Source organism: Zavarzinella formosa DSM 19928 (assembly GCF_000255705.1).
GTDB lineage: Bacteria > Planctomycetota > Planctomycetia > Gemmatales > Gemmataceae > Zavarzinella > Zavarzinella formosa.
On record NZ_JH636439.1, the window covers coordinates 1858478 to 1914596 of the forward strand.

At 58.1% G+C, this 56119-nt stretch carries 55 protein-coding genes, 1 tRNA gene and 2 pseudogenes; 31 read left to right on the forward strand and 27 right to left on the reverse strand.

Going from position 1 to position 56119, the window contains the following annotated elements:
- On the reverse strand, positions 1–223 hold a 223-nt coding region (locus BGIM_RS65770; protein WP_193788952.1), incomplete at its 3' end, for a hypothetical protein.
- Between the two features lie 99 nt (positions 224–322).
- Here BGIM_RS65770 and BGIM_RS0108740 point away from each other — a divergent pair.
- From BGIM_RS0108740 to BGIM_RS0108750, 3 genes are all read left to right on the forward strand, one after another.
- Positions 323–718 carry a hypothetical protein gene (locus BGIM_RS0108740; protein ID WP_157368684.1) on the forward strand — a complete coding sequence of 132 codons (396 nt, stop codon included), beginning with the start codon at positions 323–325 and terminating at the stop codon, positions 716–718.
- A 26-nt stretch (positions 719–744) separates the two neighbouring features.
- Positions 745–1020 carry a phage tail assembly protein T gene (locus BGIM_RS0108745; RefSeq protein WP_020469411.1) on the forward strand — a complete coding sequence of 92 codons (276 nt, stop codon included), beginning with the start codon at positions 745–747 and terminating at the stop codon, positions 1018–1020.
- 112 nt (positions 1021–1132) lie between these two features.
- Positions 1133–1642, forward strand: coding sequence for a hypothetical protein (locus BGIM_RS0108750; RefSeq protein ID WP_020469412.1), 510 nt, complete (start codon positions 1133–1135; stop codon positions 1640–1642).
- A gap of 572 nt (positions 1643–2214) precedes the next feature.
- Here BGIM_RS0108750 and BGIM_RS0108760 read toward each other — a convergent pair.
- The 3 genes from BGIM_RS0108760 to BGIM_RS0108770 form a co-directional block, all read right to left on the reverse strand.
- Complete coding sequence (locus tag BGIM_RS0108760; protein WP_020469414.1) at positions 2215–3177, reverse strand: ParB/RepB/Spo0J family partition protein; 963 nt, start codon at positions 3175–3177, stop codon at positions 2215–2217.
- Positions 3178–3509: 332 nt separating this feature from the next.
- A complete protein-coding gene (locus BGIM_RS0108765) occupies positions 3510–4001 on the reverse strand; it encodes a hypothetical protein (RefSeq protein WP_020469415.1) in 492 nt (163 codons plus the stop codon).
- Positions 4002–4196: 195 nt separating this feature from the next.
- Positions 4197–4682, reverse strand: coding sequence for an SWIM zinc finger family protein (locus tag BGIM_RS0108770; RefSeq protein ID WP_020469416.1), 486 nt, complete (start codon positions 4680–4682; stop codon positions 4197–4199).
- A 154-nt stretch (positions 4683–4836) separates the two neighbouring features.
- Between BGIM_RS0108770 and BGIM_RS49385 the strand changes: the two genes are divergently transcribed.
- Together BGIM_RS49385 and BGIM_RS0108780 are read left to right on the forward strand one after the other, a co-directional pair.
- Positions 4837–5097, forward strand: coding sequence for a helix-turn-helix domain-containing protein (locus BGIM_RS49385; RefSeq protein ID WP_040887690.1), 261 nt, complete (start codon positions 4837–4839; stop codon positions 5095–5097).
- Between the two features lie 169 nt (positions 5098–5266).
- Positions 5267–6055 carry a hypothetical protein gene (locus BGIM_RS0108780; RefSeq protein WP_020469418.1) on the forward strand — a complete coding sequence of 263 codons (789 nt, stop codon included), beginning with the start codon at positions 5267–5269 and terminating at the stop codon, positions 6053–6055.
- A gap of 95 nt (positions 6056–6150) precedes the next feature.
- Here BGIM_RS0108780 and BGIM_RS0108785 read toward each other — a convergent pair whose 3' ends face one another.
- Entirely contained in the window at positions 6151–6393 is a 243-nt protein-coding gene (locus tag BGIM_RS0108785) for a hypothetical protein (RefSeq protein ID WP_020469419.1), read from the reverse strand.
- Positions 6394–6447: 54 nt separating this feature from the next.
- On the reverse strand, positions 6448–6651 hold the full coding sequence (locus tag BGIM_RS0108790; protein WP_020469420.1) for a lipase chaperone: 204 nt from the start codon (positions 6649–6651) through the stop codon (positions 6448–6450).
- A 250-nt stretch (positions 6652–6901) separates the two neighbouring features.
- Here BGIM_RS0108790 and BGIM_RS0108795 point away from each other — a divergent pair, with 250 nt between their 5' ends.
- Together BGIM_RS0108795 and BGIM_RS0108815 are read left to right on the forward strand one after the other, a co-directional pair.
- A complete protein-coding gene (locus BGIM_RS0108795; protein ID WP_084759802.1) occupies positions 6902–7156 on the forward strand; it encodes a hypothetical protein in 255 nt (84 codons plus the stop codon).
- Positions 7157–8347: 1191 nt separating this feature from the next.
- A complete protein-coding gene (locus BGIM_RS0108815; protein WP_020469426.1) occupies positions 8348–9100 on the forward strand; it encodes a TIGR02996 domain-containing protein in 753 nt (250 codons plus the stop codon).
- 159 nt (positions 9101–9259) lie between these two features.
- On the opposite strand, the gene BGIM_RS0108820 is transcribed toward BGIM_RS0108815, so the two are convergent.
- Positions 9260–9556 (reverse strand): hypothetical protein, encoded by a 297-nt coding sequence (locus BGIM_RS0108820; protein WP_020469427.1) that lies wholly within the window; start codon positions 9554–9556, stop codon positions 9260–9262.
- A gap of 526 nt (positions 9557–10082) precedes the next feature.
- Here BGIM_RS0108820 and BGIM_RS49395 point away from each other — a divergent pair.
- The 3 genes from BGIM_RS49395 (at position 10083) to BGIM_RS0108860 (ending at position 13795) form a co-directional block, all read left to right on the forward strand.
- A complete protein-coding gene (locus tag BGIM_RS49395) occupies positions 10083–10343 on the forward strand; it encodes a helix-turn-helix domain-containing protein (RefSeq protein WP_157368686.1) in 261 nt (86 codons plus the stop codon).
- Positions 10344–10615: 272 nt separating this feature from the next.
- Positions 10616–10906: a helix-turn-helix transcriptional regulator gene (locus tag BGIM_RS49400; RefSeq protein WP_020469430.1), complete on the forward strand. Its 291-nt coding sequence runs from the start codon at positions 10616–10618 to the stop codon at positions 10904–10906.
- A gap of 1110 nt (positions 10907–12016) precedes the next feature.
- On the forward strand, positions 12017–13795 hold the full coding sequence (locus BGIM_RS0108860; protein ID WP_157368688.1) for a 3-keto-disaccharide hydrolase: 1779 nt from the start codon (positions 12017–12019) through the stop codon (positions 13793–13795).
- Between the two features lie 88 nt (positions 13796–13883).
- Here the strand turns inward: BGIM_RS0108860 and BGIM_RS49405 are convergent, their stop codons facing one another.
- The 3 genes from BGIM_RS49405 to BGIM_RS0108880 all read right to left on the reverse strand — a co-directional run bounded on the left by BGIM_RS49405 (position 13884) and on the right by BGIM_RS0108880 (position 15631).
- The gene (locus BGIM_RS49405) at positions 13884–14459 is read right to left on the reverse strand and encodes a terminase small subunit (RefSeq protein ID WP_020469434.1); all 576 of its coding nucleotides are present in this window, start codon (positions 14457–14459) and stop codon (positions 13884–13886) included.
- Between the two features lie 197 nt (positions 14460–14656).
- The gene (locus BGIM_RS0108875; RefSeq protein ID WP_020469436.1) at positions 14657–14986 is read right to left on the reverse strand and encodes a sigma-70 family RNA polymerase sigma factor; all 330 of its coding nucleotides are present in this window, start codon (positions 14984–14986) and stop codon (positions 14657–14659) included.
- A 252-nt stretch (positions 14987–15238) separates the two neighbouring features.
- The gene (locus BGIM_RS0108880) at positions 15239–15631 is read right to left on the reverse strand and encodes a hypothetical protein (protein ID WP_020469437.1); all 393 of its coding nucleotides are present in this window, start codon (positions 15629–15631) and stop codon (positions 15239–15241) included.
- 504 nt (positions 15632–16135) lie between these two features.
- Between BGIM_RS0108880 and BGIM_RS0108890 the strand changes: the two genes are divergently transcribed.
- The 3 genes from BGIM_RS0108890 to BGIM_RS0108905 all read left to right on the forward strand — a co-directional run bounded on the left by BGIM_RS0108890 (position 16136) and on the right by BGIM_RS0108905 (position 19237).
- Entirely contained in the window at positions 16136–16375 is a 240-nt protein-coding gene (locus tag BGIM_RS0108890) for a helix-turn-helix transcriptional regulator (protein ID WP_020469439.1), read from the forward strand.
- Positions 16362–16625, forward strand: a complete 264-nt coding sequence (locus tag BGIM_RS49410; RefSeq protein ID WP_020469440.1) for a helix-turn-helix transcriptional regulator — start codon at positions 16362–16364, stop codon at positions 16623–16625. The genes BGIM_RS0108890 and BGIM_RS49410 overlap by 14 nt, the downstream gene beginning before the upstream one ends.
- A 488-nt stretch (positions 16626–17113) precedes the next feature.
- A complete protein-coding gene (locus BGIM_RS0108905) occupies positions 17114–19237 on the forward strand; it encodes a hypothetical protein (RefSeq protein ID WP_020469442.1) in 2124 nt (707 codons plus the stop codon).
- Between the two features lie 710 nt (positions 19238–19947).
- On the opposite strand, the gene BGIM_RS67020 is transcribed toward BGIM_RS0108905, so the two are convergent.
- Positions 19948–20208 carry a hypothetical protein gene (locus BGIM_RS67020; protein WP_029629865.1) on the reverse strand — a complete coding sequence of 87 codons (261 nt, stop codon included), beginning with the start codon at positions 20206–20208 and terminating at the stop codon, positions 19948–19950.
- On the opposite strand from BGIM_RS67020, the pseudogene BGIM_RS68205 reads away from it, so the two are divergent.
- Positions 20093–20596: pseudogene (locus BGIM_RS68205) on the forward strand (tyrosine-type recombinase/integrase); the annotation flags it as partial. The gene BGIM_RS67020 and the pseudogene BGIM_RS68205 sit on opposite strands and share 116 nt — an antisense overlap.
- A 253-nt stretch (positions 20597–20849) precedes the next feature.
- Here BGIM_RS68205 and BGIM_RS0108920 read toward each other — a convergent pair.
- Positions 20850–20936, reverse strand: a tRNA-Ser gene (locus BGIM_RS0108920).
- A gap of 163 nt (positions 20937–21099) precedes the next feature.
- Between BGIM_RS0108920 and BGIM_RS0108925 the strand changes: the two genes are divergently transcribed.
- Both BGIM_RS0108925 and BGIM_RS0108930 read left to right on the forward strand, forming a co-directional pair.
- Positions 21100–22203, forward strand: coding sequence for an ExeA family protein (locus tag BGIM_RS0108925; RefSeq protein ID WP_020469443.1), 1104 nt, complete (start codon positions 21100–21102; stop codon positions 22201–22203).
- A 24-nt stretch (positions 22204–22227) separates the two neighbouring features.
- Entirely contained in the window at positions 22228–23196 is a 969-nt protein-coding gene (locus BGIM_RS0108930) for a P-loop NTPase family protein (protein ID WP_020469444.1), read from the forward strand.
- Between the two features lie 6 nt (positions 23197–23202).
- Here the strand turns inward: BGIM_RS0108930 and BGIM_RS0108935 are convergent, their stop codons facing one another.
- Positions 23203–24234, reverse strand: a complete 1032-nt coding sequence (locus BGIM_RS0108935) for an SMP-30/gluconolactonase/LRE family protein (protein WP_020469445.1) — start codon at positions 24232–24234, stop codon at positions 23203–23205.
- A gap of 184 nt (positions 24235–24418) precedes the next feature.
- On the opposite strand from BGIM_RS0108935, the gene BGIM_RS0108940 reads away from it, so the two are divergent.
- Positions 24419–25003, forward strand: coding sequence for a fused DSP-PTPase phosphatase/NAD kinase-like protein (locus BGIM_RS0108940; protein ID WP_020469446.1), 585 nt, complete (start codon positions 24419–24421; stop codon positions 25001–25003).
- A gap of 79 nt (positions 25004–25082) precedes the next feature.
- The gene (locus tag BGIM_RS57175; protein WP_020469447.1) at positions 25083–26399 is read left to right on the forward strand and encodes a PP2C family protein-serine/threonine phosphatase; all 1317 of its coding nucleotides are present in this window, start codon (positions 25083–25085) and stop codon (positions 26397–26399) included.
- Between the two features lie 7 nt (positions 26400–26406).
- On the opposite strand, the gene BGIM_RS0108950 is transcribed toward BGIM_RS57175, so the two are convergent.
- On the reverse strand, positions 26407–27168 hold the full coding sequence (locus tag BGIM_RS0108950; protein WP_020469448.1) for a tetratricopeptide repeat protein: 762 nt from the start codon (positions 27166–27168) through the stop codon (positions 26407–26409).
- 305 nt (positions 27169–27473) lie between these two features.
- On the opposite strand from BGIM_RS0108950, the gene BGIM_RS0108955 reads away from it, so the two are divergent.
- A complete protein-coding gene (locus tag BGIM_RS0108955; protein WP_020469449.1) occupies positions 27474–28454 on the forward strand; it encodes a hypothetical protein in 981 nt (326 codons plus the stop codon).
- Positions 28455–28490: 36 nt separating this feature from the next.
- Here the strand turns inward: BGIM_RS0108955 and BGIM_RS57180 are convergent, their stop codons facing one another.
- Both BGIM_RS57180 and kbl read right to left on the reverse strand, forming a co-directional pair.
- Positions 28491–30593, reverse strand: coding sequence for a bifunctional serine/threonine-protein kinase/formylglycine-generating enzyme family protein (locus BGIM_RS57180; RefSeq protein WP_020469450.1), 2103 nt, complete (start codon positions 30591–30593; stop codon positions 28491–28493).
- A 69-nt stretch (positions 30594–30662) separates the two neighbouring features.
- Positions 30663–31853 (reverse strand): glycine C-acetyltransferase, encoded by a 1191-nt coding sequence (gene kbl, locus BGIM_RS0108965; RefSeq protein WP_020469451.1) that lies wholly within the window; start codon positions 31851–31853, stop codon positions 30663–30665.
- Between the two features lie 166 nt (positions 31854–32019).
- On the opposite strand from kbl, the gene BGIM_RS0108970 reads away from it, so the two are divergent.
- The gene (locus BGIM_RS0108970; RefSeq protein ID WP_020469452.1) at positions 32020–32748 is read left to right on the forward strand and encodes a hypothetical protein; all 729 of its coding nucleotides are present in this window, start codon (positions 32020–32022) and stop codon (positions 32746–32748) included.
- A gap of 11 nt (positions 32749–32759) precedes the next feature.
- On the opposite strand, the gene BGIM_RS0108975 is transcribed toward BGIM_RS0108970, so the two are convergent.
- Entirely contained in the window at positions 32760–33848 is a 1089-nt protein-coding gene (locus BGIM_RS0108975) for a vWA domain-containing protein (protein ID WP_020469453.1), read from the reverse strand.
- A 263-nt stretch (positions 33849–34111) separates the two neighbouring features.
- On the opposite strand from BGIM_RS0108975, the gene hflX reads away from it, so the two are divergent.
- Both hflX and BGIM_RS0108985 read left to right on the forward strand, forming a co-directional pair.
- The gene (gene hflX, locus BGIM_RS0108980) at positions 34112–35380 is read left to right on the forward strand and encodes a GTPase HflX (RefSeq protein WP_238537564.1); all 1269 of its coding nucleotides are present in this window, start codon (positions 34112–34114) and stop codon (positions 35378–35380) included.
- A gap of 63 nt (positions 35381–35443) precedes the next feature.
- Positions 35444–35851 carry a TIGR03067 domain-containing protein gene (locus tag BGIM_RS0108985; protein WP_020469455.1) on the forward strand — a complete coding sequence of 136 codons (408 nt, stop codon included), beginning with the start codon at positions 35444–35446 and terminating at the stop codon, positions 35849–35851.
- A gap of 151 nt (positions 35852–36002) precedes the next feature.
- Here BGIM_RS0108985 and BGIM_RS0108990 read toward each other — a convergent pair whose 3' ends face one another.
- The gene (locus tag BGIM_RS0108990; RefSeq protein ID WP_020469456.1) at positions 36003–36971 is read right to left on the reverse strand and encodes a PhoH family protein; all 969 of its coding nucleotides are present in this window, start codon (positions 36969–36971) and stop codon (positions 36003–36005) included.
- A 249-nt stretch (positions 36972–37220) separates the two neighbouring features.
- On the opposite strand from BGIM_RS0108990, the gene BGIM_RS0109000 reads away from it, so the two are divergent.
- The 3 genes from BGIM_RS0109000 to scpB all read left to right on the forward strand — a co-directional run bounded on the left by BGIM_RS0109000 (position 37221) and on the right by scpB (position 40528).
- Positions 37221–38891: a hypothetical protein gene (locus BGIM_RS0109000; protein ID WP_020469458.1), complete on the forward strand. Its 1671-nt coding sequence runs from the start codon at positions 37221–37223 to the stop codon at positions 38889–38891.
- A 76-nt stretch (positions 38892–38967) separates the two neighbouring features.
- Complete coding sequence (gene truB, locus BGIM_RS0109005; RefSeq protein ID WP_020469459.1) at positions 38968–39840, forward strand: tRNA pseudouridine(55) synthase TruB; 873 nt, start codon at positions 38968–38970, stop codon at positions 39838–39840.
- Between the two features lie 49 nt (positions 39841–39889).
- Positions 39890–40528: an SMC-Scp complex subunit ScpB gene (scpB, locus tag BGIM_RS49425; protein ID WP_020469460.1), complete on the forward strand. Its 639-nt coding sequence runs from the start codon at positions 39890–39892 to the stop codon at positions 40526–40528.
- On the opposite strand, the gene BGIM_RS0109015 is transcribed toward scpB, so the two are convergent.
- Positions 40517–41509: a magnesium transporter gene (locus BGIM_RS0109015; RefSeq protein ID WP_020469461.1), complete on the reverse strand. Its 993-nt coding sequence runs from the start codon at positions 41507–41509 to the stop codon at positions 40517–40519. The genes scpB and BGIM_RS0109015 overlap by 12 nt on opposite strands.
- The gene (gene rfbB / locus BGIM_RS0109020) at positions 41510–42529 is read right to left on the reverse strand and encodes a dTDP-glucose 4,6-dehydratase (RefSeq protein ID WP_020469462.1); all 1020 of its coding nucleotides are present in this window, start codon (positions 42527–42529) and stop codon (positions 41510–41512) included.
- A 170-nt stretch (positions 42530–42699) separates the two neighbouring features.
- Between rfbB and BGIM_RS0109030 the strand changes: the two genes are divergently transcribed.
- The 3 genes from BGIM_RS0109030 to BGIM_RS0109040 all read left to right on the forward strand — a co-directional run bounded on the left by BGIM_RS0109030 (position 42700) and on the right by BGIM_RS0109040 (position 47214).
- The gene (locus tag BGIM_RS0109030) at positions 42700–45624 is read left to right on the forward strand and encodes a S9 family peptidase (RefSeq protein ID WP_020469464.1); all 2925 of its coding nucleotides are present in this window, start codon (positions 42700–42702) and stop codon (positions 45622–45624) included.
- Positions 45625–45710: 86 nt separating this feature from the next.
- Positions 45711–46484 (forward strand): 3-ketoacyl-ACP reductase, encoded by a 774-nt coding sequence (locus BGIM_RS0109035; protein ID WP_020469465.1) that lies wholly within the window; start codon positions 45711–45713, stop codon positions 46482–46484.
- Between the two features lie 112 nt (positions 46485–46596).
- Positions 46597–47214, forward strand: coding sequence for a superoxide dismutase (locus BGIM_RS0109040; protein ID WP_020469466.1), 618 nt, complete (start codon positions 46597–46599; stop codon positions 47212–47214).
- Positions 47215–47290: 76 nt separating this feature from the next.
- Here the strand turns inward: BGIM_RS0109040 and BGIM_RS0109045 are convergent, their stop codons facing one another.
- A complete protein-coding gene (locus tag BGIM_RS0109045; RefSeq protein ID WP_020469467.1) occupies positions 47291–48682 on the reverse strand; it encodes an NCS2 family permease in 1392 nt (463 codons plus the stop codon).
- 112 nt (positions 48683–48794) lie between these two features.
- Between BGIM_RS0109045 and BGIM_RS57185 the strand changes: the two genes are divergently transcribed.
- Positions 48795–49724, forward strand: a complete 930-nt coding sequence (locus tag BGIM_RS57185; RefSeq protein WP_020469468.1) for an SMI1/KNR4 family protein — start codon at positions 48795–48797, stop codon at positions 49722–49724.
- Between the two features lie 53 nt (positions 49725–49777).
- Entirely contained in the window at positions 49778–50188 is a 411-nt protein-coding gene (locus BGIM_RS49435) for a hypothetical protein (protein ID WP_020469469.1), read from the forward strand.
- A 115-nt stretch (positions 50189–50303) separates the two neighbouring features.
- Here the strand turns inward: BGIM_RS49435 and BGIM_RS59770 are convergent, their stop codons facing one another.
- The 6 genes and pseudogenes from BGIM_RS59770 to BGIM_RS0109090 form a co-directional block, all read right to left on the reverse strand.
- Complete coding sequence (locus tag BGIM_RS59770; protein WP_238537565.1) at positions 50304–51104, reverse strand: IS630 family transposase; 801 nt, start codon at positions 51102–51104, stop codon at positions 50304–50306.
- Between the two features lie 332 nt (positions 51105–51436).
- Positions 51437–51547: pseudogene (locus tag BGIM_RS68210) on the reverse strand (transposase); the annotation flags it as partial.
- A gap of 63 nt (positions 51548–51610) precedes the next feature.
- Positions 51611–52033 (reverse strand): hypothetical protein, encoded by a 423-nt coding sequence (locus BGIM_RS66460; protein WP_202947230.1) that lies wholly within the window; start codon positions 52031–52033, stop codon positions 51611–51613.
- A 100-nt stretch (positions 52034–52133) separates the two neighbouring features.
- A complete protein-coding gene (locus BGIM_RS66465; protein ID WP_020469473.1) occupies positions 52134–52487 on the reverse strand; it encodes a helix-turn-helix domain-containing protein in 354 nt (117 codons plus the stop codon).
- Between the two features lie 253 nt (positions 52488–52740).
- Entirely contained in the window at positions 52741–53877 is a 1137-nt protein-coding gene (locus tag BGIM_RS0109085; RefSeq protein WP_020469475.1) for an ISAs1 family transposase, read from the reverse strand.
- A 251-nt stretch (positions 53878–54128) separates the two neighbouring features.
- Complete coding sequence (locus BGIM_RS0109090) at positions 54129–55598, reverse strand: OprO/OprP family phosphate-selective porin (protein WP_157368692.1); 1470 nt, start codon at positions 55596–55598, stop codon at positions 54129–54131.
- A 157-nt stretch (positions 55599–55755) separates the two neighbouring features.
- On the opposite strand from BGIM_RS0109090, the gene BGIM_RS49450 reads away from it, so the two are divergent.
- Positions 55756–56119: transposase family protein (locus BGIM_RS49450; protein ID WP_020469477.1), on the forward strand; the 364-nt coding region annotated here is incomplete at its 3' end.

Consider the following 56119-nt stretch of genomic DNA (forward strand, 5'->3'; position numbering starts at 1 on the left):
GTTCGGCCCGCGAGGCGGTTTGTTCGTAGGACTTGGCCAGATCCGCGTGCGTCTTCATCATCTGGCTGGCGGACGCCTCGGCGGCGTCTTTCGCGGCCTTCGCCGCGGCGCTCATCTGGTCGGCCCATTTGGTCGCCAGTTCCCCGGCCCGCTGGAGCGACGCCAGCAAGCCGGCCAGGTTGGCGTTGACCGAGAACTCCACATCGTCTTCCGAAGCGGCCATGATGTCTGCCCTTCCCCCTAAAAGTCCTGATGGACAGTAAGATCCTCGGGTGTCCGGCGCCGGACACCCGTTCCTTTGATCGGCGAACAACAGGCAATCATGAACTACAAAGACAGAATTCTCGGCGGTGTTCCGTTGGTCAAAAAGATCACCCTGCCGGACGGCGAAATGGGCGGGGAGGTTTGCATCCGCCGGATGTCGATGCAAGACCGGTCGGTTTTCCTGTCGTGGGTGGAGGAGATGCCACAAAAGGGCGCCCCCGGCTTTTGGGACAAACTGTCCGAGATCGGCGCCCGCAAACTCGCGTTGTGCCTGTGTGACGAACAGGGGGTGTTGATTTTCGACCACAACAACAAGGATGACATGGCCTCGCTGGTCAAGTCGGTCAGCGGGATCGCGGGGAAGATTCTCGGCGACGAAATCGACGCCTTGAACACCTTGAGCGGGGAGGCGGCCGCGGCGGGAAAATCGCCGTCCGCGACGACCCAAAACTAAGGCTGGCGTTCCGGCTGGCATTGGCAATGGGTCGGAGCGTGGAGGAGTTGCAACAATACCTGTCCTCGACGGAGTGGGTCGGATGGCAGGCTTTTTACGCCTGCGAGCCGTTCGGGCCGATCCATGATGACGAACGCATGGCGGAACTGACAGCCACCCTCTGGCGGGTCAACGGCGTGAAGACGAAGACGCAAGACTTCACGCGGTCTGAACCACCCCATTCAAAGCGAGCAATCAAATCGGCAAACGACGAACTGTTGTCTTACTTCCGAACCAATTGCCCGGCGTTGGCCGGAACCTGACGGGTGTCCGGCGCCGGACACCCGAGGAAGGAAAAGACGGTTTGAAATTGGTTTTAATGTTCTGGAACAAAAGGCGTGGGTGTCCGGCGCCGGACACCCGAGGGGTGACAACATGGCCGATGTGTACCTGTTGAAAGAACGAACAATCGCCCAAGTGATGGAAACGGTCGCCAAACTTGGCGAGCCTTCGCTTGGCCAGACTCACCGGATCACGCCGACCACGCCGCCGAGGGTGGTGAAGTGCGGGGATTTGCAGGGCACGCTTCCGGACGGGACGACTCCTTACTATGCCTGTTCCGACGTGCAGGGGCTCAATCCTTCCGGTGAATGGGAGAACCTCATCGACGCCACCGGCTGGATGGTTTCGGCCGGCAAGGATGCCTTGCAACCGGGCCGGACATACATGGCGGTCGTCGGTCCGCTTTGGACGCCATACCCGGCCACTGAAACGAAACAGGTGTTCATCGCAGCCGCTGGCGAGACCGGCGACACAGAGATTGTTCACCTTGACCCGTCCGGCGTGGACGATGAGGGGTTGATTGCGGGCAAGATCGTCAATTTCGGGCCGGGACACACGGACATGACCGACGGCGAGGATGTGTTGGTTCTTCTGGTGGGATGATACAAACCTCGCAGGGTGTCCGGCGCCGGACACCCGAGGATTGCACCCGGCCGCTCCTCCGGTTAGATTAAAACAACGGAACACAACTGTCGGTCCTTCTCGGGTGTCCGATTCAGGATGTCCGGGCCGGACGCTTGCTTTTCCTTCTGCCCCCATGGAAGACTTGCCAGAACCATCGTCGTATTCACATCTCTTTTTGCGATACTCTCTGGATGCCCAAGGGAACCCTGTCGGGGTGGGAGACTATCCGTTGGTTCTCAAACTGATGAAACAGCAATGGACTCTGATCGACCTTCGGAAAACACCCAACAATGATGTGTTCGACTACGTTGTGATTTTGCGGCGACCGAAGACGGCTGAAGAAAATGGTGTGGCCTGATTGTAAATTTTCTTGAGTGTCCGGCGCCGGACACTCAAGAAAAATGGCCGGGGCGAGGACTCGCAACTCCCCCGGCCTGACGGACGCGCCCGGCTTTTGGGTCCGGTGTCCGCACGCTCACCATAGCGTATCCGCGGAGCGGTTGCAATGTGAGAGTGAGTGTCCGGCGCCGGACACTCACTCTCATTGACATTCAAAACTTCGAGCAAGCGTTTATCACCTCGGCGGGCTGCCGGTCGGCCTCGATCGCGGTGAGCCAGCCGCGTCCGTGCGACGGATCTTTCCCGTCCAGCAGAGCGCGGGCCGCGTCGGTCAGACCATACTTGGGGCTAAAATTCAGAAGATGCCGACGGCATTCCTCGATGTGCTTTTCACAAACCCCGTACTTGACCGCCGCGCCGCTCTCGCGTTCTTTGAGTCCCGCCACTTGTTTCAGCAAGGCTCTCAATGAGGCGGCAATATCAAGGAACTGCCCATGATCCGTTCGCAGTTCGGCAAAGGGATCGCCGGCTTCCTCCTCCTTGTTCGCCCGCTTTCGCTTCCCGTCGGCCGTGGAAGAAGCCGCCGAGTCAGCCGTTTCTTCCACGTTCTCCGGTTCCGTCTCGGTTCGGTTCTCCTCGGGCGGTGTTAGGGTGTCCGGCGCCGGACACCCGGACGGTTCGGCAGTCTTGGGATTGGCGACGCCGATGATTTTGTGAACCATCCATTTGGAGCAATCAACCAGTTTGGCGATTTCCCGGATGGAAATGCCGGGGTTGTCGGCCCGCACGGCCTCGATGACCCGGCGAAGATCGTTCGGCTTCCGGGGCTGGCCGTGGTCACTGTTCTGGGAGTAGGCCATCTTTTGGGCATCCGCCCACGTTCCGGAACGAATGCGGGCGGCCAGCGACTTCAGTCCGGCCGCCTGGGCGGCGCAATAACGGGTGAAACCGCCGACGAGGAGCAAGGTTTCCGGCCGGTGGTCCTCAAACTGCTCCGAGAGTTCCACGATGAGAATCGGCGGAAAATCTGTCCCCTCCTTCATCTCCATCGCATAACGCTCGATGGTTTCCTGATCGCAGCCGAAAGGACCGCGTCCGGTTCGGAATTGAAGCCGGGTGTCAATGGTGATGTCGTCCAGGCTCAATCCGTCCTCGGTCTGACTTGTGCTGTTCATGATCTTGTGTCCTGCTGTTCCGGGGGGTAAGTGATTCCGTGTCCCGTCATTGGGCGGATGTCTTTCCACCCAGAACATAGGGCAGCCGGTTTTCCGGCCCGGACGCCTTCAGGCAGCGCAACCGGTCTGATTCGGGGGAGACGGGAAACGCAAGAGGGGGGACGGAAACTCCGTACCCCCCCCCCTCTTGAAGCGGAGTGTGAGTGTCCGGCGCCGGACACTCACACAAAACTTGGCCAAAGAGTCCAATTCAAGCGAGCGTCAGTGTGATGGCCATTTGACCTTTGCTCCATGTCCCTGAGTGTCCGGCGCCGGACACCCGAGGATGAAAATCAGAATCCGTCGTCGGGGTTGTCCATCGGGTAATCCGGCTCGAAGGCGGTGTTGTCGTCATGCTCCGGGTTGAGCAGGTAATCGACCCACAGCGGACGAACGCCCGACTTGGCGGCCGGGAAGGCGGACCGGTCGCTCATGTCGTAGATCGTCTGGCGTTGGTGCATTCCCCCCACCGCCCAGACCTGCACGGCGAAGCCGGGCCGGTTCTCCCGCTGGCAGGCCAGGAAGATTCCCTGCTCCTTGCCGATGACGTTGACGCAATGCCAGTCCATCAGAAGCAGCTTTTCCAGACGCTCGAAGAACCGGGTCATCTGGTTGTAAGTGATCCCGTCCCGGATCACGATTGGCTCGCCCGGCGTGTGCGGCGGGCCGATGGAGTTCGTTTTCGGGGTTAACTTGCGCGGCTTTTTGATTTGTTGAGCCGCCGGTTTGGCTTGGGTTTCTGGCTTGGCGGCGGTATGTGGTTTTCCGTTGTTCGTGGCGGTCATGGTGTCTTTCCGGTGTGTTGTGCTGGTCGGGGCCGGGGCGTGACGACGCGCCGGCCGGGTGGTTAGGGAATGGGTGTCCGGCGCCGGACACCCGAGGGGTGTTGCTGCGTGATGGCTGTGGCCGTGAAAGGCGGGATCGGGCCGGGTGTCCGGCGCCGGACACCCGGCTTCACGGTCGGCTGGTTGACCGGGAAATCAGATCAGGGAAACCCCGGCAAAGGGATCTTCGGTTCCCTCGGGAATCGGGGACGGGGTGTTGTGAACCGCCGGAACCATGTCAAGGCCTTGGACGGCCCGGAGGTGTTTGCACAACCCGCCCCCGGCCGCCTTGCGGAAAATGAAGTCCCCGCAGGTGCAATCGGCGGAATGGTCCAGAATCGTGACCGTGTGCCCGTCCGGGTCGGACTTGTCATCGTTCTGCTTGGCCAGCCGGAAGCAGACCACCACTTCCGGAGAGCAGACCGGGACGGCGGAGAACGTGTATTCATCCGAGCCGATCCGGATCAGGCCGGGAACATTCTCCCGCCGGCAGCAATCGCGGACCAGCGCGAACCGGCCGCACTCGGACCGTCGCACGCATGACAGGGTTGCGGGTTGGACCGGCTCCCGGAACGCCGATGACTCTTTGCGGGCCGCCCTCTGACGTGGTGCGATGGCCGCGCGGGTGCTAAACTGTTTCATTGTGAACGCCTTTTACTGAAGGTGTTTGCCACGGCCGGGGAGTGTTCCACCACTCGCCCGGTCTCTTTTTTGACCCGAAGTAAATTCAAACGGGCCTATGGTCGATTGTACAACAACAGTGGCATATGTGCAACAACAGTAGTATTGGATTTTTATGCTTTTCCGAGAACGATTGAAGACACTTCGAGAAGCCAAAAGCATGACGCAGGAATCTTTGGCGTCAGCTTCGGGCGTTTCAACGGGTACAATCAGAGGTTTTGAACAAGGTTTGAGACATCCCACGTTTGCGGTCGTTCAATTGATTACCAAGGCATTGGGCGAGAACATAGGTGTGTGGGACGGTCTTGACATTGAGATGACAAAAAAAATGTTGGCCAATACGCGGAAACCCAAAAAGCCCAAGAAAGATGAATAGTAACGGGCGTCCGGCGCCGGACACCCACGCGAGATGACCAAGACAGTGATGGTCGTGGTCTCAGACAACCACCGCGAAACTTGCGAAAAATTCAAATGGCAAAGAGCAGAACAAACGAGTACCCTTAAAAAACGCACTTGTTTGTTCTGCCACTTTCCCAGGGACATCAATGGATGACAAGACGAAAGAGCAAGTCGCTGATGTTGTGACTGCACAGGCGGCCGGTCTTGCGATGGGGGCCGCGATTGGCGCCGTCACCAACCAAACGTTGCAGATGAACGGAACCATGCCGGCGAGGACGGCGGCCCAAGTCGGGCAGGCCATCGGGAACGCGGCAGCGAACGGGGCCGGAATCCAAGGATCTCTCCTGGCTGGAGCGGCAGTGCTGACCGCGAAAGCATCCGTCATCACTGCCGGAGCGGCCGCGGCCGCCCCTGCCGTGGCGGCGGTTGCGGCGGTCGGAGCGGTTGGATGGGGACTTTACAAGGCTTATGAATGGCTGAACCAAGAGCCGGTGGTCCGCATCAACGGACTTGAGTTTGCCGAAGATCACGTCAAGATCTCGGTACGGTATGCGTTGCGGGATTGCAAGGGAGTACTTTGCCGGGCTAGCATGAGATTTGAACACGCCGAATCCGGTAAATTACTGAACGAACCGTTAAATACCGACGGCAAAGACGCCAGCCTGTTTGCACCTGTTTACGATCTGACTCCCGATCACGAAAGAGGCTTTTTCAACTTCGTAAATTTCACCATCCGACATGATTTGCTCAAACACACCTTGGGCGAGGGGGACTTCAAGATCCGGTGCCGGGCGAGCATTGCCAATGTGCCCGCTTGGAAGCATTTGGGTTCGGCTTGGGAATTGTTCACGTTCAAATATTCCATTCCCCGCTCCTGGCAGTTTTGGAGGGGAGGACGGGAAATTTGTCGTTGCAAACTATGTGTGAAGGGTTAGTTTGTCGCAGCCCCATCAAACCCGGCAAACGTGAATCATTTCACGACGGATCAAATCGATGACTCGCAATCTTGGACAACTTCACGAATAAGCAATCAATCCTCGGGTGTCCGGCGGCTTGGAGGTTCGTTGACGGATACTGTGGGACATTCAAGCGTGACGCTATAGACGTGGCCTTCGGGCAAGTTTGCCTCCTTCAGCTTTCGCAAAACCCAACCCTCATTGAGCAACCGGGCCAGTCGTCCATATTCCTGGTCCCGCACGGGCTCCCCGAAGGCATCCAACAAATACGAGATTGTCACTTCATTTGGGGAGGGCGATCCCGAAAGATTGTTCATGAGGATTACCGTTACGGGAGTCCGGCGCCGGACGCTTGGAATCTGAATTTCGGCTCACCATTCAACACAAGTACGAAGGGTTTTCCACCAAGATTCGTCATCATCCACCATCTTTTCAAGCGCGGCCCATTGTTCCGGCGTGAGTGTCTCAAAGGATTTTGCCCTGAGATACGCGACATAATAGCTCAAATTGTTCGCGTCGATGAATTTTTTCATCAGTAACGGCGATTCAAGCACGCATTCTTCAGTGATTGACATGGTGGCGAGTCTCCGTGTTGACACATCGTTTTGAAGTTTTCCTAATCCGGAAAGAGATGACTCGGACACTTTAAAACATGGGTGTTGCTTTTGCCTCATTGAATCGAAAATTTTCCTAGTCGCCGGGGAAAGCTTTGGCCGGGATCTGAATTTCCTCTGGGTGTCCGGCGCCGGACACTTATGAATCCGTTTGATGCCCGGACTGATTGTCGAACCGCTTCTCCTCGCGTTCAAGACATCGGAGTCATTCATGAGCGAAGCAAGCAAAGAACCGGACGCAAATGAATTGGTGATCGTTTATTCCACCGACATCATGGGCGAGCCGGTGCGAAGTTCCGAATATCAACGCCTGTGCGATCTGCTTCGCGACGGCTGGATTCTGATCGACCTGAGCAAAACGTCCGGCAAGGTCGCCGGGGCTATCACCTACGCCGTCAGATTGCGGCCGCCCGGTCCAAATGGACGCTCCGCACGGATGCCCGTTGAACCAAGAAAGATGGTGTGACATGTGCGAAGAGAATTGGAAGAGACTGGAGGCGAAGGGATGGAAGCGGGGAACGGTCGAGGACTTCCTGAACGATGTCTTTGGGCAGGCCCCCGTCCAGACCGGCCGCGCTGTCGCCGTTCCCCGAGTGTCCGGCGCCGGACACTCGCGAAGCTGCCGCAATTGACCGTCCTCAAAAATGACTTGCCGTTGAACAATCGACCGGCGACGCCATTCACGAACGACCCGGCGAAAGCTCGGGCCGCTCCTTTTTTTCATTCCAATCATTCAGCCGGCCCCGTGAGTGTCCGGAGCCGGACAACTGAGAAAGTGATTGCGGTAACCGAACTTGTCAGATATGCTCCTGTGGTGGTTCTTTTTCGGCTTGGGACCACAAGGCCGGGGAATCATATGGGGGTTCGCCCGGCCATTTTATTGCCATTTTACTTTGCGACCCAAAGTGTCCGAATCCGGACACTTTGGGTCGCAAAGTGTTTTCTGCATCTTGGGGGTGTCGTGCCCTGTGTTGCCTCAGATCACGACGCCCCAAGACCGCGTTTGCAAATTTGGCCCACATTTTTCGCGGGTCCGATCCGGACACCCGAGGATAAAAGAACCGTGATCAAAGCCCGTGGGTGGTAGGGAAATTCCCTACCATCCTCCCCCAAACAGGGGGGGGCCGGAAACTCCGTACCCCCCTCGCGTTTTCCCCGAAGCCACTGGCAGGATGACGGGCGGGTTACATGCCTTTTCCATCCTCGGGTGTTTTTCCCATGAGTGTCCGGCGCCGGACACCCGGAACAAAAGTGACCGGGGCAAGGACTCGCAACTCCCCCGGTCTGACGAACGCTCCCGGCTTTTGGGTCCGGTGTCCGTGACGGCAAAGTAACCAGATTCGGATGGTAAGCAAGCCAATTCTGGCATGAATCGACGGATGCCGGCATTCCCTTCGCAATCTCAGGGTGTTCGCCGTCTTGAAAGGACGCGGCGGCCCGCGGGTCATCAGACGGAGCAAGGGCGATGACCGCCATCATTTCGGGCAAGCGTCCGTCGAGAAGAAGAAAGGAATGTTTGTCATTTCAAAATGAAAGAAATTCGGCCGGGCCGTAATTTCGCGTTCGGAATTGCTTTCGGATTGGTTCAGACAAAGGCTGCAAGGCATTAGGGTATTGATGTTGGTTTCTCACCCCGGCGGTTCGCTCTGGAACTTCCATGAACCCTTTGCCCATCCCTTCCGCCCTGACTCTTCGCAATATCGTCGACAGCGGCGAAATCTATTCCGTCCCGTCGACTGTTCTCTCCGATCTGGACGTGAGCGAGGCGATGCTGGCCGCGGTGTTGCGCACCCCTCATGACGAGACTCCCCGAAAAGCTTATGCCGCCTGGCTGGCCGCGAACGGCCGGAACGAACGCGCCGAACTGATTCGTTTGCAATGCCAGCCCGTTCCCGCCTTTGACCGTCACCCTCGGGGAACCCCCGTCTGTGCCTGCGGCGAATGTACCCGACGGGAGCGGGTGCGGGAGTTGTTGTCCCCGGATCGAGCGGACGAGTGGGCGGGCGGTGCGAGGTTGCGAGAGACAACGAAATCTGTTCCCGTGCTGCATCACACCGACGACCGCCACTGCCCCGGCACGCTCGGGCTTGTCTGGAACCGGGGGTTTGTGGAGGAAATTCGCTGTCCGGCCGCCATGTTCGCGGACGTCGCGGAAATAGTGTTCGCGTTGCATCCGGTGCTTCGAGTCGTCTTGGACGACGTCGCGGAATGCTTGTGGACGGAACAAAAATCGGACGGTTCCCAAAGCTTGTATCTGTGGCAGGCCGGCCGCCGGGTCTGGCTGGGTGATCCCTGCCTTGCCGGGTTGTGCCGGGCTGAAAGCCAGGCGGCATTTGTTGTGTGGCTTGCCGAGCGTGTTTCACGCGCCTGCGTCTTGAGAGGACGACGCCTGGCGGGGCTGCCCGTCTGAACAACGAGTTGAATATGTCAGAAGGGTGTGCCGGGGGGATTTGAAAAACGGCGGGTGTTCAATCGCAAGGCTTGCCCGGCCTTCCTGTCAGCCATCTCCTAGCCGGTCGGTCTCACGGCCCGGCCGCCCGTCTCATCAAACGGCGTCCAACCCGAACTATTAAGTCAGGGGTTCTCCGGAAGTTCGCAATCTGCAAATGTCACAGAGCCATTCGGCCATGAACTCCCGCCAACCGTCGCGGCCAAAGTGAGCCGCAATCGCGGCGGCCTGTTCGCAACTGACCGGGGAGCGGCTGATCAAAAGATCCTGAAGCTGATTGGCGTCAAGGCCCAAGAGGCCGGCCAGACCGGCCTGGCTGACCTCTTTCGCCGAAACCCATGTGAGAATCGGGCAGGCCAGATATTTGGGGTTCTTTCTGACCCGGTCGATGAAGGCTTGAATCAGCGGGTCCGACATGGTCAGTCACGCACGATGATGGTTTGCCCAGAATATTAACATATTGTAATAAAACTGTCCTGAGAATGAACAAACAAAAATTGGAATTGAGAAGGTCAGATCGTTTTGGTGATTGATGGGGAACAGGTCGGGAGCAGCGTCCCACCCTGAACGTTCCTTTTAAAATGAAGAAGCCCGCCGAGAATCCGCGACTGTCGCCCACATCAGCCGGAACCCTTCGGCGGGCTCAACTCCACCCTATCCTTTTTGTCACACCGCACAATAGCCGGGTAATTCAAGCGGCCGTCTTTGATTCCCATCACCGTGTGATTTTTCATCTTTGGCAAGAATCATGAGCGTTCGGGCCAGGCAGGTGTCCGGTGCCGGACACTCAACATTAACCCACCACTTCCGTCAGCCCGTCTTCCGGCTGATCCGGTTTCCTCGGGCTGTCCTCGCCTCGCCTCCCTGATCGCATTCGCCAAGTGTCCGAGTCCGGAGAGTGAGGGTGACTATGGTGTCTCATCCCCCAATTGAGGACCATGCCATGAAGTTCACCGAACGACTGAAGACGCTCCGCAAAGAATTCAAGATGAGCCAGCCCAAACTGGCCGAGGCGTCCGGCGTGCCGGTCGGCTCCATTCGCTCGATGGAGCGGGGCAAGCGGCGGCCGAGGCTGACGAACCTGCTCCGGCTCAGCCGGGTATTGGGCGGTTCCATGAGCATCTGGGACGGCTTGGAACTGGAGCCGGACAAACAAGAGGCGAAGGCCGCGGCTCCGGTCGTAGCCGGATTCAAATCGCATTGAATGGGTTCCGAGTGTCCGGCGCCGGACACCCACGCGAAGCCGCCCATGCTTTTAATGCCAAACCTGAATAACCGCCCCCAAAGCAGGTTGGTTGTCCGGCGCCGGACACCCACGCCACCGCAACGCAGTGTCACGACCGTATTCACGCCAAGCCTGAAAAGGCCACGGCTTAACAGTGGGTGTCCGGCGCCGGACACCCAACCCCTGACGATCCAGTTCGATTTCAAACCTGATGACCGGCTTGCGGGCCGGTCCCACACCCGGAGAATCAAATGACGTTCGGACAGAAACTCAGAGAGATGCGGATCAAGGCCGGCTTGAGCCAGGCAAAATTGAGTCTCAAGGCCGGCCTGACGCCAAACACAATCCAATCGCTGGAGCGTGGGAAGAGAATCCCCACCCTTCCGGTCATGCAGCTACTCTCACGGGCTTTGGAATGTTCAATGGGTGTCTGGGACGGGCTGGAGATCGAGGCCACCGCCAACATGCTGGCCGGCCGGCACAGGAAAAAAGGTCTCAATCCGCATGAGTGTCCGGCGCCGGACACTCATGCGGCCGCCTGACGTGTCGGGAAAACGAAGGAACCATCCGAATTCCCTTCACTTCCATCGCCCCAATCTTTTGACGTTCTGACAAATTCTCTGTCCGAATCCGGACAGAGAATTTGTTTGAGCATCGTTGCTTCGCCCCACCAAATCACATCTCCCTTCCCACGCACGGGAATTCCGCGCGTCCGTGCATTTGTCCGGAGACGAGCATGCCTATGGAGTTGTGTGGAGATTCCGCGAGGAGACTGGTTTCCGGACACCCGAGGGAAATGAAACGGGTTGGATTTGCCAGACATTGACCCGAGCCGCCGACAGACGGGCGGTTGAAAATGGAACACCTGGCCGGGTTCTTGAGGGACGCCTCCCATTCAAAAGGCTCCCGGATCGATACGACATTTGGCAATCCCGGCCCAAGCCGGGGGTTGACCGGCATCGAATCAACGAACCGCCTCCGCGAGCCGCGATCACGGCGAACGGCGGCGGGCAACCCTCCCGAACGGGAGATGACGGCCGGCGGGGGCCTTGACAGGTCGGCCCCAAGATGACTTCCTCGAAAGCGATTTCCCGCTCATGGCGGGTTTTTCCGGTGCAACGCGTTGGTAGTAGAGGGCTGCAAGGCGAAAGCGAGTCCACGCACAAGATGATTCGACGGACGGCCCTTGCGTCCGTTGGTGCGGTCCAACAAGGCGGCAGCGTCCCGGTCCAAAGTGATGACCCGCTCAGGCGGGAAAAAATCGTGCCCGGCCCAAGGGGTCGGGATATTGAGGTCATGCGGTTCCCGTCCATCCGGGGCCGATAGTGTCATCCCAGATTAAAGGCCAGTGTCGGAACGGCAAGCGCGCTGATGTGATTCCACCCCGAGGCCCCGCCGTGAAGGCGGGCAAAGGCCGCGGGAAGAATCATCATCAGAGGGATGCCGCCCTGCGCCCGCAGATGACTTTTGAACTCATGATGGAGTGAAATTGCGTGAGTGTCCGGCGCCGGACACTCACGCAATTTCAAAGGAATGTTTCAGTCGTGGCAGTCGGGGTAGCCCCTGGATCTCATGCGGCAGACGTTGAGCGAATACGAAGATTTGTTTTGACCAAAACTCTCATGGCCGCTAGGTTGTGAGTGATTCGTTGATTGGGCAATGCCGGGAAAGTTGCTGACTGCCAAACGACTGGATTGTTTAGCAAGACAATCAGCCAATGTTCGCCGTCAGGCATACTAGCTCATGACAGTTTCGTCAAACAATTCTGGATGGAGACCAAAATGTGGACTCGTGCGATTGTGGTTTGGTGTGTTGGCCTGTTGTTTGTCTCCACGGGTGACGCCGAAGACAAGAGTGTCGTCATTTGGAAGCAGGAAAAAATCAAGACTGGTGGCACGATCCTGTCCGACGGTAATATCTTGGTCACGTTCCCGAAGGGTGTCGAGGTCAAAGTGAGAGGACCAAGGGCGTCAACAGATTCCGACGAAGATTTTGACAAAGGGCTTCAAGGCCTTCTCAGCATCCAACGTTACCCCGTCGTTGCAGAACTGAAGAAAGCAGACGACCCGCAAAAGTGGTTTAAAGAATTTATTAACGCGAAGATTGAAAATGATCGCAAGCAAATCGGAAAGTCGGGACCGGGAATTTTGAGTGTGATTAATGATGTCAAGCTTATCAAAACGAGTGAGATCTCACTCGGCGAAAACAAAGGGTTGAAGTCTGTCGTCTATGAAGAGAATACCGTCGCAAAAACTCGCTTTCGCGAGTTAGCGGAGACTGACCATTATTTGATCGGCGATTACGTCTATTTTTTACGGGCGAGCGGATCGGAAATATTGGGGGTGACGGGATCGGACTCTGCCAAGTTCAAGTTCCATCAATCCGAGATTGCCCAACAGTTCTTTAAGTCAGTCAAACTGCAGAAGTCTTCATCTGTCCAGGAATCCAAGTTCTTCAATGGCAAGGATCTCACCGGTTGGCGTGGTCTTGGCGGCTATTGGAAGGTTGTCGACGGGGCCATTGTCGGCACCCCGCCCCCGAGAAACCAAAAGCACACATTCCTGTGCAGCGAATACTACTACGGCGACTTTGAACTGTCGTTCAAAGTCCGTAGGAAAGGCGGGATTGGCAACACCGGCGTTCAAATTCGGTCTTGGTATCGTGATCCGTCGCAGTTCTCGCTGTTCGGCCCTCAAATTGAAATCGAAGACGCCTCGTTTGCATACCCGCCCGGAAGCGTCCTGCACGAGCCGACGGGCAATCCCTCATACAAAGCGGATGCGGACATCGTCAAGAACGAATGGAAAAATGACGGGTTCAACCACATGAACATTCGTTGTGTCGGCAAGCATGTGACAGTGAAAATCAACGGCAAAACAGTTACGGACACGGATTATCCGGCGATGCCAAAGGAAGGCATCATCGGGTTCCAACTCCATGGCGGATACAAAACCATCCGCGCTCCCGAAGAAGTTGTCTTCAAAGACATACAGTTCACGGAGATCACGCCGCGGCATCCGGTCGGGCCAATTGTGATTCAACGGTCGGGCCAGAGAACCACGCAGCAAGATTTCGCCGCTGCGTTTGTGTTGTTCGGCCTTGGCTACATGGCGGCACAAGAGTATGGCTTGGGGGATCGCGCATGGAATTCGCTAAGGCAGGAGTCGGAGTCTCAGCTTATTAGAGTGATCGCGGCCGCCCTCATCGAGTCGTTGCCAAAATCAAAGAACACGAATTATAACGCCAAGCTCATACAGGCATTGGTGCTTCAGGCAATCGACGGCAGACTTGACATTGCAAATCTCGCACAAGAGGCGGCAAAAGAGTTGATTTTGAAGGAGCTTTACAAGATCGACAAAGATCTTGGGGACGCGGCAGTGATCGCAAACATTATTTACACAGTCTATCAAACAACCAAATCAAATCGCTAAACGGTGTTTGATTGGTTTGGTTGCGATTATCAACTTGGGTGTCCGGTGCCGGACATCCAAGGTTTGTTCCAATGCTGTTTTGACCCGATCAGGCGACCGCCTTTGCCTGAACCTTCCCGATCTGGTCGATGAGCAACGCGAGCAATGGGGAATCATCTCCCTCATTCTTGGGCTTGGTCAGTCCGAGGTGGTCCATCAACTTGAACAGGGCGGCGTTCTTGTCGTGGAAGCGGATCTTGACTACCTCGGCAAACTCCCCGGCCTGACGAATCTCAATGCTGGCGATGGTTCTCCGCGCGTCCTCGCTCATCTCCCCGAGCGGGCGAATCACCGGCCTGCCGTTCTCGAAGGAAATCACCTCGGCAATATCCGCGAAGGCGATTCGGGCCAGTTCCTCCAAGACCCGGTCCGCATAAATCTGTGAACGAGCCGACCGGGCCTGCCTTAACAACTCGAGCGCACGCGAGATTTCCGGTTTCTGGAGCAGGTCATGCGCCCCCTTGGCGGCCACGTCCGGCGTGCGGGCCTTGTATCCGGCCCGGCCATAGGCGGCCGCCCCGTTGCAATCCCTCAGATACTCCTCGACAAACCGCCGCTGTTTTGGGGGCAGCTTGCAAAGGATCTGTTCGGCCTCAAACGAAAGCGTGTTCGGATTCTGACTCACGGCTCACCCCTTGGGTGTCCGGCGCCGGACACCCGTGCAAAATCAACTCGATGGCGTCGCATTCGCAAACCAAGTCCCGCACAGCCTTCCGCCCGATGACCCAGGCGGAATCTTCCATTCGGCGGGATTCCATCCCGGAAATTGAGCGGCGTGGTAACTCATGGTTCGGAATTCCTCGGGTGTCCGGCGCCGGACACTCAACCGACCATAAGGCCCCGGCAGACGCGCGGGGCCGGAATGGAGGCCAGCCTCCCCGGATGTCCCTGAATCAATGGCTTCTGAACCCGGCGTTGCATGTGACGCCGAAGCCGTTTGCGGATGCACAAGCCCGCCCAGATGTTGAAGGGCCGAATGTCCGGCTTGAACCATCGGGCCGCGTCCCACAGGGCGATGAGGGCCTCTTGTTTCAAGTCGTCGAGGTCGTAGCCGCGCTGGAGAAAGTCGCCGGCGATCCGAAAGGCCAGCCGCATGTTTTCAAGGAACAGCCGCCGCGCGGCTTCTTGGCTTTGGGTGTGGTTCTGATTCATGACATCCGGGGGAATGACAGGGTGACATATACAAATGTCCATGTTACCCGAGAGGGATATCCAACACGATGTTAGATGACATGCCCGAGGGAAAAAGAACCGGCCGGATCGGGGGGTTGGATACTGTGACATTCAAACAACCCGGTGTCCGGGGCCGGACAGAGAAGTTGTCCGAGCGTCGGAGGGTTGATTGAAGCGTGGGTGTCCGGCGCCGGACACCCACGGGGTACGCGACCGGGTTTTGCCATCAAACTAACGAAACCTGACCCGGCGTCCCTGCAAGCCTTCCCGGCCGCGTTCGGTGATTGTCCACCGCTCGCCGTCGAAACCGGCCAGGTTGAGATCCCGCAACATGTCCAGCCGGTCCGAAACATAATTCCGAGGCTGGCGAGACTGATCGGCCAGTTCTTTCAAGGAAAGGGAATCGGGGGCGCGGAACAGAGTCCGCAGGATGATCATGTCTCCATACGTGAGGATGATGTTGTCATCACCCCGGCGTGACAGCCAGACCGCCGACCGCTTGACAATGTCGCGACTGGAGCCAATCACATGGGCCATGTGATTGGCGGTCCATTTCCGGGCCGCCGGATCACGGGCATAAAGCTGCATGATTTGTTCGTTCACGGACTTCAGATTGTCGGACATGGAATCACACTTGTGTGAAACGCAGGTTCTTCAGGCTCCCGTCCGAGGGAATGGAGGGGCCAGGCCGTTTAAAAAAGAGTGGAGACAGACAAGCCCGGCGAAAACCGGTTTGTGGTTCGCCGGGAAGACAATGAGGGTGCTGTCGTTAAGCTTAACGTCGGAATTTATCACCTGCCAAAATATTTTTCTTCAACCCCGTCGGCCGCAGGCGTCCAACGGCGAGAGTGTCCGGCGCCGGACACTCTCGCCTCAACAGAGAAATACCCGCCATGCGGGGGACGCGGGGGATGCGGGTGATGTTTTCTTCCGACCCCGCCTCTCTCATTTCGCTTCCGCGTTGAATGAAAAGCATCCCCTGCATCCCCTGCATCTCCTGCACGGAACCCGTGAGTGTCCGGCGCCGGACACTCACGGGTTGCTTGAATGGCTTTTGGCGTCCGTCGTCTCCCGCCTACTGTCGGTTGTCATCAGTGCTGACCGTCATTGTCCCGACTTGGAGAAATCATGACCGCCGCTCCCCCGAAAGAATCGTCCAAGGTGTATGACGCGGACGAACTCGCCGCCCTTTTCAAGGTCTCCCGCAAGACCATTGACCGCTGGACGAAAGTCGGACGGCTGCCCGGCGTTCTGAGGCTCAGCATTCGCCGAACCCGGTACGACCGTGAAAAGATCAACGCATGGATCGCGGACGGATGCCCCGGCAAACCCGACTGCAACGGGAAGTCCGGCCATGACGGCGAATGACTTGTCCGGCCCGGACGCCATCACGAGCATTCTGGAACGCATCGCGGCCGCCGTGGAACGGCCGGTCCTCAAGCCGTTGTTGGTTCCCATCGAGGAGTTGTGCCGGTTGCTCGGGGGAATCTCCGAATCGACCGTCTACAAGCGAGTTCCGCTCGGAGAGATTCCCGCCCCGGTGTCCGTGGGCGGCCGGAGCATGTGGCGCGTGAAGGATATTGAGGCTTGGGCCGAGAAGCTCAGGCCGGTGAGGTGAGTTGGAATGCGGGGAGACGGCAAATCGAAACCGTCGCCCGTTCCGCCGGACGGAAACGTGGAGACAAAAAAGGCCGGCCTGTGACAGAAACAGGCCGGCCCGTCGACACCCCATTTGGCAAGGGTTGACGGAAACACCATAGGCGGGTGTTTTTGACCGAAGATGCATTTCACCAAGTTTTTCAAAAAAAGCCCGTCGAACTGTCCGGGCCGGACAGATGGCCGACGCATCAAAGCCCGCCTGATGTCAGGGGCGGGCGTGTCCGGGGATGCGTCGACCCGGACATCGGAGAGGAAACAAAAAAGGCCGACCCCGTGGCAAGCGGGATCGGCCTCAACAACAACATGTCGAAAGGTTGGACATGAACACCATAGGACAGTCCCCCGGCCGGGGAACGGCGTTTCCCTCGAATTGGTTAGGCAGGACGAAAATAACGTCGCCGAATTCCCCTTCGTCCGCAAATCTCCGAATCGAAGGGGGACAATCTCGTGAGTAATCTTTCCGACCGCACCGGGTCGCGTGTCCGCACACCGGCCGTCCCGAGGGTATGCGCGCCGGCCCGCATCATCATCGACAACGACGAACATCGGATGAATGACGAGGCCATTGCCGCGAAGGCCCTTGATCCGGACTTGTATGTCCGGAGCGGCCATCTTGTCCGCGTGATTCACCCCGAGGAAACAAAAACAGCGGGGATGGCGTCGCCGGTCATTCTTGAAGTGTCCGAGGCGACTTTGCGGGAACGTCTGACCCTTGGAATCAGGTGGCTGCGGAAGGGGAAGAACGGCAAGCTTCGCAGCGTGCCCCCGCCGCAAGCCTCCGTCCGGGCCATCCTTGACCGGGGAACGTGGCCGGGACTCCGGGAGATCACCCAACTGGTGGAGTCGCCGGCATGGCTTGCCGACGGCGAGATTCTGGCGGAGCCGGGTTACCACGCGGGAACCGGATTGTACCTCTGCCCGACGCATCCGGCGCGGCCCGTCGTTCCCCGCAACCCCTCGAAGGAAGAGGCGCGGCGGGCGGCGGGGGTGTTGCTGGACATGACGGCGGACTTTCCGTTTGCCCGTCCCTGCCATGCGTCCGCCTGGCTGGCGGCGTTGCTGACGCCGCTGGCCCGGTTCGCCTTTCACGGGCCTACCCCGATCTTCCTCATGGACGCCAACTCCCCCGGATCGGGCAAGGGCCTCCTGGTCGATCTGATCTCGATCATTTGCCGCGGGCGACGCCAGCCGACGAACGCCATGCCAGACAACGGGGCGGAGTTCCGCAAGCTGGTCACAACGCTTCTTTTTCGGGGAAGCCCGATGGTGTTGTTCGACGACATTGGCGACCGGCTCGGCGGCTGCGAGTTGAACAACCTGCTCTCCACGGCCGAATGGTCGGACCGGTTACTTGGAACTAACCGGGATGTCCGGCTGCCCAACCTGACCACTTGGTTCGCCACCGGAAACAACGTCGGTATTCGGGGCGACACGATGCGGCGGGTGTGCCATGTCCGGCTGGAATCCCCTCACGAGCATCCTGAAAACCGGACGGATCTCCGGGAAGACAACCTGCGCCAATGGGCCTTGGACAACCGCCCCCGCCTGTTGTCGGCGGCCCTGACGATCCTTCAGGGGTATCACGCGGCCGGTCGTCCGGACATGCGGCTTGTCCCTTGGGGCAGTTATGAGGAGTGGTCCGCCGTGGTCCGTTCCGCCATCGTGTGGTGCGGCCTGCCCGATCCGTATGACGGCCGGACAGAGATGCGGGAGACGCAGGGGGATGATCGTCTTCAATCGCTGTCCGGTCTGTTGGAACGATGGCCTGAGATTGACCCTCGCAACAAAGGAATCAGTTGCCGCGAAGTGGTTGCCCGGATCGACGCGATGGAACAGACGGACGACCTGCCGGCGATTCTTCGGACGCTGGCGGGCGAGAAGCCAGGCGACGGCGAGGCTGACAGGCGATCCCACAACCTCGGACTCTTGTTCCGAAAGAATCGCGGTCGCGTCTTCACCGGTGCCCGAGGTCTCCGTCAGACGGCCTTGGACCGGAACGGAATCAGCACATGGGCTGTGGTCCGTGCGGGGGATGCGGGGAATGCGGGGGATACTTTTAACCCCTGCGCGGATGAAAATAAATCGAACCGGAAAACGACTGTAAACACCCCCCGCATTCCCCGCATCCCCCGCACGGATGCTCCGGGTGTCCGGCGCCGGACACCCACGGGCGATGATCCGGAGCCTTCCTTGCAACCACCTCCCCTTGCATCTCGCCACAACGGACACATGGATGAGAGTGTGGAAACTGTGGAAACTGTGGAAACTGTGGAGACTGTGGAGACTGATGCCGGTTTGAAATCTGCCGGGGGTGTTTTCATTGCATCCCGGAACGAAATTAAACTGGACACGGAAACGAGTAGAAACACCCCCGGCAGTCCCGGCACCCCCGGCACTCTGTCCGAACCTTCGCCAGCCGCCTCACTTCCCGCCGGCGATGATGCCAGCCCGTTGGAAGCCGGGAGCGGAATTGCACGGGAAGAAACTGACCCGGACGAGCCTGAAGAGGATGACGGGCCGGTGATCCGAATCACTGGTTACTCGCCGGATCAATTAGACGCTCTACGCTGAAGCGACGCCCGTGAGTGTCCGGCGCCGGACACTCACGCGAAACCTAAGAAAACCTGACATTTGGCAAAAGGTTTGGCCGTCGGAAGGGCCGTTGGTTTTATGTCCCTCGGGAATGAGGGACGGTCACGGACGGGAACTGTCACCATTGCCCGAGGAAAACCGAACCATTCAAAGGTTGACCCACTGCCGCCAAACTTCGATGTGAGATATGCTTGATTACCAGACTCGAAAGGTGAACTCATGTCCAAGCCCAGAAAAAAGATCATCGTCCGTCATCTGTTGCCTGACGGAACCCGTTGCAAGGCGGGCACGCCGGGTTCCAAACCGGTCCGGACTGAATCCGAAAAGTATTACGGGTGTCTCACGATCAACGGACAGGAGAAGACCTTTCCCCTGTGCGCTCATTATCGGGCATCCTGCGAGATGCTGAAGCGGTTGCAAGTCGAGGCCGCCGAGGGTCGGCTGGACATTGCGGACGACAGGCGAAAGCACAATGGGAAGACGCTTCAGTCGATGCTTGCAGAATGGGAGGCCGACACCATCAACGGCGGGGCCTCCAGGGATCACGCCGAACTGCGGGCCGGCCGCTGCAAGATCGTATTCGATGCCTCCGAATGGAAGGTTCCGTCGGACGTGGACATGGTTGTGTTGCGGGAGACGATCCAACTCCTGCGGGAGGCCAAGGGTTTGAGCGACCAGACTCACGCCCATTATGTGGCCGCGCTTCGCCAGTTCGGAAAGTGGCTCGCGGACAACAACCGAACCAAAAAGAACCCGTTCGAGAAACTCGACACAGTCACGACGATCCGGCAAGTCCGGCCGAGACGGGAACTCACCTCCGAGGAGTTGCTCACGTTGCTGGCCGCCACCCGTTCCGGCCGCAAACGGGAAAAACTTTCCGGGGTGCAACGAGGCTGGTTGTATTTGGTGGCCGCCGCCACGGGTTTAAGGGCATCGGAACTCGCCAGCATCAGGCCGCTTAACTTCACTTGGGGGGATCAACCGACAGTAAACGTCGGGGGGGATGTCACGAAAAACGACAAGGACGCCGGGCAACCCATCCCATCGGCACTTGCCGTGCCATTGGAGGCATGGGTGCGAACCCTCCCGCCGGATACCCTGCTCTGGCCCGGCTTGTGGGCTGTCCACAAACGCGGGGGCAAGATGCTGAAGAAGGATGCCATCGAGGCAAGGGAGGCATGGATCGCGGAATCGGCAACGCTGGAAGAGAAGGCAAATCGGGAAGCGTCCGGGTTTTTAATGCCTACGGATGCCAAGGGATTGGTGATCGACTTCCACGCCCTGCGCCACACCTACATCACCTTGCTGGCCCGCTCCGGGATTTCACTGAAGACTCTGATGGAACTGGCGCGACATTCGACTCCGGAATTATCCATGAGATACACCCATACTGCCGACACGGAAAAAAGGGATGCGGTCGGCCGGGTGTGGAACGGGAGCCTTGGTTGCCGGATGGTTGCCGACGAACCCCGCACCGGGACGGAGCCAGGTGAAGTTGTGTACAGTAGATTGCTGGAAATGAAGAAAATGCACCAAGAGACGCAAACGCCGGTAAATCCGGCGTTTAGAAGCGATACGGAGCCATATGTAGCGGAGGGAGAGGGATTCGAACCCACGGACGGGCAAGCCCGTCTCCGGTTTTCAAGACCGGTGCAATAAACCGCTCTGCCATCCCTCCAAGTCGAAATTATTCTACTTCCCTGACCACTCACCGCCCATCCGGGTTCATTTTTTGCCACGGTTTTAATCACAGGGTTCAAGTCTGCCCTCGTCGGCGGACGATACGAGTGTGTGGGGGATCGTTTGATTTGTTCTCGCGACCGCAGGGACGAGGCCGCGCCATGTACGACAGCCAGTTCGGGCTAAGACGGCGGCCATTCCGACCGACACCGGACACCGATGCCTATTACCCGGCCACCGGGCATGAACGGGTGTTAGAACAACTCCGGCACGCCATCGACGACGAGGAAGGGTTGATTCTCCTCACCGCCGAGGCTGGCGTCGGGAAGACCATTATTGCCCGAAGATTGCTCGAAACATTTGAGGAAGAAATACGGCCGGTGCTTCTGACGAATTCGCATTTTGCGGAACGCGTCGATTTGCTCCATGCCGTCCTCTATGATCTCGGCCTGCCCTACCTCGGTCTCGGAGAACAGGATGCTCGGATCGCCGTGACCGAATCGTGTCTGGAATTCTTCGCAGAAGGCGGCAAGACGCTGATTGTGCTGGACGAAGCCCAGCACCTGCCGCCGGAACTGCTGGAGGAGTTGCGGCTTCTGAGCAATCTGGAGGGGAAAGACGGCCGGGCCGTTCAGGTGTTGCTGTTTGCCATGCCGGACTTTGAAAAATGTCTGGACCGGGCGGGAATGGCTTCCTTTCGGCAGCGGTTGTCCATCCGGCTGAAGTTGGAGCCGCTTTCGTTGGAGGAATCGGCCGATTACCTGTTGCATCAGGTCCGTGTGGCCGGCGGCAAACCGGACCGGCTCTTTGGCGAGGATGTGCTGGACATCCTCACTCATGCAGCCAACGGTGTTCCGCGGGTGCTGAACCAGGCGGCCCACTTGGCATTTAATCTGGCGGCCGAGAACGGACTGGATTATGCCGACAGCGAAGCCGCCGTCGAAGCGATCACCCGGTTGGGATTGGATCCGCTGAGCGATAACGGGCCAATGCCTCCGGAGGATGACAGGGCCGAGTTGGTGAGCGTGCCGATGGCCGAGATTATTTCGGTCGAGCCGATGAAACAGAAGCTGGAACTGCGATCAGACTCGCACTCGCGATCAACGATTCCATTCCCGCCGATGATCTTGCCGATTGAAAACGGCCCGCCGACGTTTGTATATGGTGGCGATGACGGGGACGCCGACGGGGCGAAACATAGCGGGACGAACCGTCTGGATGCGGGCAGTTTGCCTTGGGCCAGTCCGTCTGATCGTGTTGGATGATTCGGGTTATCAAAGGTGAGGTCGATGGGACGAACCTACGAAGTGCTTTCGGGCAATCGGTTGCGGAAGGCCTCCGGTGCGGAAAGCCTGCGGTCGATTCCCTTTCCGGGAACCGACCCCGAACCGCTCACCATTCAAGAGACGGAGGAAACTTCACCCGTCAATCTTGTTCCGATGACCGAGGAAGACCTTCCCTCGGATGATAATTCCATTCCTTTTGTCGAAGTTGGCGACAAGAACACGCCGACAGCAGGCCAAGCCACCCAGCCGACCGGGCCGCGATTGCTCAGCCCGCGGGAAATCCCGGAGTTTACAACGCATCAAGTCGGCTTTCAGTTGCTCCGCGAAGTTCATATCGCCCCGGTGTCGCCGCAGGATCTTCCGGCTAAATTTGTCACGTATCATCAGCCCAATCATCCGGTGAGCCGCCAATATCGCGGCTTGGTTGACGGCATCCTTCGGCAACTTCCCGAAGGGGGTTGTCCGGTGCTTTGCTTTACGCCGAGCGTGCCCGGAACGATCACAGCCACCACGCTTATCAATCTGGCAATCACGCGAAGCACGGACGGCGAGGGCCGGATTCTGATTGTGGAACTGGTTCGCGGATCGAATTCGACATCAACGGCGCTCGGACTGCCGAATCAACCGGGCTTGCGCGAAGTGCTGGCCCGGACGACACCGCTGACGCTCGCCGTCAATCGCACGACCATCGACGGCGTGTTTCTGATGCCCGCCGGCAAAGTGGAAATCGGCATGGACGAATCATCCCGTCTTGGCGGGGTGATCGATCAATTGCGGGCCAGATTTGATTGGATCATCGTGGAAGCTCCGGCGTGGGGCACATTCCCGATGAAGGAATGGATGCAATCGAGCGACGGGGTTTATCTGATCACCCGTCCGGAAGAATGGGATTCCCCGCAGACGGAATTCGCCCATCAGGGAATCTTGGACGCAGGCGGCAAACTGCGTGGCTGCGTCACCACCCGCGAATAAGCCCGATTACCAGCCCTTGGCCTTCGTGCGGACGCGGACCAGGCTCTTGTCGGCGGTGATGTACAACGTGGAGCCGTCGTCACCCCAACCGCAATTGGCCGTGGGAACGCCCGTAGCCAGCGTGCCAAGATGCTTTCCCTCGGGGGAGAACACATATACGCCGCCGGGGCCTGTTGCCCAGATATTGCCCTTCGTGTCTGTCTTCAAACCGTCCGGCAAACCTTTCTTGCCTTCCGTGACAGCCTTCGTGGAGTCAAAGAAAACCTTTCCTTCGCCAAGCGTGCCATCTTCCTTCACCGGGAAGGCCATCCAGTTGGCCAGTTTCGGGTCGGAGTTGGCCACATACAGGGTCTTTTCATCCGGCGAAAAGGCGATGCCGTTCGGCCGGGTCATTTGCTTGGTGAGCAGGGTCAGTTCCCCCTTGGTGTTCAGGCGATAAACGCCTTGGAAATCGAGTTCCTTGGCGGGATCTTCATGGATCAACGGCAGGCCATACGGCGGGTCCGTGAAGTAAATCGATCCGTCTGACTTGATGGCGAGATCATTGGGGCTGTTGAGCCGCTTCCCCTCGAACTTGTCGACGAGTGTTTCAAATTTGCCATCCTTCCACTTGGCCACGCGGCGGTCGCCATGCATGCACAACAGCAATTCGCCGGCCTTGTTGAACGCCAGACCGTTTGAACCGGGCTCTTTTCCGGTGAAGGGTGATTTGCCAGTGTAACCACTCGGTTTGATGAATTCCTTCAGGCCGCCGGTCTTCGAGTATTCCCAGACCATGTTTTTGGGTATGTCCGAAAACAGTACCCGCTCGTGAGCCTTGTCCCACACCGGGCCTTCGGACCAGTCGAATTTGTTTTCAACCAGCACTTCGATGGTCCGGTCTTTTTCGACGAGATCATCGAAACTCGGATCAATCCGTTCGATGGTTCCCAACGTGGCCGGTTTGCCAGTTTCCTTGGCGGTTGTCGGCAGGGTGCCGAATACGACGGCCGAGCCGAACCCGATGGCAAGCATCAGGCGGGAGAGATATTTCCGCATAAGACCCAAACTCCTTGCGTGTGACATGTGAAAGCGGCATTATCGTACCCGACCATTCCCGCCGCTCAAGAAAAAAGCGGCCGAAGTTTTAAAGGGACAATCACCCGCCAACAGTGAACTCCCCTTCACGCGGTCCATCGAAACGGCTAAAGTCGGTGGGAGAAGTGTTGTGGGAGACAGGCGGATGCGTCACGCGCGAATCTTGTTGGCATTACTGTTGACGGTGGCCTTGGTGGTGGTTCCGGCTCGCTACGCAGTCGCTCGTTACACGTACTTGCGGAATTTTCGCGTGGTTGAGGATGGCGTCCTTTACCGGAGCGCTCAACTCAGTCCGGATGCGCTGACCCGTGTAATCCACGATTATCAGATTAAAACGGTGGTGAGTTTTCGGTATCCGGAACCGGGGGGAGTGGCTCCTGATCTCTGGGAAGAGGAGTTTTGCGCCAAACTGGGCATCAAGTACGTCCGCATCCAGCCGGATGTCTGGGCATCACTCGACGGAGGGCCGATTCCCGTTCAGAAGGCGGTGGACGAATTTCTGGAAGTGATGAAAGACCCGGCCAATTACCCTGTGCTGGCGCATTGTTTTCGTGGGGTTCATCGCACCGGTGCTTTTTGCTCCATCTATCGGATGGAGTGCCAATGTTGGTCAAACACAGAGGCGATCGATGAGTTGCGATCAAACGGATACGTGAATTTGGACAAGGAAGAGAGTATTCTGGGATACATGGAGCATTATGTTCCCAGTTGGAAAGGAAAAGCGAAGTAAATCCTTGACTGCCCCCCCCAGTCACCGGATGCTAATCAGTCATGGAATGTCATCGTGTCACCCACGAAGGAGAGGTTTAATGCCCTTCTTCACAACGATTGAACATGCGGGGCTATCCGATGTTGGTTCCAAGCGGAGCCATAATCAGGACGCCTTCTTCGTTCAAAAAGCATCTGATCGTGCCCATTGGGAAAAAGTCGGCCACCTATACATCGTGGCCGATGGGATGGGCGGACACGCTGTTGGTGAAAAGGCCGCCGCGAAGGCGGTTCAGGAAATTCCCCTTACCTTTGTGAAGCACGTTCAGGACGGTCCGGTGGCCGCGTTGCGCCGGGCGTTTCAAGAGGCAAACGCCGGGATTCACGCCATCGGAACATCCAACCCGGAGTTCAAGGGGTTGGGGACAACCGCCACGGGGTTGGTGGTGCGCGAGGAAGGCGCTTGGATCGGTCATGTGGGGGACAGCCGGGCCTACCGCATCCGCGACAACCAAATTCAACAACTCACTTACGATCACAGTTACGCTTGGGAAATGGCCAAACGGCTGGGAATCCCGCCCGAAGAACTGGGGGACATCAAGAAAAACGTGATCGTCCGCTCCCTCGGACCGGACCCGTTGGTCCAAGTCGATGTTGAAGGGCCATACCCTTTGATCGAAGGAGACTCGTTTGTTCTTTGCAGCGATGGATTAAGCAATCTGGTCCAGCCGGAGGAAATCGGGGCGGTGATCGGAGTGATGCCCATTGAGGAAGCCGCGAAATTCTTAATCGACTTGGCCAATCTTCGCGGCGGTCCAGACAACATCACTGTGATTATCGTCCGCGTTAGTTCCACCAAAGACTCGATGGTCAATCAATCGGTCAGCGGTCCCACTGTCTTCAGAGGCATTGCCTCCCTGATTGCCAAGTACAATCGCCTCGTCCCTTGGCCCATCACCGTTCTGTCGCTTGGCGTTGTGCTGGCGGTGGGATTCATCGTTTGCATGTTGAACGGAATGCAAAGCATCGGCTATCCATTGTTTGCGGGGGCGGCTCTTTCGATCATTGGCGGGATGATCGGGCTGTTCGTCAACAACCAACGGGAACAAAACCAGCCGCCGACAGTCGAGGAACAACCGACTCGGGCAAGCGTCTATCGGCAGTATCCGATCCGCATCGATGCCGGAGTGGTCGAACGCACCCAGAACCTCGCGAAGCAGTTGAAGGAACACGCCGAGGCCAAAGGGGTACGAGTGGATTGGGCCAATTTCAAAGCTCAACTGGATATGTCCGCCAAGGCGGGATCAGAAGGTGATTTTATCGCGGCCTACCGTTGTGCATGTCGGGGGCTTGGAAAGATCGCGGCCGGTGTGTTGGCCCAGCGGCCGAAGGACGAATCCTTCAAGCCGCGTTGGTGACCGTTTTTTAGCGATTCAAATTGATGCGACGAAGGATGTGCGGAAAACCGGCCACGGAACCGCGATCCACCCGCACGATGCCCTCGCCCATGTTTCGATGAGACATCGAGGGGATGTGACCAGCCGGGAACGCCAAAACAGCGGGTTCCGGGGCATTGGCCTCTTGGTTGGCTCGAACCAGTTCAAAACGCAATCGATCCCAAAGTGATTTCAGGGCCGCGCTGTTCTCCGTTTCCGAACGGGCAATCATCAACAATTTCGTGGCTTCGTGCGGCAATTCCAGTTGCATGAACCCCGTCACCAAGGTTTCCAGAACCGGCACAGAGATCGGATTCAGCCGAGCAACTCGGCGAAAAGTCCTCCGAGCGAGTTTGCGCTTGCCCAATGCCAGGGCCAGCCGGCCGAGGATCGCCCCGAACCGGGGTTCGCGGGGGTCTTTTTTCACGGCCCGGCGAATTGCCTTCAATCCGACAGCTAGTTTGGAGGTTCCGTCGGCTTCAATGTTCAGGGCAAATTGTTCATAGAGAGTCGGATCGCTCGGGGCCAGTTCAATGGCTTGGCGCAGATAATTGCGAGCCCGACGATACCGCCCTGCGTGGAATTCGATTTGGTTCAGTGTCCGCAATGTTTCCAACCGCAGAACATTGTCCAATTCCGGCATTGATGCGAGGTGTTCGAGAATGGTCCTCGCATCGCGGGGTCTGCCCAGATCAAGCATGTGTCGGCCTCGTGCCAGTGTCCGATGTTGAAAAGACAGGATGTTGCTCATGTTGCCGCCTCCTTGCGGTTCCACACGCCAGATTGTCGGGCATCATGCCCGGCACACACTTATAACCGGGCCAATCCCATACGCAAGAGGAAAATTCCGAGAATGCCATTCTACCCTCCCATTCCATCCAGTTTGAACAACCGGCACATCCCGAACCGCCTTGCTTGCCAATATGCCGGTCTTGCCGATTTTTCACGCGATCCACCCATCTTCCAGCCGATGGGGAGAGGGTGAGACTTGCAGCAAATAGATTTGTCGATCCGGCCGGATGAGTCACCGGCGCGGGAAAGGATGGTCGAGGGGACATGCGAACATCGTCAACAATCACCGGCATCGGATGTATGCTGACCATCTGCGGCCTGGCGGGATGCCGACATTCTGACGCAGAATATCACCCCGTCACCCCGCCCGTCGGAGTCATGACGCTTCGTGAAGACCCGAGCGGAAAACCGGGCGTCTTTGTCGCCGTGGACGAGAACGATCCCAAAAACACTTCGCCGTCGAAGACGACGACCAAGCCGGAGATCACGGCATCGCCGACGACCAAGCCGCTGGTTCTTCCTTCCACCCCAATCGGACAAACGTTCACGCCGACAGCCAAACCGGCGGTTCTTCCGGAGAAGGTAATGTCAAAACCTCTTCCGGCAGAGAATATCATTGTTCCCGCGACACCAGTGCCCAAGCCATCAGCGTTGGGACCGAACCCGCTGGGAAAGATTGAAGACAGCAAGGCCCCGCTTTTTGACATCAAAACGGTGTCAGCCACCGAGATCAAGGTGCCTCTGTTGAACGACAGTGCGCCCAAAAAGGCCGAGGTCAAAGCCCCGCCCGCTGTCGCCACTTCGACGAAGAATACCGACGTGATTGCTCCGGTGATCGCCCCAAAGCTGAATTCTGGAGTGACGAAGAATGCCGATGTGATTGTTCCGGCAGTCGCCCCGACGCCGGTTGTGGTCGCAGAACCTGTCACATTGAAAGAAAGCAAGGACTACACGAAAGGGAAGATCCCTTCGTTTGCCGGCAATCCCAAATATGGGCATGCGGATGGTTACGAATGGGTGGTGGGGGAATTATGCCTCTCTGAGGCAAAGAAGTCTTGGCGCATTCGTTATGCGGGTCTTGATTCGGATGACCAATACGGCGGCAGCCTCACGCTAAGCGGGGCTGATATCCTGCTCGAACACATGGTGAATGGCCAATTGGTTCGAGTGGAGGGAGAAGTGTTGGAAAAGAACCGCAATACCGCGCCACGCTATCATGTGGTGGCTCTGAAACCGGTGGACTAAGCCGACGAACGCCGGAAGACTCAGCCCGCCGGATGCTCAAATCTCGCAAATTACGCGAAAGCCGATCGTTTCACTTTTGAATTGCGAGCGATATTTGTTCCGCTTCGCACTTCGGCACAAGTGTCCGCTGTTGTTCCAAGAACCGCCCCGCAGTGCTTTTTGCTCACCTTTGGACGGCCCGGTCGGGTCCTCCGAATCACGGTTCGGATAGCTTGTCTCTCCGTACCAATCCGAACACCATTCCCAGACATTGCCGTGCATGTCGAACAACCCCCACGGGTTGGCTTCAAATTGGCCCACTTTGGCGGTGAGTTCCACCGTTGTTCCGGGGCGGCAACCGCCATACGGCCGACGACCATCGAAATGGGCCATCGTGAAAGATAGCCGGTCGCCATATGAAAAGGCTGACAAGGTTCCCGCCCGACAGGCGTATTCCCATTCTGCCTCCGTCGGCAGGCGATATTGCCGTCCGGCGGCGACTTCCCGCGGCAGCGCCGAAAGCCGACGGCAAAACTCCATCGCGTCCTCCCAACTCACCTGTTCGACCGGATGGCTCGGCCCGCCTCCCTGACGCTTGCCAAAAGCTGACGGGTTCTCGCCCATCACTCGCTCGTATTCGGCTTGTGTGACCGGATAGATGCCAAAGTGAAAGGGTTTGGTAATCGTCACCCGATGACGCGGCCCCTCGTCGTCCGTTCGGGTGTCTTCGTCATCCGGCGATCCCATCAAAAATTTGCCGACGGGGATGAGCGTGAACGACATGCCGACCGTGTTCGACAGCCGTTCCGAAAGAACTTTCACTACCTCGACCTTCGGAGCCGACTTGAGGATGGGAACCGGCTTGGGTTCTTCCAACAGCTTTTCAAGCCGATCAGCCAACTCAGCCGCATCGGCGGGCCGGTCGTTTGGATCTTCCTCCAGACATGAACCAAGAAGATCAATGAGGTCACGAGAAAGCCCCAAATCGACCATCCGATTCGTCCAGCGGGTGCCGCTCGGGCGACCGGCCGTGATGTTGCAGGCGAGCATCTGATACCAGATCACCCCAAGGGCGTGGACATCATCCCGAGGGTCCGGGGCCGAGCCGCGCATCTGCTGCGGCGAAGCATAAAGCGGCGTGTGCGAGCCGCGCATGGCCGTGACCAGAAAATCTCCGGTGGAGGTGCCTGCCCGTGATTTGGCTATCATGTTCCCGGCGGCCAGACCGCCGATGCCGAAGTCCGCGATTCTCAGTTGCTCGGCGCCATCGGCCGCCCGGTTGACAAGGATGTTGGCGGGCTTCAAATCCCGATGCACCACCGGCGGAGAAAGACGATGGGCGAAGCCGACTGTCTTCGCCAACTCCAATACCAACCGAGTGGCGCGGCTCGTCCGATCTTTGGAACCCGGTGAGCGCGTCCAATGAGAGATGATCGTGGTGAGGTCGCCCCCTTCTACGTACTCGTATTCAAGGCATGGCGGGTCGGCCGAGAGATACGTGTGCAACAAGGTGACAATACCAGCGTGCTTGCCGTTTCGCATCACTTGGTTCAACACGGCCGCCTCATGGCGCAGCAGACGATCCTTGGAAGATGGGTCGATGCAAAACTTCAGGGCCACCGGGGGAACACCGTCGAAAAACGGGTTTTTTGCTTTCCAAACTTCGCCGAATCCGCCGCAACCAAGGAGTTCCACCAGTTCCCAGTCGATGCCCGCCAGCGGCCGGTCCCCCGGCTTGAACTTCGGCAACCGGGATGGCAACACAGAAAGCAACACATCCGGGCCGTCGATCACAAAATCCGCAGGCGGGTTTCGCCCGGTCGGATCGGCCGGGCTTTTCAGCGATTGTCGGAGCGAGATCGGGATTTGGGTGAGGTATTGTTCCAACTCAAGCTGAATTTCCAAAGGGCGATCCGGGGCGATTTCTTGAATCACCTTGCGAACCTCGTCCCGGATCTCGGCGGCGGCCATGCGAACGATGGCCTGTACTTCCTCATGCTGTTGCTTCTCGTTGCGGTCGGCCCGCCAGCCTTCCCAAGCGTTTTGAGCAATGGCCGGGAGAGCGCCAACCAGAACATCCCCCATGAAGCCGCCCCCGGCGACATTCAATGCCGCCTTGCCGACTGCTTTCAGGATGCCGAACGCGACTCGCATCGCCATGACATGCCCCCGACCAAACTGATTATCGTGTTGAAAAGGATGTTACCACATGCCAGCCGGGTTCACAGGTCAGTGAGGAAGGATGCCCAGTTCCCGGCCCACGGTTTGGAAAGCGTTGATCGCCTGGTCAATCTGCGGGACCGTATGAGCCGCCGATACCTGCAACCGGATGCGAGCCTGCCCCTGCGGAACCACCGGATAACTGAAGCCGATCACATACACGCCGTGGCCAAGCAATTTATCAGCCATCGCCGAAGCCAGCGACGCATCGCCAAGCATCACAGGAAGAATCGGCGTCGGCCCTTGTTTGACGGTGAAACCGGCCCCCTCCAGACCGGCGCGCATACGCTTGGTGTTGTCTTTCAAGCGAGTTCGCAAATCCCCGGAGCGGGCAATCACTTCCAATGCCTTCATCGCCGCCGTAACCAGCGAGGGGGGCACGGAATTCGAGAACAGGTAAGGCCGGGATCGGTTCTTCAACCAGTCGATCACTTGCTTCTTGCCAGTGGTGAAACCGCCCGAAGCCCCGCCGGCTGTTTTGCCGAGGGTGCTGGTGATGATGTCGATCCGGTCAAGAACGCCCAATTCCTCGGCCGCCCCCCGCCCCCCTGCCCCGAGATGGCCGGTGCCGTGGCAATCATCAATGGCCACCAAAGCGTCGTATTCATCGGCCAAATCGCAAATCGCTGGAAGTTTCGCCAGGTCGCCGTCCATGCTGAAGACGCTGTCGGTGAAGATCATACGGAACCGGCAGCCTTTTGCTTCCTCCAGTTTCGCCTTCAAATCCGCGAGGTCATTGTGCTTGTAGCGGAAGCGCTTCGCCTTGCAGAGTCGCACGCCGTCAATGATGCTGGCGTGGTTCAACTCGTCGCTCAGGATGGCATCTTCCTCGCCGAGCAACGGCTCGAACAACCCGCCGTTGGCATCGAAACAGGAGATGTACAATATCGCGTCTTCCTTGCCGAAGAAGGTGGCGATCTGATGTTCCAATTGTTGATGCAGAGTCTGAGTTCCGCAAATGAATCGCACGGACGAGAGGCCAAAGCCCCATTTGTCCAGCCCTTCACGGGCCGCCCGCACCACCTCGGGGTGATTGGCGAGGCCGAGATAATTGTTCGCGCAGAAATTGATGACTTCCCGGCCGTTGACCGTGATCGCCGCCCCTTGGGGGGACTCGATCAGCCGCTCTTTCTTGTAAAGGCCGGTGGTTTTCAATTTTTCAATTTCGGTCGTCAAATGGGAGTAGAGGCTCTTGCTCATGGCTCTCGGATCCGTTCAAGGAGGCGTTGGGATAAATCTATCGGAAGCCCCGCCGATGCGGCATGGAAAAGCGGTTGTAAGCGATATGGTTGAGAGCCGCACACGGCCGGTTTTCAAGAGGCTTCGTACAATCAGGGCAAACCTTCTCCCGCGGAATGAGGCTCCCGTGCTTGCGGTGATCTTCGGGCTGTTATTCGTCGGTCTGGTGGTGGTGTTGTGGGCGGGTTCGGTTTATTTACAGGGATGGCTCTACAGCGATGTGGCGAGCAAAATGCCGCTTCGGGCCCTTGCCGGGGCGTTGATCATCGCCGGATTTCTCACGGGTTGGTGCATGATTTACAAGGGCGATCCCGGCCGGTTCGACACATTGGTGAACTTTAGCCGGGAGAAGACCGAAGGGGTTTATCACGAAATTGATTCGGTTCGCCGGGTTGGCAAGGAAGAAAAGAAACCGGTGAAGTATGTCCGCAATCCGGGGGGACGGGGAGCCACCACGGAATTCCTCACCACGGACGGCCAAAAGCCGTGGACGCGGTCAGATTCGGATGGAATGGTTGTCGCCATTTTGGTGAAGGAGAAGGATCAACCCGAACCCACCCGGTTCAACGCCAAGCTTGATCCCGGAGACAAATTCCCGGTGAACGGGCTTCGCTACGTGCAACCCAACACCAACCGGTACATGGACGAAGCCTCGCTGGGGACGATTTATCGGGTGCGGTCGTGGTCGATCATCGGCAATTTGTTTGCCAATTTCCTGCATTTGGCCATCTGGTGCGCGGTCTTGTGTTTCATCATGCGATTCGAGTTCGGCAACGCCGTCGCCTTCGGATTGGTGTTGTGGGCGATCACCATGTTCGTCGTTCAACCGGCGTTGTTTGGCTTCATCACCAAATGAGTTTTTTTTGATCAGACGGCCGAATCTGTCGAAGTGCGGTCCCAGTCCTCCACTTCATAGAGGAACTTGGTCGAACCCATCAGCTTGCGGTTCACACTGGTGGATTGCACAAAAACCATGTATTTGTCGAGGTCGGTCGGCTTGATCCGGGCGGTCTCGCCAACGGGCAGCCCGAGCATTTCGCGGGCCTGATCGCCGGAGAAAAAGTCCCCGCTATCCCGGCTCATGAGGATGATTTCTTTCGCCCCTTGGATCGTTTCGGTCTTGGTGAACTCGTAAAAACCACGACCTTTCTTGAAGGCCAGCCCGTTGTCCTCCACGAATTGCTTGATCGGGATTTCGTGATCCACTTCCAACACTTGGAACCGTCCAGGCGGCACGGCCCGGAGATCGGTCGGGGCCATCGCGGTCTTCGGGGCGCGTTTCAACATGGTGTTGAAAATCTTGTTCAGCCCCCGGTTCATCCGGCCCTGCTTCACCACTTCCTGTTCGTAATTCTGAAGCTGCTCGTCCGAAGATTGCTTGTAACAAACAGCCAGCACCATGTCCGTGACGAAAGAAAATTGATCGAGCGGAACGTGATAGCCCCCCGATTTCTCGGCGCACTCTTTGTAGAACTGGGAGGCATAGCCACGATTAAGCGCCTGCACGGCATAGACAGGCACGCCCATCGCCCCAAGGGCCTTGGCTTCCTTGCGCCAGTCGAGTTTGCCGGGGTTCTTGGCAGGGGGATGCGGAACGTCGTCTCCGATCATCACAAACGCTTTGGTGGCGGCCGGTTCCCATTCCATTGACTGCACTTCATGCAGCACTAATTCGTAACACTCCGGGGCATCCCCGCCGCCGGTGGCCTCGACGGTTTCCACAAACTTGCAAATCTTGTCCGCATTGTGTGTCAGGGGAAGTTGCTTGGTGACATACGACGATTTTTGATCGCAATAGTCGCCGTGGGCGATGATGCCGATACGGATTCCCGGAATCTCTTCACAAAGTCGGGTAACGGTGCTTTTGATCTTTCGCCGTACTTGCGTCAGACAGGGATACATGCTCCCCGTGGTGTCGAAACTGAACACGACATCAATGGATTGTGTCTCGGCCATGACCAAACTCTCAATGTTGGTGAATCAGATGGTGATGGAATCATGCCTTGCGAATGACGGGATTCCTAGCTCAGTAGGGATTGGGGAAAGCGTAACATCGCCGTTGGACGAAGGAAAGCGAGAAGTTTTTGATACCCGCAAATTTCACCCGGCCTTTCCTTGACGACTGAGAACGGGGTACAATCTATTTCCACCAGCATCAGAATTGTGAATTCGAGGGGAGCCACGCCATCGCCGCCATGTTCGATCAGACTCGGGAAGGAATGTCCGTCCGCCAGGAAAAGGCGATTCTCGTTTCGATGTCCACCCCCGACCGGCCCTGGCTCTCGGAAACCGATCCCTGCGACGAGATTCGCGGCCTCGCCGAAACGGCCGGGGCGAAGATCGTCGGAATGGTGCTTCAGAAACGCCGGGACATCATCTCCGGCACCTATGTCGGCAAAGGGAAGGTCGAGGAACTCACCGAGAAGGTCCAGGCGACCGATGCGGATGTCGTCGTCTTCGACAACGACCTCAGCCCGGCTCAGGTTCGTAATCTCGAAAAAGCCACCGGCGTGAAGGTGCTGGACCGCAGCGAGTTGATTCTGGACATTTTCGCCACTCGCGCCCGGACACCGGAAGCCCGGTTGCAGGTGGAGTTGGCCCAATTGGAATATTCGCTCCCGCGCCTGAAGCAGATGTGGACCCACTTGTCCCGTTACTCCGGCGGCATCGGCACCCGCGGCCCCGGCGAAACCCAGCTTGAAGAAGACCGCCGGTTGGTCGGCGGTAAAATCCGCGATTTGAAGGAAAAACTCGTCCAAGTGCAGGCCCGCAAGGAGCGCGAAGTCAAGAGCCGGGCCGAGGAACACACCGTCTCGCTGGTGGGATACACCAACGCCGGGAAAAGTCGGCTGATGAACCGGCTGACACATTCGGATGTGTACGTCGAGGACAAGCTCTTTAGCACGCTCGACACCCGCACCCGGCAATGGGTCATCAAAGACTTCGGCAAGGTGTTGCTGAGTGACACCGTTGGGTTCATCCGCGAGTTGCCTCACCATCTTGTGGCTTCGTTCAAAGCCACGCTGGAGGAAGCCCGGCAGGCTCGGTTGCTCTTGCACGTCGTGGACGCCAGCAATCCGCACGCCGAGGAGCAAATCAAAGCGGTTAATGCCGTTCTTGAGGAGTTAGAGTGTTCCAGCAAACCGACCCTGTTGGTGCTGAACAAGATCGACAAGATCGAAGATCGCTCCAACCTGCACATTCTAATGGCCCTGCACCCGAAGGCGGTCGCCATCAGCGGTTCCACCGGCGAGGGGATTGATCAACTCCTCGAAGCGGTAGTGATCGCCCTGACCAAAGACTTTGTCGAAGTGATCGTAACGGCCGACGCCGCCAATGGGAAAGTGCAATCGTACATGGCCGCCCACGCGGAGGTTTACCGGCAGGAATACAAGGACCAACAGGTGGAAATCCGCGGCCGGATTCCTCGCTATCTGATCCGGCACGTCGAGGCCGACGGCGGCATCATTCGCCCGCTGGATCATTGAGCGGTCTTGCATATCCTTTCCGACGGGTGTCAATCTCTCAACCGATTCGGAAAGGATGATTCGATGAAACGGCTGATCCCGGCTCTCGTGTTGGTGTTCGCTGGCGTGGCCCTCGCGGACGACGCCAAGGGAATCGACGGCAAATGGACCATCGAGAGCGTGACCAAGAACGGCAAGGCCGATGCCAACTGGGCGGGCGGTTCGCGGGAAAACACCGGCGACACGTACACAATGGCCAGCAAGGCCGGCAAGTCGTTCACCGGCAAAATGAAGGTGGACGCCGCCAAGAAGACGGTCGATCTGATGCCCTCCGACGGAACCTACAAGGGCAAGACCCTGCTCGGCATTTATTCGCTGGAAGGCGACACGCTGAAGATTTGCTTCGCCGAACCGGGCAAGGACCGGCCGGCGAAACTGGAAAGTGCTGAAGACTCCGGCGTGACGCTGGCGGTGCATAAAAAGGCGAAATAAGCGAAGAGAATTAACCGCAGAGGGCACAGAGGACACGAGAGAAGAAAAGACAGAGAAGAAACTTGGAAAAACATTTTCAAATCTGTCTCTTCTCTGCCTTTTCTTCTCTCGTGTCCTCTGTGCCCTCTGCGGTTAATTCTCTTCGCTTTCCTCAAGAACGCGGCGGCATTCTTCGACGAAGCTCGTCATCGTAAGCGTTCACGATTTCTTGCACCAAAGCGTGACGGACGATGTCCTTCGTGTCCAAATGCACGATGGACAGTCGGGGGATTCCCTTCAACCGTTGCACCGCATCGATCAAACCGCTCTTGGAAGTTGGCGGCAAGTCGATTTGGGTGGTGTCCCCGGTGACGATGATCTTAGAGCCCATCCCCATGCGGGTCAGGAACATTTTCATCTGGGACACGGTCGCGTTTTGACCTTCGTCCAAAATAATCACCGCATTGTTCAACGTCCGGCCGCGCATAAAGGCGAGGGGGACGATTTCCACCACATCGTTTTCCATGTACTTGCGGACCTGCTCGGCATCAATCAAGTCGTTCATGGCGTCGAACAGCGGCCGCAGGTATGGGTTGATCTTGGCCACCAAGTCACCGGGGAGGAAGCCGAGGCGTTCACCCGCTTCCACGGCCGGCCGAACCAGAACGATCTTCTTCACCATCCCCTGCCGCAGCATGGTTACCGCCATGCCGACCGCGAGGAAGGTTTTGCCGGTTCCGGCCGGGCCGATGCACAAGACCACATCGTTTTCGCGCATGGCCTGAACGTATCTCCCCTGCCCGTCCGTGCGTGGCCGGAGGTATTTACCTCCGTCGAGCATCGTGAGATTTTGCGGGGAAACCCGTTCGGAACCGGCTCGAATGACTTCGATGATGGTTTTCACGTCCTCGGGGGTCATCTGACCGTTGTTCCGCAAGACTGAGCGAAGTTGTTGGAAAGCGCGCTCGGCTTGGACGACTCCTTCCTCAGTTCCCTCAATCTGGATGGTGTCCCCTCGAGCGACCACGCGCACGTTGAGGCCATCCCGGATGAGTTTGAGATTTTGGTCGCGCGTGCCGAACAACAGGATCGCTTCTTCGCGGCTGTCGAGGGTCAGGTTTTTGCTAATCTGATCTGGCATTCCGTGATACCGTCCCGAAGAAACTGGCGTCAATGGGCAGATGGACAACGCCGAACAGGAAAAGTTCTCTCAAAAATCTTATCGGATTGTCCAATTGGGCAAAATGACGAATCTTCCATCTTCGGACAAGTTACCGGCGGATTGGTGGCGGGTAAGCCTCCCGGAAAATACATTGCCCATGTGACACCCGGCGAGGAATGGCCGGGTATATCCTGCGATTGACGGGATATTTTCTCCCAGGGAGTTGAAATGCGTTCACGTTTGGCCCGATATTTCGTTGCCGCGGCCGCCTTGTTGCTGCCCGTGGCCGCCATGCCGGCGTTTGCCGAGGACAAGAAGTCGGACGGTCCGTCCCTTCTGGTCCGGGTACAGTCGGTCAATGATCTGATCAAGACGGTCGAATACTTCCTCGCCTTTGCGCCGGAAGACGATGCCGAACCCATCAAGCAGGGTCTCGGCTTGGTGAAGTCGTTGATCGACGACAAGAAGGGCATCGAAGGGATCGACGTCAAGAACCCGATCGGGTTGTACGCAACGATCACCCCGGAAGTCACCAGCAGCCCGGTGGTGGCTCTCGTTCCGGTGGCTGATGAAGCCGCCTTGCTGGCCGCCCTCAAGGATCGGGCGATGCTGGACGTGAAGAAGGGGAAGGATGGCATTTACGAAACCACGCCGCCGAACTCCCCGATGACGGTGTATTTCCGCTTTGCGAACAATTACGCCTACATCACCGCCAACGACCCGGAAAACATCAATCCGAAAACCCTGCCCAAGCCGGCCGACGTGCTGACGGGCAAGGCTTCCGATTTGCTGGCCGCCACCGTGCGGATTGATCGTCTGCCTGACCAGATGAAGAAGCTGGCCATCGGCGCCATCGAAAATCAACTGGCCGCCGGCAAGGAACAACCCGTTCCGAATGAAACCCCGGCCGTGAAGGAATTCAAGGGCAAGATGATTGACGAGGTCGTTGCGACCATCAAGTCGGTCATCACCGACGGCGAACAGGTCGCCATCAAGTTGAACGTGGACCTGCAATCCGGCGAAGCCGCCTTTGAAATCGAAATGGGCGGGTTGAAGGGCAGCAAATTGGCCAAGGATTTTGCCTCCATCCGCGACAACAAGAGTGTGGCGGGCGGGGCCGTTCTCTCCAGCGACACTTGCTTCTCGATGAATCTGAGCGTGGCTCTTGCTTCCAGCCTGAAGAAACTGCTTCCTCCGGTGATCGACGATGCGATCAAGGAAGCCAAGAAGCAAGCCAAGGCTCCCGGCGAAGTGGAAGAAAAGCTGAAGCCTTTGCTCGACGCCCTTCTCCCGACCGCCAAGGCTGGTGAACTCGACGCCGGGTTCTCCGTGGTGGGACCGAACAAGGATGGCAAGCTCACGATGCTTGCCGCCGCCAAGGTGGTCGATGGCAAGAAGATCGAAGCGACCGTCAAGGCGCTCGCCAAGGACGTGCCGCCGGACTTCGCCAATCTGGTTGCCCTTGATGCGGAAAAGCTCGAAGGCGGCTCGATGCTGCACATCCTCAAAGTGGGAGACTTCGTTCCGGCCGACGCTCAAAAAGCCTTCGGCAAGAGCGACGTTTACCTGACCTTCCGCGACGATCTGGCGATCATCGCCTTCGGCCCGGACGGCAAGTCGGCCATTCAAAAGGCCGTCCTGTCCAAGCCGGTCGATGTCGGCGTGTTCAAGTTGGAAGTCGCCTTGGCCCGGTTGGTCCCGGCTGCGGCTGACACGGCCGAAGAAGCCGCCAACGCCAAGAAGATCGCCAAGAAAATCTTTGGCGACTCGACCAAGTCGGACACGGTGAAGTTCAGCATCGAAGGTGGCGACACTTTGAAGATCAAACTGTCTGCCCAAGGAAAAGCCATCCAGTTCTTGGGGGCCTTGGGCGCCGCCAAGAAGAACAAGGACAACTGATCATTTGGTTGCGTCACATCCAAACCCCGGCCGTTCCTCCGCGAACCGCCGGGGTTGTTTCATTCTCTGAGTATCCATGCAAACTTCCGGCTTTCTTGTCGTCAACAAAACTCAAGGCATTACCTCCCGCGATGTGGTCAACCGGGCCATGAACTGGTTTCCCAAGCGGACCCGTCTCGGCCACGGGGGCACGCTCGACCCGCTGGCCACCGGCGTGCTGGTGCTTGCCTTCGGACAGGCCACCCGGTTGCTGGAATACGTCCAGCGAAGCCCGAAAACCTACACCACCAAAATCATCTTCGGCGCGACCAGCGATTCGGACGATGCCGATGGCGTCATCACTCCGCGCGAAGGGGTCAGCCCCGTTGACGAGTCAGCCATCCGCACGGCCATGAACGGGATGATTGGCGACATCAGCCAGATTCCCCCGGCATTTTCCGCGTTGAAAGTGGAAGGGCAGCGGGCCTATGCCCTGGCCCGCAAGGGGGCCGAGGTGGATTTGGAGCCACGAACGATTCGCATCGACCACATCGAATTGTTGGAATACACTTGGCCGACGCTGCGATTGAAAATCGATTGCGGGAAGGGAACCTACATCCGCTCCATCGCCCGCGATCTGGGAAACACGCTCGGCGTCGGCGGGTATGTCGGCGAATTGCTCCGTGACCGGATTGGCGGGTTCGCCTTGGACAAATCCGTCTCGCCCGAGGCAACCCGCGAGGAGGCGTTGCGAGTTTTGTGGCCGATGACAGCCCCGCTGCGGGGGCTTCCGCGTTGCAACATCAGCGCCGAAGAAATTCGCAACATTCGGTTTGGCCGCACGATCAACTTGAAACATGCCGACGCAGAAGAGTTTGTTGTTTTGGATGAGAACGGTGAATTGATTGCGATTGGAAAATTGACCAACGGGAAGTTCCAACCAACGAAGGTGATCCCGTCGGAAGGATGACCTTCCAATTCCCGTTGAGTCTTCGCGGAATTCGGTGTACTCTCCCCGCATGTTCCAGCGCTCGCTCGGGCCGCAAAGCCGCCGCCCGACGCATTCCCGGCCGACCAATCACCGCGCTCCCGGCTTTCGCCCATCGACCGGGAGCGGATCGGACTCCGTCTCGGATCGACTATCCCGCGACCCGGCCTTGGCCCGTTTAGAAGCGGCCTTGTTTCTGGCCCAAGAGCCAATTCCGCTTCGCAAGCTCGTCAATGTGGCCGGGTTGAAGGATTCGGCCGAGGCCCGGCGATTGATTGATCGGTTGCGGGATCTCCACGACGCCGACGGGACCGCCTTTCGTGTGAACGAGATCGCCGGGGGTTATCAACTCTTCACCCGGCCCATGTTTCAACCCTGGCTGGTGCGGGCGAACCGGGTGGGAACAGACCCCAAACTCACCCCTGCCTTATTGGAAACGCTCGCCGTTGTCGCCCATCGCCAGCCGATCATGCGGGCCGATGTCGAAGGCATCCGGGGCGTCGGATGCGGGGAAATGCTCACTCAACTGATGGAACGGGGATTGGTGAAGATCGTCGGTCGGCATGAATCACTTGGCCGGCCGATTCTGTTTGGCACCACGAAACGCTTCTTGCAAGTCTTCGGGTTGAACTCGCTGGAAGATCTCAAAAGGGACAAATCACTTGAATAGCAAACACGCCAGCCCGAAATAGGTCACCAGCGTGACGACATCCGTGAGGGCCAGCGTGATCGGCCCGGCGGCGATCTTCGGGTCCAGTTTGATCGCGTGCAACAAGGCCGGGACGGACAAACCGAAGAAACATGCCCCCAGCAGAGAACCGCAAATTCCCCCGCCGACCACCAGCGAGGCGGTCACATCTCCCCGCCAAAGCATCACAATTCCCGCGACCACTCCACCACAGGCCAACCCGAGCATCAGGGCCGTGGTCATTTCCCGGCTGAGTTCACGGAGATACCACTTCCGAGTGGGCTTGCGAATCTTCAACGTCTGAATCACGACGGACATCGACTGAATGCTCACGCTCTCGCCCAGTCCCAACACCAGCGCCATGAAAAAAGCCAGCACAATGCTTTTGGCCAGCGTGACTTCAAACACGCTGGTCAACACCGCACACATGACACCGCTGCCGATGGAGGCCAGCAACCACGGAAACCGGAAGCGAAACGCCGTGAGCGGCGAGGCCCCGCGCACTTGTGTCAACCGGAAGCCGAGGGCTTCAAAGGCGTTGTCCGTCGCCGCCCCGCTTTGCAGGTCGATCATCTCGTTGGTGAACTGGCTGACATCAATGACGCCAACCACGCCGCGCTGACCATCCACCACGGGCAACGACAATAACCGATACAGGACAAAGAACTCGGCGGCTTCCATCACGGTGGCCGTGTACGGCACGGCCACGATGCGAGAGATCATCACTTGGGCAAGCGTTTTTTCCTGCCCGGAGGTGATTAACCGGCGCAATGGCAAAACGCCGACGAGCTTGTCTTGTTCATCCACGACGTAGAAATATTGGATGGCTTCGCTGGCCACCTTGTTGCGGATGTAATCGGCCGCTTCGCCGACCGTCATCGTGCGGGGGAAGGTGACAAAATCCTTCTTCACATGCGCGACGATGTTCTGGCGAAGTTGCTGGGTTTGCAGTGGGGAAGGCATTCAGTCTGCCAACCGGTTCGCGTACTGCAGGTCGTAATACTTCAGGTATTCGCCCGAGCGGACTTGGTTGACCCACTCCTGATTCGCCTGATACCAGGCAATCGTCTCCCGCAGACCTTCCTCAAACGTGACCGTCGGCTGCCAGCCAAGTTCAGCCTCGGCTTTGGAACAATCAATCGCATAACGCCTGTCATGTCCGGGTCGATCTTGCACGAACTTGATGAGCGATTCCGTTTTGCCGAGGAGTTCCAGCAGTTTCTTGGTGAGGTGGATATTGGCCATTTCGCAACGGCCGCCGAAGTTGTAGACCTCACCCCCCTTCCCTTTCCTCCAAGCCATTTCCACCCCGCGGGCATGGTCACGAACGTGAATCCAGTCGCGGATCTGCATGCCATCCCCGTAAACCGGAACCTGCTGATCCCGCATGATGTTCGTGATGAACAACGGAATCAATTTCTCCGGGAACTGGTACGGCCCATAATTGTTCGAGCAACGGGTGATGACCGCATCCATGCCGAAGGTGTGGACATACGCCCGCACCAGCATATCGGCCGAGGCTTTCGCGGCCGAATAAGGGCTGTTCGGAGCCAGCGGCGTCGATTCGCTGAAGAGACCAGTTTCGCCCAAACTTCCGTACACTTCATCCGTGGAGACTTGAACGAATCTCGGTACCTTCGTTTGACGGGCACAGTCAAGCAAAATCTGCGTGCCGACGACGTTGGTTTTGATGAACGGGCCACTGTCGATGATGCTGCGGTCGACATGGCTCTCGGCCGCGAAATTGATGACGGCCCGCACATCGTTTTTCAGGGCTTTCAACACGACATCCCGATCCGTGATGTCTCCCCGCACAAAACGGTAGCGGGGATGATTGGCCAGATCGGCCAGATTGGCCAGGTTTCCGGCATAAGTGAGGGCGTCGAAATTGATGATGTCCGTGTCGGCATCCGTGGCCAGCACTTCGCGGATGAAGTTGCTGCCAATGAACCCACACCCGCCGGTGACGAGAATCGTGGCCATGTTGAAAATCATCCTCCGTGTCGAATGTCGGGATGATACGGGTTATTCCGGTCGGGAAAAAGGGACACTTTGGAAAACTGGTGCCGGTTTCGCCGATCATCCCGCATCGATCCTCTAGGGAATGAATACTTGCATCCGCAGACACGGCCACGTGAGAGGAACATCCGCGCATGAGAACACGATTTTTCCGACGACTGGCGGCCCTCACCCTCCTCGGGTTTGGTGGTTACGCCTTAGCCCAAGATCCGGCCGAGGCTGAACGGGCGAAACAAATTGTCGAACTCGAAAAGCAAATTGCCGCCATCCAGAAACAAATCACCGACCTGAAGAATCAGCCGGTGCGAAAACCGTTGAGCATCAACGACGCCAGCACTTGGAAGAGTGTCATCGCCCCGACCCTCTCGGACGACGGCGTGTGGTTCGCCTGCCGGATCGGCTCCCCGGAGATCGACTCCGAAGTCATTCTTCAGACGGTGAAGGGGGACAAGCCGCAATTGAAACTCCCCGGCGGGTCGTCCATCGGGCAAATCGCTTTTTCACGCGATTCCAAGTGGTTCGCATTCACAGTCTCCCCAACCCCCTCACGGCCGGGTGGCCCGCCATCGACCGGCAAACGCATTTACAAGGTCGTGCTGGTTAATCTCGCGACGAACGAGAAGACCGAATTTGAAGGACTGCGCTCGTTCGCCTTCAACGGCGAGGCTGCGACGCACATTGCCTTCCGCAAGGCCAACCCAGAACTCACCCAACCCCCGGCCCCGCCGACAAACGCCCCGCCTTCGCCGGTGTCGAACAACGATGTCATTCTCCGAGAACTGGCGACCGGCTCGGAATTGATCCTCGGCAACGTCGGCGAATTTGCCTTTAACAAAAAAGGCACTCATCTGGCGATGACGATTGACGCCCTCGGCCAGATCGGCAACGGCGTGCAACTCCGGGACATGAAGACCGGAAGCCTGCAAACACTCGACACCGGAAAAGCCACTTATCAATCCCTCAATTGGAAGGATACCAGCGATGCCTTTGCCGTTTTGAAAGGCGTTGAAGAAACCGGCGTTGATGGGAAAGTCTTCTCGGTTGTCGGTTTCTCCGATGTGGGAGCGGCCACCAAAAAAGTGGTTTACGAACCGAAAAACGATCCCGCCTTCCCCAAAGATTTTGGCATCAACTCCGGCCGCACCCCGTTTTGGACCGACGACCTGAGTGGCATTTTTCTGGGAATCTCCACGCAAAAACGCCCCGAGCCGAAGAAGGACGATCCAAAGAAAGACGAATCGAAGAAGGATGCCCCCAAAGCGGAGGTCGGCCCGACACCCCGGACATTGCCGAAACCGGACATGGTGATCTGGCACTGGAAAGATGAACGCCTGCAACCCGCCCAACAGGTGCGGGCGGCCGAGGACAAGGCGTTCAACTATCTCGGACTTTACCGAGTAAGCGAGAAGAAATTCCTGCGGCTCGCGGATGACACCGTCAAAAATGTGCGTCCGGCTCCAAAACATCTGTATGCTGTCGGACTTGATTCGACGCCGTACCAACTGATGAGCACGCTGGACGGCAAAGATTTCGAGGACGTCTACGTCACCAACCTGACCACCGGCGAACGCAAGAAAGCCCTGACCAAAACCCGGTTCGTGTTCGGTGTCTCCACCGATGGAACGCATCTCGCCTACAACGAGGACGGCCATTTCAAATCGCTCGAACTGGCCACGTTGAAGTCGTATGTGATGGACGAAAAGGCTCCGAAGCCGTTCGTGAACACGGAAGACGATCATAACGTGGACAAGATGCCGACCCGCTTCATCGGGTGGTCGGCCGACGGCAAATTTGCCCTCGTCTCGGACAACTGGGACATCTGGCAACTAGCCGTCCACGGAGAAACGGCCGTCAACCTGACCGTGGACGGGCAAACCAAAGGCATCCGCTACCGGGACCGCGTCGCTCTCGACCCAGAGGAAAAGGGGATCGACCTCACCAAGCCGCAATTGCTCTCAATGTATGGCGAATGGACAAAGAAATCCGGTTACGGCCGTCTGGAAGCGGGCAAACCCGGCGTCACTCCCCTGCTCTTCGAGGATGCCATGATTCGCGGCGTGTCCAAGGCCCGTTTGGCCGAGGCATATGTTTACCTGCGCGAAACTTCGTTAGAATCCCCCGAAGCCCATATAACAGATGCCACTTTCAAAACACCCCGCAAGGTGACCGACTCCAACCCGCAACAGGCCAATTTCCTGTGGTCATCGGGTGGAAAGTTGATTGATTACGTCGGCGTGAACAACAAGAAACTTCAGGGGGCATTGTTCCTCCCGTGTTCTTACCAGCCCGGCAAAAAATACCCAACCATCGTCTATATTTACGAGCGATTGTCCCAGAACTTTCACTCCTACCAGCCGCCAAGCACGGTCGGCTTCAACAAATCGATTTACACCAGTAACGGTTACGCGGTGCTGATGCCGGACATCACGTATCAGTTGAACGATCCGGGGGTGTCATCGGTGAAGTGCATCCTCCCGGCCCTCGACGCGGCAATTGCCACCGGCGTCGTCGATGGTGACAAAGTGGGCCTGCACGGCCACTCATGGGGCGGCTACCAAACGGCCTTCGCCATCACGCAAACAGATCGCTTCAAGGCCGCCATCGCCGGGGCGCCGTTGACGGACCTGATCAGCATGTATTCGTCGGTGTACTGGAACACAGGCTCGGCGAATCAACCGATCTTTGAATCCAGCCAGGGCCGGTTCACGGGTCCGTATTGGGAACAGCAGGAGGCATATCTCCGCAATTCGCCGGTGTATCATGCCACGAAAGTGAAAACCCCCTTGCTGTTGCTGCACAACGACAAAGACGGGGCGGTCGATTGGATTCAAGGGATTGAATACTTCAACACCCTTCGCCGGATGCAAAAGCCGGTGGTGATGCTCCAGTACAAAGGGGAGAATCACGGCTTGATGAAGCCGGAAAATCGCAAGGATTATGCGATCCGCATGAGGGAGTTCTTCGACCATCTTCTCGTCGGCAAACCCGCCCCCGATTGGTGGACCACCGGCGTTCCCCATTTGAAGTTGGAAGACCACCTGAAAAACCGCAAAGACTGAGCGGGCGGCTTGCCGAAGTCCGGCCGATTCGTTGAACATCAGGACGCACTCGTCCCGGTGTTCGTTTTTCTCATGCGAGTCGGCACATGATCATTCATCATCGCCCCGTCGCCCTCGTCACCGGGGGCAGCCGGGGCATCGGTCGGGGCATCTCCATCGCTCTGGCCAAAAAGGGCTACGCCGTCGCCGTGAATTACGCGGGCAATCGGATCGCCGCCGAGGAAACATGCGCCCTGATCGATGATGAAGAGGCGTTTCCCGTCCACGCGGATGTCGGCAACACGGTGGATCGCATCAACATGGTGCGAACGGTCGTGAGCAAATGGGGCCGGATTGATCTGCTGGTGAACAACGCCGGCATCACCTCTCTCGGCCGGCTGGATATTCTCGAAGCCACCGAGGAAAGTTGGGATACCGTCTTGGGGATCAACCTCAAAGGGCCGTTTTTCCTTTCCAAACTCGTCGCCAACCACATGCTTGAAATCGGCCCCGCCAATCTGGTGCGGCCGGCCATCATCAACATCACCAGCCTGTCGGCGTTTGCCGCCTCCGTGAATCGGGGGGACTATTGTGTTTCCAAAGCTGGAATGTCCATGATGACGCAATTGTTCGCCCTCCGGCTCGCGGACAAGGGCATCCGCGTGTTCGAGGTGCGGCCGGGCATCATCGACACGGATATGACCTCCGGGGCAAGAGAGAAATATGTCGAGGAAATCAAGCACGGTCTGACCCCTATCCCCCGGCTTGGCACTGCCGAGGAGGTGGGCAAGACGGTTGCATCAATCGCCACCGCTGACATGCCGTTTTCCACGGGGGACATTTTCCACGCAGACGGCGGCTTCCACCTGCGAAAACTCTGAACCGATTTTTTAAGAATCCGCTCAAAACTTCATCCCGGACACTCACCGTCTTGCGGTTTGTTGCCTATCCATGACCCGTAGGCAACAGTGTCTTTCAACCCAGGAGAAAATCATGGCTCACACACTGCCGACTTTGCCCTACGCCTTTGCCGCCCTCGAACCCCACATCGACGCCCTCACGATGGAAATCCACTCCCAACGCCACCACAAGGCGTATGTGGACAACCTGAACAAAGCCTTGGAAAGCCACCCCGACCTCGCCTCCAAGTCCATCGAAACACTGCTGCGTGAAATCAAGTCCGTGCCGGAAGGCATCCGTCAGGCCGTCATCAACAACGGCGGCGGCCACCACAACCACAGCCTGTTCTGGACGATCATGGGGCCGGGCGCCGGTGGCGAGCCGACCGGAACAGTGGCCGATGCGATCAAAGCTTCGTTCGGCGACTTCGCCGCGTTCAAGGCCAAGATCAAGGAAAACGCCCTCGGCCAATTCGGCAGCGGTTGGAGCTGGTTGGTGTACAACCCGGCCAGCAGCAAGGTCGAAGCCCTCAAGAAGCCGAACCAAGACAGCCCGTTGATGGACGGTCTGGTCCCCCTCGTCGGCGTGGACGTGTGGGAACACGCCTACTACCTCAAGTATCAAAACAAGCGGGCCGACTACGTTGAAGCTTGGTGGAACACGGTGAACTGGAAGGCCGTGGAAGAAAACCTGGCGAACGCCAAGAAGTAAGTGACAGCGATTTGAACACAAAAACAGGCTGACAACACCAAAAGTTGTCGGCCTGTTTTCGTTGACCGAACCCGCATCAATGTGGCAATCCGAACAAGTAATACCCCAGACAAGCCAGTCCCAGAAGCACCGCTCCCGGACGAATCTCGCGGAATCGGCCGGCAACCACTTTCAGAAGCGGGTGAATGATCAAACCGACCGTCAGCCCGTTGGCGATGTTGTAGGTGAACACAATCATTGTAAATGTGACGAACGCCGGCACTCCCTCGGTGAGATCATCGAAATCAATATTCCGCACCGATCCGATCATGAGAATGCCCACGGCGATCAAAGCCGGGCCATAGGCATATCCCAATTGTTGAAGCGGCTTGACCATCGGAATGAAAAACAAAGTCAGGGCGAACAGCAAAGCGGTTGTCACGGCCGCCAGCCCGGTTCTGGCTCCTTCGCGCACACCAGTGGCCGATTCGATATAGGCTCCGCTGGTGGAACTTCCGGCCAACGCGGCAAACATGCAAGAGCAGGCATCGACGAGCATGGGTCGCTCCATCTGCGGAAAATTGCCGTCAGAATCCAGCATTTTTCCGGCCGCCCCGACACCGGTCAGTGTTCCAAACGTGTCCAGAAAGCTCATCAGGAACAATGTCAGCAGAATGGGCAGGAAACTCAAATGAAACACGCCGGTGATGTCGAGTTGAAACGCCAGCGGGCTGAGGTCATATTCGCCGGTGATGGGAAGGGCCACGATGCCGACGGGAGCCTCCGCTTCTCCCATCAGATAACCAATGATTGCCGTCACGATGATGCCGACGAGAATTGCCCCGCGAATCCGTCGGCACATCAGCGTGATGATGACCATAAGTCCGCCCAAGGCCAATAACACCTTGGGATCACGCCAATTGCCGATCTTGAGCGGCACGGCGGGCCGGGCAAGAAACTCCGTCTTTGGAGCAGGCATGCCTTCGGTAAAACTGGTGACAATCCCGGTTTGGTAAAGACCGATGAAAGCCAGAAACAAGCCGATTCCGGCGGCGAAACTATGCTTCATGCTGGGTGAAATGGAATTGGCCAGCCAAGAGCGAATGCCCGAAAGTGTCAGGAGGAGAAAAATCGCCCCGCTGACAAACACCGCCCCCAGACGCAATTGCCAGCCGATGCCCATCGCGGTCAAGCCGAAGGCCAAAAAGGCATTTTCACCCATGTAGGGAGCCACGGCCAACGGCCTGTTGGCATACAAACCCATGAGTAGCGATCCGAAAACGGCTGTCAGGATGGTTGCCACCGTCGCCGGTCCCAACGGCAGCCCGGCGAACTGGAGAATGGCCGGATTGACCACAATGATGTAGGCCATCGTGGCGAAAGTCGTCGCTCCGCCCAAGACCTCGATCCGGGCTGTGGTGCCGTGTTTGTTCAATCCGAAGAATCGATCTAGCGCCCCAGATAAACCGCTGCCTGTCTTGCTGGTCACCGTTTACCTCCGATCATCTTCGAAGTTTCTTGTGGATTATTGAAATGTAACGGATGAAATAAGATGTCTGTCTCTTATCGCCGTTTTCAAACAACTTTGCCAAGAGACCACCATGACCGAATGGATCGAGCGTTTGCTGGCGAAACTAGAACGTGTTCGTCAGACGGATCATGAGTTCCTCGGCTACGGAGCCTGGCGCCATTGGTATCGCTTTGGCCCGAAGCTGGCGCCGAGTTTGATCGCATGGCTGGAAGCAAAATACGGAATTGAGTTGCCAGAACAATACCGCCAGTTTTTGATCGAAGTCGGGAACGGCGGGGCCGGGCCATACAACGGGCTGCAACGATTCGGTTATCTTGATGTCCCCCAGCGCATCCCCTCTTCGCTCGGCACCGGAATCAGGCGGCATGACACATATCCCTCGGGTCTGAAGCGAGAATGGGAAGAGCGATACATGCCCGACGGTTCATTGACCGATGGGTTTGAGGAGAACTTTTACGATTCCATTTGGATGATGGCAGGCGGCGACACCATTCTTGCCCAACCGTTCCCGTTCATTGAACCGCATAACTCAAACGAACTGGCAGAGGAACTGCTCTCCGGTAGTGCCGGGCAGGTTGAGGGAGGGGCGAACATGCGATGGTGTGTCCCCGGCGCACTCTACATGGCCATGTATGGATGCGGCGCCACGCAAATGCTTGTCTTGAACGGACTGTGGAAAGGCTCGATCTGGATGCAGGATTTGGCGAGCGACAATGGGTACTATGTGGTTGCCAAGAATTTCGAGGAGTGGTACGACCAGTGGTTGGACTCCGTGTTGGTATTCTGCGCCCGGAGCCTGAATTACCGCCGTCTGCTGAGCATGTTTGCGACCAAAGACCCAGCCGAGGCCAAGGATTTGGAAACACTTTTACGAGCGAACGGAATTACCTGCGAGACGGAGGGGACCCCGTCTCGCACGATGATTGTGCTGGTAAATCAAGACCAGAAGGAAGCCGCCCGGCCACTGATTGAAGAGTTCGTTGCCCGGACGAAGCGGTGAACCATCCCGGCCAAATTCCTGTCCGGTACCAGAACCGTATGACAGGAGACCCGATGCGCAAACTCGCCAGTATTCAGACCGTCAACGCCATCGAACCGATTCCGAACGCCGACGTCATCGAAAAGGTTCGTGTTCTCGGTTGGTGGACCGTCGCCAAAAAGGGCGATCACAAGCCTGGCGACAAACTCGCGTATTGCGAGATTGACTCACTCCTGCCAGAACGGCCGGAGTTCGAGTTTCTTCGCCCAAGCAGTTTCAAGCCCGTCCAGACCGACCCGGCTGGCTTTCGGATCAAGACGATCAAACTTCGCGGCCAAGTCTCCCAAGGCATCTGCTTTCCATTGTCCATTCTCCCGCCTGGAACCGAGGTGGAGGAGGGAACCGATGTCACCGATGTGCTTGGCGTCCGCAAGTGGGAACCGCTGCTGCCTAGCAGAGTTCACGCTGTCGCAGCGGCAGCATAGCCACCGTGCCGGAAGTAGTTGAGGCATTCGTTCGGTTGGAAGTGGGGAATGATCTGTCGCGAGGCTTTATAAATGCCTTTGGTGGTCCGGGCGGCCCAATCCCGCAAGCCCTGTTTCAACTTCGAGAAGGCGTCTCGATGGGATTGAGGTCCGGACTGGAAGGGGGCAGGTATTCCAACCGGCATCCGGCCGCTTGGATGGCCGCCTCGATCCCGTCGACCTTATGGCAGGGAAGATTGTCCATCACCACCACCATCCCCGGCCGCAACGAGGGGACCAACACCTGCCCCACATACGCCGAGAACAGTTCCCCGTTCATCGCCCCCTCGAACGTCCACCTAGCCGTCGGGCCGCCGCTCGTCAACGCCCCGACAAAGGTCACGTCCCGCCGCCGTTTGAACGGGGCCTCGGCGACCACCCGTTCCCCGGCCGGACCATACCCCTGGGTCCGTTGCATGGCCGTTGTCGCCTCGGTTTCGTCCAGAAACACCAAATCATCCGGAGACACCTCCGCCAGTTTCGACGGCCATTCCCGCCCCGCCTCCGCCACGTCGGGGCGGTCCTGTTCGGAGACCCGGACCGATTTCTTCTTCCGGGTCAGTCGGAACCGCCGCATCGTCCGCCAGACCGTCACGCGCGAGGCGGGCAGCCTCAGACGTTTGCGATGTTCGGCCGGGGTGGCGTCCGGATGTTCGAGCACGGCCTGACGCAGCGCCTCTTTGTGGTCGGCGAGTTGGCGGGCCGGTCCTCTTCCGAAAAGCCGCGGGGCCAGTGAGCCGGTCTCGCGGAACCGCTGGCCCCGCCGACGCACAAAAGCGGCGCATGCCCCAAATCGCTCGGCGACTTCGGCCGTAGTTTTGCCCGACTGACGGGCCTCATATATCCGAACACGCAGGTCGTTGCTGTAGGATCGCATGGTTCTTTCCCCTTGGAACCATTTTTCCCAACGCTACAAATTTCCGAACTCTGCAATAGTTGGTCACTTGTGTTGACCGTGGCCATAATTGCGACGGCCAAATTTTGGAGAGGTTTTTTGGTTTGCGCGCCGGACCCGCCGACGCGATGACGGCGTTCTCGTTGCCGCTTTCGGCGGGCGGCCCGTTTCCCTCCCCGGATAAACGGCGTTGGGTTTCGGTTCCAATGGTCGGCCGCCGCCTCAAACCAGGACATGATTTCTTCAGGATGAGATGGATTCTGTCCGGCGAGCGCCCGGCGTTTGAGAACCCGTTGGATGCTTTCGGCCATATTCAGCCATGAGCCAGACAACGGCGTGTAAAGCGGCATGATGCCATGGGCGAACAACCACAGGACAAACGCCGACGTTTTGTGACCGGCCAGATTGTCCAGGACCAACAGCATTCGCAATGGCGGCAACTGCTCCGGCAGGGTGATCCTGATCTTCAATCCCGCCTGCCAGCGTTCTCAGGCCCGCCGTGACGAGGCCTTTGTCGGAACCGCCTCCGGTTGATTGGCGAGAATCTCCGACAATTCGTGTTGCAGCCACGGATGCAACACGCTGTTCGGGCAGGAAGCCACTCCTTCGAGCCGCACCGCTCCGGTGGCCGGATGAAACAGCGTCATCACTTTGGCCGTGCCGTTGCGGACGTATTCATGGAGCAGCCGGGCCGGTTCTCCCTCCGGTTCCCAACTGGCGCCTTCGTGCGGCATCGTCGAAAAAGGTCCGGCCTGGTCGGCGCACCAGACCGGCAACCCCAAGGACTCGCCAAGGGTATAAGCGTCTTCGATCAGCTTTTTTTCGGCACGGCATCCGGGTCGGTCACGGTCGCCCGACCGGTCTTGCGACGACGTTCGGCCTGTCCGGTCGGACACCAGGTGCGAGTGCATTGAAACGAATAACCGGCGTCGTGAAGGGTTTGCCAGATGGTAAAGGTCGAGACGTTCAGCAGTCCGTCGGCCGCCGCCCTCAACGCGGCCCGCAGCAAGGTCAACGACCAAACGGCCGTTCCGTCTTCCTCGGGGGTGGGAACTCGGGAAACTTCCCGCAGAATCCGTTCTTGGTCCGCGGGCGAATAGGTTTTGGGCTGCCGCCATGACGCGGTTCGAGGGCTTCCACGCCCTCATGGTTGAAACGCGTCACCAGCCGGGAAACCGCGTCGCCGCTGCGTCGGCCTGCCTCCCGGGCCGCCTGCTGATAATCGAGGCCGTCGGACACTGCCAGGATCATGACGGCCCGGGCCACTTGGGCGACCGGGGCGGTGGCCGAACGACGAAGGGACAACAGGGACTGTCGCTCATCGTCGGTCAGCGGACGAAGCGGATCCTTCCGGCGACGGGACATGACTTGACTCCGGGTCACTGGAGAAAGCCAATGTACGGAGCCAAAAATTATGGCCACGCCCAACGCAAGTGACCCACTAATCGGCGAGGAACAGAGGAATCGGGGAGAGACGCCCCTTCGGCTTTTCGGGCCGGAGTTCGTCCAGCACGCCGTCGCAACAGGCGTTGATCCATCAGGTGACGGTCTTGCGATGAACGCCTAGGTCGGTGGTGATGTCCTGGCGGGGCGCCCCCCGATGGCAGGGGAAACGCACTCATTTCCCAAGGAAATCATGTAGAACATGTTCGAGGAAGGAAGTGTCCCAGCCCGCTTTCAGTCGCTTGTTTTTGATGCCGATACAGGTCGTGGCTTTCTTCAACATGGCCAGGGCCATCTTGCGAACCGCCGACATATTCTCGGGGGCGTGTCCTTCCCGAAGTCGGCGATCGTCCTCCCGGAACGCCACATCCAATATCCAATGGCGCTCATACTCGATGCTCCAATGCTTGCGACTGGTGCCCAAGAACATCTTCCCCGATCCGCGACGACTGCTGATGTAATAACGAACCTCGCTGCTCTCCATTTTCCCTTTCGCCCTCCGCCCGCTCGTCACGCACACCACCGACTTCAATCCCTTCCAGAACTCACGGTCGCGGATGCCTTCCAGGTTCGTCAGCACGAAGCAGGACCGAAACTCCTCCCGGCCGCGGGACTTCTCCTGCGTCATCCAATAACTCAACCCCGCCTCATCCGCCTCGTCCACCGCCAGCAATGTCATGATGTCCTCGTACAACCGGGGTTGGTTTTCCTTCACCGCCGACGGGCGGTCGCCTCCGCCCGAGACGATCTGCGAGGCGATGGCCTTCTGGCAACCCGCCGCGTCAATGCCCTCCAGAGCCTTGGAAACGTCGGGCAATTTCAGCAATTCCGGGATGGCCGTGATCTCGTTGGATTTCTCGCCGGTTCGCCCCCGGGCCGGAGTGACACCGTTCGCTGACGCCCATGCGCTGACGATTTGCACGGTCCGGTCACCAGCCGACGTTTTGCGTTTGGAGCCCCGCATGGCCTTCCCGTCAATCGGGATTTGCCGGAGCTTGAGCCGGTCCGACATGGCCTCGGCCCAACCGATGAGGCATCTCTGGAATTGGGCCGGATTGATGAGGGCAAAGACCAGGTTGAGGGGGTCGTGCGAGGGGATGCCGTGGTCGAGTCGGAGCCCGAGTCGATCATGGAACCAAACCTCCCTGGCTCGGGCAAACTCGACCACGCCGGCAAAGTCGTCGGACACGCCGATGGTGGCCACAACGACGATCAGAATAATGTCCATGAACTCGTGGACGCACTTGAGCCGGACTCGCGGGCCGGGGAGTTCGGAAAAGCAATCAGCCAACGGTCGCGGGGTGTCGGCCATGACAAGGCTCCGAGTGGAGGGAGCGGGACATTGTCGGAGGGATTCGAGAAAATATCAGTGGTGGAGCGTGGAAAACAGGTGAGAAACGAGCGGTGTTCCGATCACAATAAAAACGAATGAATGCCCCGAAATCAAGGGCCATCTTATGCAATTGCCCTGAGCGGAACTCCGGGTGGTTGTGTTCGACGACCGGCGTGGAAGCGCTTGTGCCTGCCGGGTGAGATGGCGGAGCGGCGAACTCGATTACCGCTCTAAAAATCAAATCCGATCCGGGTTCCGAAGGCATGAATTGGAACATTGCCGGCACCGCCGCCGTCGAGTTGCGTGAAAACATAATTGGTCATCCAGCGCACATTGGCGTTCAAATACCAATTCACCCCGGCCGACACGGAATCCATGCGTCCCCAGCGAACATTCCCGGTGTTCGCATCAAATCGGTCATAACGAAGGCCGATCTCCCATGCGCCCCAGCCAAAGCCGTTCCCCTTCTCGTGATCGGGACCAACCGGCGAAACCGGCTTCACACGATCAAATCCGCCGTTGATAAGCGAGGCCGGACGGTGATCTCCCGGCGTCAGAAAGCAAAGAGCCTCCAGGTAGAAACCAGAGAAAAAGAGATTGCCGAGCGATTGCGACCCTGGCGTTCCTGGCAATCCGGTGGCATAGGCGTTGTTCTGGAGCGAGGCCAGATATTCGCCGCCGAAAGCCAGGGGTCCTAATGCCGCATAACTGCCGATGCTGGCCAGTTGATTGGCCGAAGAACTGAAGAAATCCCCCGTGTCGATCACATGGGGATTTTGAAACCGCGTGCCGGTGCGGACCAACGGTCGGGTGAAGATTCGGTTTTGGGAGTCCGCCAATGTTCGATACGAACCGGCCACGCCGACATAGAGCCATTGCTGTTCGGCCTCATCGTAAATCGGAAACCCATGCACCCGCCCGGTGAGGGCGTATTCTCCATTGCCCACCCCAAAGCCCCCCAGCCGGGTGCCGGGTTTGAACACGCCGACAAAACCCGTTAATCGGTCGTTCAAGGTTGAATACCGATAGCTCAGACCGGTTTCGTAGCTGAAATCGTCGTTGAGGCCGTCATACACCGCCGGTCTTTCCATGAAGGAGAGGAAATTGTTGCTCCCGGCCGCGCTGAACAACAGCGGTTGGATTTGATGACCTGCCTTGAGGGTTCCGGGAACGAACAAATCCGTGACCGCCAGCCAGGCGTTGGTGATGTAGACGGTCGCATCCGGGTCTTGGCTGGGGGAACGCAAATCGGACGAACGCGACACATCCGCATTGAATGAGTAGTCGAAATACTTCCAAAGCGTGCCGTCCGTCTCCAAGACTGCCCGCCGCAAAACAACGCCGTCAACAAAAGGCGCGCTGAAGCGATCCTGAACCCCGTGAGGCGTCTCGAACCATCCGGCATCCAGTTGAACCCGGCCGCCAAATCGAATCGTGGAATTGCCGTCAAGCGACGTGCGGACAAACCCCTCTTTCGATGAGCGGATCAACTCCTCAAAGCGGGTGTCCCAACTTTGCTCTGCCGCTTGCTTTGTTTCCTGAAGCTGGTTCTCCAGAGACGCTGTCCGTCGTTTCAACTCGTCGATTTCTGACTGCAACGACGCCGGAGCGGTCGGTTCCCGTTCCTGCGCCCCGACCGGCGTGCCCGAGCACACGGCCAAGACCGCCAGCAATAACGAAAGGAACCCTAGTCGGATCATCGTCATTCCACGGAATGCTCCGGATGGATGAACGGGAGATAGACTGATGCCGACGATTTGTCAATTTCAGATCTTAATCAGAGCAGGGCTACTCAGCGGTTGATCTTGGGCAGGATGGCGAAATTGGTTATGGAGGATTTCCTTTTGGAGATCCGTCATGGCCGCGTCGCTGATCGATTTGTTGCGAGAACTCAAAGACCCGCGTGACCCGCGCGGGTTGCAGTATCCGCTGGCGTCCGTTCTGGGACTGTGCCTGGTCGCCATTCTCGCCGGGCACACCAGTCTGGCCGCCATTGCCCACTTCGGCCGTCTGCGCGGCCCGCGACTCGGCCACCCTCTCGGGTTCCCGAGCAAGAAGATGCCTGCGGCCAACACCCTGTCGTTGCTGCTGCGTGATCTGGACGCCGACCACCTGGACCGGATCATCGGGGCGTGGCTGGCCGGGCGGCACGCGGCCGGATGGGACCATGTGGCCATTGACGGCAAAGTTCTGCGCGGATCCCGCGACGGGGAGACGCCCG

Coding starts and splice junctions, on each gene's coding strand:
- BGIM_RS0108740 (WP_157368684.1), top strand. CDS start 323: ATGAACTACAAAGACAGAATTCTCGGCGGTGTTCCGTTGGTCAAAAAG.
- BGIM_RS0108745 (WP_020469411.1), top strand. CDS start 745: ATGGGTCGGAGCGTGGAGGAGTTGCAACAATACCTGTCCTCGACGGAG.
- BGIM_RS0108750 (WP_020469412.1), top strand. CDS start 1,133: ATGGCCGATGTGTACCTGTTGAAAGAACGAACAATCGCCCAAGTGATG.
- BGIM_RS0108760 (WP_020469414.1), bottom strand. CDS start 3,177: ATGAACAGCACAAGTCAGACCGAGGACGGATTGAGCCTGGACGACATC.
- BGIM_RS0108765 (WP_020469415.1), bottom strand. CDS start 4,001: ATGACCGCCACGAACAACGGAAAACCACATACCGCCGCCAAGCCAGAA.
- BGIM_RS0108770 (WP_020469416.1), bottom strand. CDS start 4,682: ATGAAACAGTTTAGCACCCGCGCGGCCATCGCACCACGTCAGAGGGCG.
- BGIM_RS49385 (WP_040887690.1), top strand. CDS start 4,837: ATGCTTTTCCGAGAACGATTGAAGACACTTCGAGAAGCCAAAAGCATG.
- BGIM_RS0108780 (WP_020469418.1), top strand. CDS start 5,267: ATGGATGACAAGACGAAAGAGCAAGTCGCTGATGTTGTGACTGCACAG.
- BGIM_RS0108785 (WP_020469419.1), bottom strand. CDS start 6,393: ATGAACAATCTTTCGGGATCGCCCTCCCCAAATGAAGTGACAATCTCG.
- BGIM_RS0108790 (WP_020469420.1), bottom strand. CDS start 6,651: ATGTCAATCACTGAAGAATGCGTGCTTGAATCGCCGTTACTGATGAAA.
- BGIM_RS0108795 (WP_084759802.1), top strand. CDS start 6,902: ATGAGCGAAGCAAGCAAAGAACCGGACGCAAATGAATTGGTGATCGTT.
- BGIM_RS0108815 (WP_020469426.1), top strand. CDS start 8,348: ATGAACCCTTTGCCCATCCCTTCCGCCCTGACTCTTCGCAATATCGTC.
- BGIM_RS0108820 (WP_020469427.1), bottom strand. CDS start 9,556: ATGTCGGACCCGCTGATTCAAGCCTTCATCGACCGGGTCAGAAAGAAC.
- BGIM_RS49395 (WP_157368686.1), top strand. CDS start 10,083: ATGAAGTTCACCGAACGACTGAAGACGCTCCGCAAAGAATTCAAGATG.
- BGIM_RS49400 (WP_020469430.1), top strand. CDS start 10,616: ATGACGTTCGGACAGAAACTCAGAGAGATGCGGATCAAGGCCGGCTTG.
- BGIM_RS0108875 (WP_020469436.1), bottom strand. CDS start 14,986: ATGAATCAGAACCACACCCAAAGCCAAGAAGCCGCGCGGCGGCTGTTC.
- BGIM_RS0108880 (WP_020469437.1), bottom strand. CDS start 15,631: ATGTCCGACAATCTGAAGTCCGTGAACGAACAAATCATGCAGCTTTAT.
- BGIM_RS0108890 (WP_020469439.1), top strand. CDS start 16,136: ATGACCGCCGCTCCCCCGAAAGAATCGTCCAAGGTGTATGACGCGGAC.
- BGIM_RS49410 (WP_020469440.1), top strand. CDS start 16,362: ATGACGGCGAATGACTTGTCCGGCCCGGACGCCATCACGAGCATTCTG.
- BGIM_RS67020 (WP_029629865.1), bottom strand. CDS start 20,208: ATGCTGGCGAGTTCCGATGCCCTTAAACCCGTGGCGGCGGCCACCAAA.
- BGIM_RS0108925 (WP_020469443.1), top strand. CDS start 21,100: ATGTACGACAGCCAGTTCGGGCTAAGACGGCGGCCATTCCGACCGACA.
- BGIM_RS0108930 (WP_020469444.1), top strand. CDS start 22,228: ATGGGACGAACCTACGAAGTGCTTTCGGGCAATCGGTTGCGGAAGGCC.
- BGIM_RS0108935 (WP_020469445.1), bottom strand. CDS start 24,234: ATGCGGAAATATCTCTCCCGCCTGATGCTTGCCATCGGGTTCGGCTCG.
- BGIM_RS0108940 (WP_020469446.1), top strand. CDS start 24,419: ATGCGTCACGCGCGAATCTTGTTGGCATTACTGTTGACGGTGGCCTTG.
- BGIM_RS57175 (WP_020469447.1), top strand. CDS start 25,083: ATGCCCTTCTTCACAACGATTGAACATGCGGGGCTATCCGATGTTGGT.
- BGIM_RS0108950 (WP_020469448.1), bottom strand. CDS start 27,168: ATGAGCAACATCCTGTCTTTTCAACATCGGACACTGGCACGAGGCCGA.
- BGIM_RS0108955 (WP_020469449.1), top strand. CDS start 27,474: ATGCGAACATCGTCAACAATCACCGGCATCGGATGTATGCTGACCATC.
- BGIM_RS57180 (WP_020469450.1), bottom strand. CDS start 30,593: ATGGCGATGCGAGTCGCGTTCGGCATCCTGAAAGCAGTCGGCAAGGCG.
- kbl (WP_020469451.1), bottom strand. CDS start 31,853: ATGAGCAAGAGCCTCTACTCCCATTTGACGACCGAAATTGAAAAATTG.
- BGIM_RS0108975 (WP_020469453.1), bottom strand. CDS start 33,848: ATGGCCGAGACACAATCCATTGATGTCGTGTTCAGTTTCGACACCACG.
- hflX (WP_238537564.1), top strand. CDS start 34,112: ATGTCCGTCCGCCAGGAAAAGGCGATTCTCGTTTCGATGTCCACCCCC.
- BGIM_RS0108985 (WP_020469455.1), top strand. CDS start 35,444: ATGAAACGGCTGATCCCGGCTCTCGTGTTGGTGTTCGCTGGCGTGGCC.
- BGIM_RS0108990 (WP_020469456.1), bottom strand. CDS start 36,971: ATGCCAGATCAGATTAGCAAAAACCTGACCCTCGACAGCCGCGAAGAA.
- BGIM_RS0109000 (WP_020469458.1), top strand. CDS start 37,221: ATGCGTTCACGTTTGGCCCGATATTTCGTTGCCGCGGCCGCCTTGTTG.
- truB (WP_020469459.1), top strand. CDS start 38,968: ATGCAAACTTCCGGCTTTCTTGTCGTCAACAAAACTCAAGGCATTACC.
- scpB (WP_020469460.1), top strand. CDS start 39,890: ATGTTCCAGCGCTCGCTCGGGCCGCAAAGCCGCCGCCCGACGCATTCC.
- BGIM_RS0109015 (WP_020469461.1), bottom strand. CDS start 41,509: ATGCCTTCCCCACTGCAAACCCAGCAACTTCGCCAGAACATCGTCGCG.
- rfbB (WP_020469462.1), bottom strand. CDS start 42,529: ATGGCCACGATTCTCGTCACCGGCGGGTGTGGGTTCATTGGCAGCAAC.
- BGIM_RS0109030 (WP_020469464.1), top strand. CDS start 42,700: ATGAGAACACGATTTTTCCGACGACTGGCGGCCCTCACCCTCCTCGGG.
- BGIM_RS0109035 (WP_020469465.1), top strand. CDS start 45,711: ATGATCATTCATCATCGCCCCGTCGCCCTCGTCACCGGGGGCAGCCGG.
- BGIM_RS0109040 (WP_020469466.1), top strand. CDS start 46,597: ATGGCTCACACACTGCCGACTTTGCCCTACGCCTTTGCCGCCCTCGAA.
- BGIM_RS57185 (WP_020469468.1), top strand. CDS start 48,795: ATGACCGAATGGATCGAGCGTTTGCTGGCGAAACTAGAACGTGTTCGT.
- BGIM_RS49435 (WP_020469469.1), top strand. CDS start 49,778: ATGCGCAAACTCGCCAGTATTCAGACCGTCAACGCCATCGAACCGATT.
- BGIM_RS59770 (WP_238537565.1), bottom strand. CDS start 51,104: ATGCGATCCTACAGCAACGACCTGCGTGTTCGGATATATGAGGCCCGT.
- BGIM_RS66460 (WP_202947230.1), bottom strand. CDS start 52,033: ATGCACTCGCACCTGGTGTCCGACCGGACAGGCCGAACGTCGTCGCAA.
- BGIM_RS66465 (WP_020469473.1), bottom strand. CDS start 52,487: ATGTCCCGTCGCCGGAAGGATCCGCTTCGTCCGCTGACCGACGATGAG.
- BGIM_RS0109085 (WP_020469475.1), bottom strand. CDS start 53,877: ATGGCCGACACCCCGCGACCGTTGGCTGATTGCTTTTCCGAACTCCCC.
- BGIM_RS0109090 (WP_157368692.1), bottom strand. CDS start 55,598: ATGATCCGACTAGGGTTCCTTTCGTTATTGCTGGCGGTCTTGGCCGTG.